We start from the raw sequence: 55,544 nt of genomic DNA, 5'->3' as shown, positions 1-55,544 counted from the left end.
GCCCCAAGGCGGTGGAACTCAGGCTCGAAGACGCCTGATCCCCGAACAGGCCTTTCCGGCGCACAGCACTGAATGCTGCGGGGCCGGATGACATGACATCGACGGCGCGTTCGGATGAGACCGGGCGCGCCGTTCTTGTTTTCGTCGCAGCGACTGCTTTTTTCGCGAAACTGCGGATCGCAGGACGCCCAAGCCGGCGGAGGCACGGCATGCGTGCACAAGCCGACACAAGCCGGCACCGGCCGCGTGGGCACCTTCCCCGTCTCCTTCCCGCACTCTCGCTCTCGCGCATTCCTTTCGCCGCCGAATTCCGATACACGGTGAAACTTGCGCAATCGCTCTGCAGCCCGCCGCGCGGACGCAGAGACTTTTCGACGGATCCGATGAACTATCGTCACGCCTATCACGCCGGCAACTTCGCGGATGTGCTGAAGCACGCCGTACTGATCGCCGTCATCGACCATCTGAAGAAGAAGGACAAGGCCTTCCGGGTGCTCGACACGCACGCCGGGATCGGCCACTACGACCTGTCCGGCGAGCAGGCCCAGAAGACCGGGGAATGGCGCGACGGCATCGGCAGGCTTATCGACATCACCCCGTCGCATCAGGCCGCCCCGCTGCTGGCGCCCTATCTCGAACTCGTGCGCGAAGCGAACGGAGCGGGTCCGCTGACGCAATATCCCGGCTCGCCCGAGATCGCGCGACGCCTCCTGCGCGCCCAGGACCGACTGACGCTGACCGAGTTGCACCACGAGGACCACGCGGCCCTCGCCGAACGCTTCGCCGGCGACCATCAGGTCCGCGTCGTCGAACTCGACGCCTGGCTGGCGCTGGGCGGCTTCGTGCCGTTCAAGGAAAAGCGCGGAATGGTCATCGTCGACCCCGCGTTCGAGGAACCGGACGAATACCGCACGCTTGCGGCCGGCATCTTCAAGGCGACCCGGCGCTGGATGACCGGAACCTACGTCGCCTGGTATCCGATCAAGGACACAAAGGCGCTCGAGCATTTCTACCGGATGATGATCGACACGGGTCTGCGCAAGATGCTGCGCACGGAATTCCAGGTCGCCCGTCCCACGAAGGACGGGACGTTGAAGGCGTGCGGCATGCTGATCCTCAATCCGCCCTTCACGCTGGAAGCCCAGTTGCGCGGCGCCCTGCCGTGGCTGGCGAAGATCCTGGCGCAAGGGCCGGGCGCCTCCGGCACCGTCGACTGGCTGGTGCCCGAATGACCCTGCGGCCGGACGGGACTTGGCCGACCGGGCGAGGCTTGACTGAAGGGACGCGCTAACACATCGTGCATCCGCATGAGTGCGGATGCAGCGTCCGGGATTCGAACGCCAGCGTTTCCGCATATCCTGCAATGCCTGCCGCCAGTCTTCGCGTACCGAGCAACTTCAACCGGAGGACGCGATGTCCGCCCTGCCCCGCGTTTTTGCGCTGACAGCAACCCTGGTTTGCCTCCTTTTCGCCCCCGCACATGCCGAGGGCGTCTATTTCGGCCTGACAGGAGGCCCGACGTCCCTTCCCCTTTGCGATGCACCTTCGGTGCAGAGCGCAGTGCGCCGCACCATTGCCCGTGCCGATACCGATTACCGCGGTGGCATCTCGATCGAGAAGATGGATCTCGTCGGCCAGACGGGTTACGCGCTCGACACGCCCAGCCCGGTCGCCCGCCGCTACTGCCGCGCCAGGGCCTACCTCTCCAATGGGCGCCTGCATCCGGTCTACTACATGATCGAGGCCTATTCCGGCTTTGTCGGGGTTTCATGGAATGTGGAAGCCTGCCTGCCCGGCTTCGACCGTTGGCGCGTCAATGATGGAAACTGCCGGGTCGTGCGCCGTTGAACGTCCGTCGGCGCGAAGGCTGTGATCGCCGTGATGCAACGCCGGTGTGACGGCGGGCCGCGCAGCTCCGTCCGCATCGTCGTTCCCCGTCGCCTCCCCCCTGCCCGCATAGTCCGGTTTAGCTAGCCCCCCACCTTTTCGACACGACAGGCTGGCACCGGCTCCCCGGAGTGACTCTCATGATCGTGCTTCATTCGTCCCCCTCCTCGCCCTTTGGGCGCAAGGTGCTTCTCGCCGCGAGCGTGCTCGGCCTCGATGCGATCCTTCTCGTGGAGCCGACCGACACCAACGAGCCGGACGACAGGTTCCTCAAACAGAACCCACTGGGAAAAATTCCGGTTCTGATCACCGAGGACGGGCAGGCTATCTTCGATTCCCGCGTCATCCTCGAATATCTCGATCACCGGGCCGGCGGCGGCCGGATCATCCCGGTCGATGCGGGCCGCTTCGATGTGTTGCGGATGCAGGCCATGGCGGACGGCATGGCGGATGCGGCGCTGCTGATGGTCTATGAAAAGCGGTTCAGGCCCGAGGACATGCGCTACGAGCCCTGGCTCAAGCGCCAGCAGGAGAAGGTCGATCGCACGCTCGCAGTGCTGGAGGCCGCACCGCCGCGCCTGGGCTCGACGCTCGATGCCGGCGCGATCGCGCTCGCCTGCTCGCTCGGCTATCTCGATCTGCGCTTCGAAGGCGCCTGGCGCACAACGCATCCGCGCCTCGTCGCGTGGCTCGACGATTTTTCGGCCCGCCTGCCGGCCTTCGAGAGGACCAAGCCGTAGCCCGGAGACGAAAAAGCGGCACGGCCTTCCTGAGGCCGCGCCGCTTTGTTCCGTCCGAACGCAATTCCGGTTGAACGAAAAGCGCTCTAGAACTTGTAGCTCATGCCGACGCGGGCGATGTGCTCGCTGAGGTCGGACTTCACCGACGTTCCGCCGAAATTGTAGTTCTCCTTGCCGAAATCGGCATAGAGGTATTCGGCACGCGCCGTCAGGTGATCGGTGAGCGCGGTTTCCACGCCACCGCCGACGGTCCAGCCCGCGGTCACGTCGCTGTCGTCGGAGCCGCCGCCGGACCACTTGCGATCGGCCAGAGCCAGACCGCCCGTACCGTAGACGAGCACGTTGTTGTCGAAGACATAGCCCGCACGCGCGCGGACGGTGGACAGCCAGTTGGACGTCGCCTTGACGCCGACACCGTTCGGCGAGGCGCTGTCGGACTGATCCGTGTAGGCGATATCCGCTTCCATGCCGAGCAGCCAGTTCGGCGTGAACATGTAGTTGTAACCGGCGTGGACACCGGCATTCACACCGTTGGAATCGAGGTCGAAGCTGCCCGTGGCAGGCCCGTTCGCATCCCGATCACCCCAGCCGTAGCCCAGCGTGCCGCCGAAATAGAAGCCGGTCCAGTAGAACCGTTCCTGCGGCACCGGCGCCGGAGCGGAATATGCCTCCGGCGCGGCGGGCTCCGGCAAATCGGCTGCCAGGACGGGCGCAACCCCACCGCCGATCACAGCGCCGGCAAGAAGAGTTCCAAGAAGGCGTTTCATCAAGAGTACTCCGAATTGTACGCGTTTTCGCGAAGGATAAGGATCGTTTGCGCTTGCGATACGACCTCAAGGTGGTCGCGGATTGTGGCGGGAGAAGACGGCAATTGAGGAAAAATCGCGTCAAATCGAAGGTATTTCCGCGCATGGTTAGGAGGATGTAAACGTCTCCCCCCGTAACCGGATGCAGCACCCGCTAGGGTCCCCTCGACCGCTGACCGCCACACGGGTAAAACACCTTTCGGCCGGACAAGGTTCCCTCCTCACGGCCGTTGCGGCGACTATCGGACAGTAACCTTTTCTTTCAGCCTGCCACACAGCGCGAGCGGCGATGAACCGAATACCTCTGTCGATCTTCATCATCACAAAGAACGAGGCCGATCGCATCGGCGCGACGCTCGACGCGGTGCGCGACCTCTCCCACGACATCGTCGTCGTGGATTCCGGCTCAGACGACGACACCCGCGCGATCGCGCAGGCCAGAGGCGCGCGGGTGGTGGTGAACGCCTTCGCCGGCTATGGCCCGCAGAAACGGTTCGCGGAGGATCAGTGCCATGAGCCGTGGCTGCTCAACATTGATGCCGACGAGATTTGTCCGCCCGCGCTGGTCAGCGAAATGAGAAGTCTTTTCGAGGCGGGGGAGCCTCCGCACCGGGCCTATCGCGTGCCCATCGCCGAACAGTTTCCCGGCGAAGGCGCCCCGCACCGCTGGAGCTACACGATCGCGCCCGTCCGTCTCTACCACCGCGATGCCGGGCGGTATTCGGCAAGCACCGTCCATGACCGGGTGGATCTTGCGCAAGGTGTGTCCGTCGGCCGCCTGCGGCAACGGATCCATCATCGCTCGATCCGCTCGCTCAGCGACGAACTGCGCAAGCTCAACGCCTATTCCGACATGCAGGTCGCGGATTTGGAGGCGCGCGGCAAGGCGCTGCCGGCGTGGCGCATGGTGAGCGAATTTCCCTTCGCCTTCCTGAAGGCCTATTTCTTGCGCCGCCATTTCCTGCGCGGACGCTACGGCTTTCTTACGGCCATGAACCACGCCATCTACCGCCACATGCGTATCGCCAAACACCTGGAGCGACGGTGGCGCTAACGGTCCTGAAAGCCCCGCTGACACAACTTGTCGCCCGCGGGTTTCGCCGGCGAAATCGAATACCTATATAGCGCGTGACCGTATCCGGCCGCATCGGGAGAGCGCGCTCCACGCCGGATAACCAAAAGACCGGCTGAACGGAAAAACAAAAGCATGCTCGACTACATCAGCCTGGCCGGCGGGCTCGCAATCCTGCTCGTGGCCGGCGATGTGCTGGTGCGCGGCTCGGTAACGCTTGCCCGCTCGTTCGGCATCCCATCGCTTGTCATCGGCCTGACCATCGTCGCCTTCGGCACGTCCGCTCCCGAACTCGTCATATCGCTGCGCTCCGCCCTCGACGGCGTATCGGGCATTGCGGTCGGCAATGTCGTCGGCTCCAACATCGCCAATGTGCTGCTGGTCCTGGGCGTCCCGGCGCTGATCGCAACGACGGTGTGCACCGATAAGGGTGTGCGCAAGAACGCCGCCTTCCTGCTTGCGGTCACCGTGATCTTCACCGCGATGTGCACGTTCGATACGCTCAACCGGGCGATGGGTATCGTGCTTCTTTCCCTGCTCGGGCTGTTCCTGTTCGATTCCTATCGCGAGATGCGCCGCCACCAGCGCCGCTGCAAGGACTATCAGAACGGAGACTGCACGGCGCTGGACGATGCCCAGATCGCCGAGCTGGAGGAATTCGACGATGCGCCCGGCGGCAGGCCGGTCGCCTTCGCGCTCGTTGTCGCGGGCCTGATCGGCCTGCCGCTCGGCGGCCAGCTCGCCATCCAGGGCGCGGTGGAGATCGCCCGCAGCTGGGGCGTCACGGATACCGCAATCGGCCTGACGGTGATCGCGCTCGGCACCTCGCTGCCGGAACTCGCCACCACGGTGATGGCGGCCATTCGCAAGGAATCGGCAGTGGCGCTCGGCAACGTGCTGGGCTCGAACGTCTTCAACATCGTCGCCATCCTCGGCATCACGTCGGTCATCTCCCCGCTCGATGTTCCCGAAGCCATCATGCGCTACGATATCTGGGTCATGCTGGCGACAACGGTGCTGCTGGCAATTTTCGCCTTCATGCACAGCCATCTGCGCTGGCCGCTGGGCCTGGCCCTTGTCACCGGCTATTGCCTCTACATCTTCTTCGTTTTCGCATCCGGATCGGTGGCCTGATACCGAAGGAACCGTGTGGAGGAGAAACCGGTGAGGAATGAACGGGACGCCGCGGCGCTCGTGACCGGAGCCGCAAGACGCATCGGTCGCGCCATTGCCCTCGATCTGGCGCGCCATGGCTGGCGCGTCGCCATTCACGCCAACACCTCCGGCGAGCAGGCCGAGGCGGTGGCCGAAGAGATCCGCGCCGCCGGCGGCAAGGCGCATGTGGTGCTGGCCGATCTGCGCGACCCCAAGGCGCCGGCCGCGCTCGCCGGCGAAACCGTTCGCACGCTCGGCCCGCTCCGGCTTCTCGTCAACAACGCCTCCATCTTCGAGCGCGACGAGATCGGCACGCTCGATCCCACCCGTTTCGACGACCATTTTGCGGTTCACGTGCGCGCGCCGTGCCTGCTAGCCGAGGCGATGGCCCGCGTTCTGGATGACGGGGCGACGGGAAATATCGTCAATGTGATCGATCAGCGGGTACTGAAGCCGACCCCCAATTTCTTTTCCTATCAGCTCTCCAAGTCGGCTCTGTGGACGGCGACGGTCACGCTTGCCCAGGCGCTCGCCCCGCGCATTCGCGTCAATGCGATCGGACCGGGCCCCGCACTTGCCAGTCCCCGCCAGCAACAGGCCGATTTCGAGGCGCAATGCGCGGCGTTGCCGCTCGGCCGCGGGCCGGCGCTGGAGGAATTCGGCCGCACCATCCGCTTTCTGATCGACACGCCATCGATCACCGGGCAGATGATCGCACTCGACGGCGGCCAGCATGTCGCCTGGCAGACGCCGGACGTCACCGGGATCGTGGAATAACGCCGGGCAAGCCGTTGCGCGTTTGCATGTTGGCACGACTCTGACCAGATAGCGTCCATGAGTGACACCGAAGGCGAAGACAGGAACACCGCGGCGGCCCCAGAGGCGGGACCAGCGGAAGAGACCGCGGCGCGCGTGCCGCGCGGCGTCGAAGTCATTGCGGCCTTCGTGCGCCAATTGCCCAATGCGCCCGGCGTCTACCGCATGATAGATGTGGGCGGCGACGTGCTCTATGTCGGCAAGGCGCGCAACCTGAAGAAGCGGGTGACGAACTACACCCGGCTCGTCGGACTTTCCAACCGCATCGCGCGGATGGTGCAGGCGACCGTGACGATGGAATTCGTCACCACCCGCACCGAGGCCGAAGCGCTGCTTCTTGAAGCGAACCTCATCAAGCGCCTGCGGCCGCGTTTCAACGTGCTGCTGCGCGACGACAAATCCTTCCCGCATATTTTGATCACCGGCGATCACGAGGCCCCCGCGATCACCAAGCATCGCGGCGCGCGGACCCGCAAGGGCGACTATTTCGGTCCCTTCGCCTCCGCAGGCGCCGTCAACCGCACGATCAACGCGCTGCAGAAGGCCTTCCTGCTCAGGACCTGCTCCGACAGCTATTACGAGAACCGCACGCGGCCCTGCCTGCTGTTCCAGATCAAGCGGTGCGCGGCGCCATGCACCGGCGAGATCGATATGGCCGGCTATGCGCAGCTGGTGAAGGAAGCCAAGGCGTTTCTCTCCGGCAAGAGCCAGACGGTCCACAACGAACTGGCGGAGGCGATGGAGAAGGCCTCCGAGGCGCTAGAGTTCGAAACCGCCGCCATCTACCGCGACAGGCTCACCGCCCTTTCGCATGTCCAGCAGCATCAGGGCATCAACCCGCAGAACGTCGATGAGGCCGACGTCTTCGCCGTGCATCAGGAAGGCGGACAGACCTGCATCCAGGTCTTCTTCTTCCGCACGGGCCAGAACTGGGGTAACCGCGCCTACTTCCCCAAGGCCGACAAGGCATTGGAGGCGGAGGAGGTGCTCAGTTCCTTCCTTGCCCAGTTCTACGACAACAAGGAAACGCCGAAGCTTCTGCTGCTGTCGCACGAGCCGGAGGAACGCGAGCTGCTGGCCGAGGCGTTTTCCGAGCGCGCCGGCCGCCGCATCGAGATCGCGGTGCCCAAGCGCGGCGAAAAGCGCGACCTTGTCGAGCACGCGCTCACCAACGCACGCGAGGCGCTGGGCCGCAAGCTGGCGGAGACATCCAGCCAGGCGCGGCTGCTCGCCGGGGTCGCCGAGGCCTTCGATCTGCCGCGCGTTCCCCGCCGCATCGAGGTCTACGACAACTCCCACATCATGGGCACCAATGCGGTCGGCGGGATGATCGTCGCCGGCCCCGAGGGATTTGCCAAGAACCACTATCGCAAGTTCAACATCCGCTCACAGGATCTGGTGCCCGGCGACGACTACGGCATGATGCGCGAGGTGTTGACCCGCAGGTTCCAGCGCCTCTTGAAGGAACATGCCGACGAGCGCCCCGGCATGGCGGAGGCGCGCGAGGCTGCGGAGGGACCCGGCGACAGCGAAGAGAACGCAGAGACGGCGATGACCGTGCCGGCGTGGCCCGACCTCGTGCTCATCGACGGCGGGCAGGGACAGCTTCGCGCCGTGCGCGAGACGCTGGAGGAACTCGGCGTGACCGACGTGCCGCTCGTCGGCATCGCCAAGGGCCCGGACCGCGACGCTGGGCGCGAGAAGTTCTTCGTGGAGGGCAAGCCCTCCTTCATGCTGCCGGAACGCGACCCGGTGCTCTATTTCGTCCAGCGCCTGCGCGACGAGGCGCACCGCTTCGCCATCGGAACCCACCGGGCACGGCGCAAGAAGGAGATGGGCACGAACCCGCTGGACGAGATCGCCGGTATCGGCCCGACCCGAAAGCGCGCGCTGTTGCGCCATTTCGGCACCGCCAAGGCCGTCTCCAAGGCCGGCGTGGAGGACCTGACGGCGGTGGACGGCATTTCCGAAGCCACCGCCCAGGCGATCTACGACCATTTCCACGAATAGGATGAGCCCGGGCAGGCTCAATCGCCCTTCAAACGCTGCGGGACGTGCTCTACAGTCCGGCTCCCGGAAGCGAGATCCGACATAAGCGAAGAGGAGCTGCGGACGTCCCGCAGGCGAGAACGATGCACGGCATGCATGCGGAGACGATGTTTCAACGCGCGCTCGATCTGCTGGAGGTCAACCGGATCGACGATGCGTTGCCGCTCCTGAATGAGTTGCACAGGGCAGAGCCGCGCGATGCGCGGGTGAATTTCGCCCTGGCGATGGCGGCCCGCGATGCCGGCGACGATTCCCGACGACTGGCGCTTCTGAAGAAGGCGGCCCAGGTCGCAAAGAAGAAGGCAATCGTCTTCGAGGAACTGGCCCGTGCACACACGGTCTTCGATGAAGACGAGGAGGCCATCGCCGCCGCGCGCAAGGCGGTGACACTGGAGCCGAAGAACCCGGACATGCATGTGGTTCTGGGCGAGGTCTATCGCCTCACCGGCCGCGACCGGATGGCCCGGCAATGTCTCGATCGTGCACTTGCGCTCGCCGGCGACCACATCGGCGCGCTGTCAGAATACGGCGAACTGGAACTCGCCCTCGGCAACACCGCCGAAGCCGAGGCCTGGTTCCGCAAGGCGACTGCATCCGACAATGGCGACCCGTCCGACGCCTATATCCCGCTCTCCGAACTGCGCGGACGCACCCGTGATCCGGAGGACATTCCCCGGCTGGAAGCAGAGATCGCCAAAGACGAGAGCCGCACTCAGAAGGTGCAGGGACGACTGCATTTCGCGGCAGGCGCGATGTGGGACGATGCTGACGATCCGGCAAGGGCCTTCGAGCACTACGAACGCGCGCACCAACTGACCTATGCCGAATACGACGTGAACACGTACAAGGCCCGCGTGGAGGCGATGAAGCAGCTGTTCACGCGCGAATTCTTCGAACAGCGCAAGGCCGTGGGGACCGACAGTCAGAAACCGGTCTTCATTTTCGGAATGCCGCGCTCGGGCACGACGCTGACAGAACAGATCCTCAACCGGCACCCGCGGGCGGCCGGTGTCGGCGAACTGAAGTTCTTCAGCCGGCAGGGCCAGACGTTGCGCGACGGCTCCCGCAACCCCAGAACATTCTCAAGAAACGTGCTGGCGCTCGACGACAAGGACTACAAGCGCCTCGGACGCAAGTATCTGGCGCTTCTGGACAGGCTTGCACCAAAGGTGGACCGCGTCGCCGACAAGATGCCCCACAACTTCGAAATGCTCTGGCTGATGGCGCTCCTCTTTCCAGAGGCGACCTTCATCCATTGCACGCGCGAACCGGTCGACTGCTGCATCTCCATCTACACAAAGGCGCTGAACGCCGCGCACGACTACAATCGCAGCCAGACCACACTGGGCCTCTACTACCGTCTCTACAGGGAACTCATGGAGCACTGGAAGGCGGTGCTCCCCGTCACCATTCATGAGCAATCCTACGAGGCCATGGTCGCCGACCAGGAAGGTCAAAGCCGGGCGCTGATCGCCCATGCGGGGCTCGAATGGGACGATGCCTGCCTTGAATTCTACAAGGGCGACAGGCAGGTGCGCACTTTTTCCAAGGAACAGGTGCGCCAACCGATCTACTCCAGTTCGATCGCTCGCTGGAAGCGTTACGAACCGCATATCGGACCACTGCTGACCGCGCTCGGCGACCTGTCACCAAAGAGCTGAGCCCGGCGACGCAATTGCGAACTCCACCGCGCACATCACGACCAGTCGGCCCTGTTCGGGAAAGCTTCCGAGTTCATTGAATTCAGTATGAAAACTTATGGCTTTCGTGCTAGGCAACGGCGTATCGGGTGACAGTTGGCATTGCCTTTCGGGACGGTCAGAGACCTAAGAGAAGATGCCGTTGCGGGGTGAACAAGGCCGGCAGCACGCGATGGCCGCGTGACGCGGGGGAGGCATTTTGGTCGACAAGAACGTTCTTCTGCTGCTCGGCGAGGCGCTGCTCTATTTCGTAGTGATGGCGGGCCTGCTCTACGGCCGCCGACGTTTCGGTATCGGTCTATTCGTCTGCGCCATCGGCGTGATGCATTTCCTGGAAACGTATCTGGCCAGCGTCTTCTACATTCAGCTTCCCTTCGGCCAGCTTTCGCCGGGCTCGACCGTCCTCTTCTCCGGCAAGCTGATGATGATCCTGATGCTCTACATCAAGGAGGATGCCGTCGTCGTCCGCCAGCCCATCTACGGCCTTCTGATCGGCAATTTCCTGATCGTCGGGCTCGTGATGATCCTGCGCAATCACGACATCGCGCCGATCGCGCCGGGCCGCGTGCCCGACATGCGGTTCGTCGACGAAATGGGGTGGCTGATGGTGTGGGGCACGGTGCTGCTCTTCATCGATTCCATCGCCATCATCCTGCTCTACGAACGGCTCGGCGCCTGGCTCAAACGGGTTCCCTTCCTGCGCCTGTTTGCCTGCGGCGCCACCGTGCTAACCTTCGACCAGGCCGGCTTCTTCACCGCGCTGCATTTTTATTCCGGTGCGCCCTACGCGGCGATGATCGGCGGCTGGATGGCCAAGGTCTGCGCCGCGTTCGTCTTCAGCGCGCTGATCGTCGGCTATCTGCGCTTCGTGGAACGCGAACGACCGGCCGCGGAACACCCCACGCAAGGGCGCCAGGTTTCCGACATTTTCTATACCCTGACCTATCGTGAACGGTACGAAGATCTTCTCCAGCAGACCGGCCGGGACGCGCTGACAGGCGTTTTCAACCGCCGCAAGCTTGAACTTCTGGCGTTTGATTCCTTTCAGCGTGAAGTTTCCGCCGCCGAGCCCCTGAGCCTGCTCGCCATCGACATCGACAGGTTCAAGTCCGTCAACGACCGGTTCGGGCACAAGGTCGGCGACGACGTGCTGAAGGCGCTGGCGAAGATCTTGGCCCGGACCCTGAGGCCCGACGACCAGCTCTTCCGTTATGGCGGAGAAGAGTTCGTCGTTCTCAGTCCCAACCTCGGCCCGGCTGCGGCCGCCCTGCTGGGCGAACGCCTGCGCGAGGCGGTCGAGAGCCATTCCGCATCCGATCTCCATGGATCGACGATTTCCGTCGGCGTCGCCACGGCCCCTGTCGAGGCGACGAGCTATGATGCCCTGTTCGCCTGCGCTGATGCCCGTCTCTACGCGGCAAAGCATGAAGGGCGGAACCGGGTCGTGTCCGCCTACAGCGAAATCGGACAGCCGAAGACCGGTGCGCCTTCCTTCCCCGAGACGGCATGCTCCCGGCCGAATTGACGAACGGGTCCGCCCCGTGCTTGTCTCGCAGTGCAGTATTGTCCCGTTGCAAGTGCCGTGTCCTTCCTGTAGCAAACGGGGTGACCGGTCGCATCTCCGCTCCAGGCCCCAAAGCTCCACGCGACACGGCGCCCGCAGGACGGTGCGCGCCGCCTGTCCAGTCCGACGAGCCGAAATGTCCGCTTCCGTTGCCTTTTCCCTTCCCAACCTGCTGACCTACGGCCGCATTCTTGCCGTGCCTGCGGTGGCAGCCTGCTTCTACGTTCCCGGCAATGCCGCGCGATGGACGGCTTTGGGAATTTTCGTTGCGGCCGCGATCACCGATTTTTTCGACGGCTATCTTGCCCGCATGTGGAAGCAGCAATCGGCGCTCGGCCGGATGCTCGATCCGATCGCGGACAAGCTGCTTGTCTCCGTCTGTCTGCTGATCCTCGCCGCCGAGGGCACGGTCGGCAACTGGTCGCTCATCCCGGCCATCGTGATCCTGTGCCGGGAGATCCTCGTCTCGGGACTGCGCGAGTTCCTGGCGGAGCTGCAGGTCAGCGTGCCGGTGACGAAGCTTGCGAAATACAAGACGACGGCGCAGCTCGTGGCGATCGGCTTCCTGCTCGCGGGTCCGGCAGGCGATGAGGTGCTGCCCGGCACCTCGCTCATCGGGCTTGGCCTGCTCTGGATTTCCGGGTTGCTGACGCTTTATACCGGGTACGACTACTTCAAGGCCGGCATCGGCCATCTGATCGAGGAACCGTGATGAAGATCCTCTATTTCGCCTGGGTGCGCGAACGCATCGGCATGCCCGAGGAGGAAATCGCTCTGCCGGCCGAGGTCACCACACCGGCGGATCTGCTCGCCTTCCTGAGCAAGCGCGGCCCCGAATACGAATCCGCCTTCGAACGCCCCGAGGTCATCCGGGTTGCCGTCGACCAGACGCACGTCGAGCACGACATGCCCATCGGTGACGCCCGCGAAATCGCCCTCTTCCCGCCGATGACGGGTGGTTGATCCCATGTCGATAACGGTTCGCATCCAGCCCGACGATTTCGATCAGGCCGCGGAAATCGCCCGGTTGAGCGATGGACGCGAAGATGTCGGCGCGGTCGTGACCTTTACCGGGCTCTGCCGCAACGAGGATGGTCGGCTCGCGGCTCTGGAACTCGAACACTACCCGGGAATGGCGGAAGCCGAGATCCGGCGCATCGCGGAAGAGGCGAGCAGCCGCTGGCCGCTCCACGGCATCACGGTCATTCACCGCCACGGCAAGCTGGCGCCTGGGGCCAACATCGTTCTGGTGGTGACGACCTCCTCCCACCGGGCTGCCGCTTTCGAGGCCGCTGAATTCCTGATGGACTACCTCAAGACCCGCGCTCCCTTCTGGAAGAAAGAGTGGCTTGCCGACGGCACGTCGGGCGACTGGGTCGAGGCCCGCGACCACGACGACACCGCGGCCGAGCGCTGGCAGAAGGCCTGATATCGTCGTCTTGAAGGTCCGGTCCTTTTTCTTTCGCTGCGGTCTATGGTCGCAACGACGCAGGCTGTTATAAGTCAGGCGGCGCCTCTCCGGTGAGCGACCTTCCGGATGGCCGAAAGCAACGTGCTTTCAGGGTGCCGGAGCATCGTATCCGCGCTCGCGTTTGCGGGCGATGATCCGGATTGTTTTTCGTGTTTCCGGCCGGTCGGCGTGACGCGTCGCCGTCCGGCGTTTTGACGTTCCCGCCAGCGGACCGACATCCGTACCAGTAAGGACTTTCAGATGAGTTCGACACGCTCGGACGCCTATGCGCGCCTCGGTATCCCTTATGCCGAATTCATCGTGTTCATCGCATCGCTGATGATGCTGAATGCGCTTGCCATCGACATCATGCTCCCCGCCTTGCCCGACATTGGCAGGGATCTGGGCGTGACCGACGAGAACGACCGGCAGGTCATCCTTTCCGCCTATCTCATCAGCTTCGGCTTCACCCAGCTCGTCTACGGTCCGCTTGCCGATCGTTTCGGGCGCAAGCCCGTGCTCCTGGTGGGGCTCGCCGTCTACATGCTGGCGAGCGTCGGCGCGGCTATGGCCCCGACCTTCGAGCTGCTGCTGCTGGCCCGCTTCGTCCAGGGTATGGGCGCGGCCGCCCCGCGTGTGCTCGCCTTCGCCATCGTGCGCGACTGTTTCGAGGGCCGGCACATGGCCCGGGTGATGTCGCTGACCATGATGGTCTTCATTCTTGTTCCCGTCATCGCCCCCAGCATCGGACAGCTGATGATCCTCGCAGGGCACTGGCGCTGGATCTTCGGCCTGCTGACCATCGGCAGCGCCATCGTTTTTGCCTGGACCGCTCTGCGCATTCCCGAGACGCTGCATCCGGAAGACCGCGGCCGGCTGTCCATAGGCTCGATCCTGACCAACTATCGCATCACGCTGACGACGCGACAGACGCTCGGCTACATGATCGCGGTGGCGCTGATGTTCGGCGGCATGTTCGGCTTTCTCAACTCCGCCCAGCAGATCATGGTTGATGTCTACGGCATGGGTACGGCCTTCCCGCTGGTCTTCGCCGGCATCGCCCTGTCGATCGCCGTCGCCTCCACGCTCAACTCGCGCCTGGTCGTGCGCCTCGGCATGCGGGTCATCGCCCACTACGCGCTGGCCTGCATGGCAATCATCTACGTGATCCATTCCCTGATCGCGAACCTGGGGCTCGATTCCATCTGGACGTTCGCCCCCCTGATGGCGGCCTGCATGTGCTGCTTCGGCCTGCTGATGGCCAACCTCAATGCGCTTGCCATGGTCCCCGTCGGCCACATCGCCGGCTCAGCCGCCGCCATCATCGGCTTCGTCGGCACCACCGGCGGCACCATTCCGGGGTATTTCATCGGACAGGCCTTCGACGGCACGGTCATCCCCTTCACGACCGGATTCGCGATCCTCTCGATCCTGGCCTTCATCGTCGTCATGATCACGGAACGCGGGCGCATGTTCCGCCCGGGCGACACGCCCCATTCGTGAGGCTGGCGATCGAGAACCGCCCAATAGAAAAAGGCCGCCCGGGTTTCCCTTGGGCGGCCTTTTCTTTGCTGACGTCCCCTCGGCCTCTCGCCAGAGGCCCTATTCAGCCGCTATCGCAGCGGCACCCGGAGCGCGCACGCACGCCTCGTAGTCGTGCATCAGCTGCTCGGAGATCTTGCCCGGCACGAAGTGATAGGGGCCGACCTCGGAGACCGGCGTCACCTCTGCTGCCGTGCCGGTCAGGAAGCATTCCTCGAAGCCTTCCATTTCCTCCGGCGCGATCGTGCGCTCGTTCACCTCAAGGCCACGGTCGCGGGCAAGCCCGATCACAGTGCGGCGGGTGATGCCATCGAGGAAGCAGTGCGGCGTCGGCGTGTGAATGACGCCATCCTTCACGAAGAAGATGTTGGCGCCGGTTGCCTCGGCGACGTTGCCCTGCCAGTCGAGCATCACCGCATCGGCATAGCCCTTGTGCTCGGCCGCATGCTTGGACAGCGTGCAGATCATGTAGAGCCCGGCGGCCTTGGCCTTGCACGGAATCGTGCGGGGATCCGGCCGGCGATACTCGGCGATATCGAGACGGATGCCCTTCAGCTTCTCTTCAGGCTTGAAGTAGCTCGGCCACTGCCACACGGCGATCGCGGTGTGGATCTTGTTGTGCTGGGCCGACACGCCCAACGCCTCGGAGCCACGCCATGCGATCGGACGCACATAGGCCTCCGTCAGCTTCTCGCGCTTCAGGAGCTCGTTGGTGGCGTCGTTGATCTCTTCGGCGGTGAAGGGAATCTCGAAATCCAGGATCCGGGCCGACTGGATCAGTCGCTCGGTGTGCTCTTCGAGCTTGAACACGTGGCCGGAGTAGGCCCGTTCACCCTCGAACACAGCGCTCGCATAGTGAAGCCCATGCGTCAGCACGTGGATTTTCGCGTCCGCAAACGGGACAAATTGCCCGTCGAACCAGATCTCACCGTCCATTTGGTCGAATGCAGGCCCGGCCATTTCCTCTTCTCCAACATTTTTGGTTGTTCGGGCCCCCACGGACCCGACTGCGTTGCAATGTCCGCCCCGATATCGGCGCTAAAGGCGTCCCCCTAGGTGGCGGCTTTGCGTCGCAGCGAAAGTACCGGTATCTTCTCCCCATCCTGATCCGCCCGAAAGCAACGGATCGAACCTGGACGCGGGGAAAATGTTCTTTCCTTTCGTCGAAGCTGCATTCTGTGTAACAATCGGTCCGAAATAAGTCAATATGGCTGACGTAAATTTCAACGCGACGCGAAATTGGGCGGATGCCGCCTCGAATGCAGGCACCGATGGCGGCCCGCAGGAACCGGAAAAGCTGCACTACGAGCTGATCGAGCTCCTGTTCTTCGCCTATCGCGACTTCATTTCGGACCCGGACGCGATCCTGGCCGAATACGATTTCGGCCGCGCCCACCACCGCGTGCTTCATTTCGTCTCTCGAAATCCGGGTATCCGGGTGACCGAACTGCTCGACATCCTGAAGATCACCAAGCAGAGTCTGGGGCGTGTCCTGAAGCAGCTGGTCGACGAGGGTTTCATCGACCAGCGCACGGGCTTGCAGGACAGGCGACAGCGGTTACTTTATCCGACCGCGAAGGGCGAGGCGCTGAGCCACCAGTTGTCCGTTCCGCAATCGGTGCGGCTGGAAAAGGCGCTGAGCGAGCTTCCCGAAGGTGGGCGCGAGATTGCCCGCCAGTTCCTGTACCGCATCATCAACGATGCAGAACGTCCCCACGTCGCCCGCCTCGCCGGCAAGAAGTGAGCCGCCCGGCGCGCGAGAGAACCGAAAGACGATGCAAGCGCACCCCCGCACCGTTCCGGCCGACGATGCCGCCCATCTGCTGATCGTGGACGACGACAACCGCATCCGCACCCTCCTGTCCCGGTTCCTGGGCGAGCACGGATACCGGGTCAGCCTGGCGGCATCAGCGGCCGAGGCGCGCGGGCGCCTGCGCGGGCTTGATTTCGACCTGCTCATCCTCGACGTGATGATGCCCGGCGAAAGCGGTTTCGACCTCGCGCAGGATATCCGGCAGAAGTCCCAGGTCCCCATCCTGATGCTGACGGCGCGCACGGATTCGGACGACCGTATCCACGGCCTGGAACTGGGGGCGGACGACTACCTCGCCAAGCCCTTCGAGCCGCGCGAACTTCTACTGCGCATCAACAACATCCTGAAGCGCGGGCGTTCGAGCGAACCGGCGCCGCTGCCGGAGATCCGGTTCGGGCCTTATGTCTTCCTGACCGAGCGTGGCGAACTCAAGCGCGGCGACGAGACCGTGCGCCTGACCGATCGCGAAAAGCAGATCCTTGCGATCTTTGCCGCGAGCGGGGGAGAAACCGTTCCGCGGCACATGATCGTCGGCGGAGACATGGGCAAGGGAGAACGCACCGCTGACGTCCAGATCAATCGGCTGCGCCGAAAGATCGAGGCGGATCCCTCCAACCCGATCTACCTCCAGACGGTGCGCGGAATCGGCTACCGCCTCCTGATCGATTGAGCGGGCGATGATCCTGGCCGAGATTCGCACGAAGTTATCGCAGCGATTGAGCTCCCTGGCCGCCGCGGCTGGCCGCATGAACATTCTGGCACCCGTGATCCGTTTTTACCGCATCTTCGCGCAGTGGCTGCGCCGGCACATGCCGAAAGGCCTCTTTCCCCGCACGATCCTGATCATCGTCATCCCGATGCTGCTGCTGCAGTCCCTCATGGCGTTCCTGTTCATGCAGAAGCACTGGGAAACGGTGACCAGGCGACTTTCGCAGGCGGTCGTCGGCGAGATCGCCTCAGTCATCTCGGTCATTGAGGCCTATCCGCAGGACCCCGATTTCGAGACGATCACGCGCATCGCAAGCCAGGATCTGAAGCTCTCGATTTCGGTGTTGCCTCCCTCCCCCCTGCCCTCGCCGCGGCCGAAGCCCTTCTTCTCGCTGCTCGACAGGGCGCTCAGCGAGGAAATCCGCACGCAGATTGGCCGCCCCTTCTGGATCGATACCGTCGGCAAGTCGCAATTCGTCGAGATCCGCATCCAGATGAAGCACAATGTGCTCAGGGTGATCACGCGGCGTAGCCAGACCTACGCATCGAATTCGCATATCTTCCTGGTCTGGATGGTCTCCACGTCGTTGGTCCTTCTTGGTGTGGCGCTGTTGTTCCTGCGCAACCAGATCCGCCCGATCCAGAAACTGGCCGATTCCATGGAAAGCTTCGGCAAGGGACATCCGGTCGAAGGCTTCAGGCCACGTGGCGCGGAAGAGGTCCGGCGCGCATCCGCCGCCTTCCAACGCATGAGCCGGCGCATCGAGCGCCAGATCGAGCAGCGCACGATCATGCTTGCGGGCGTCAGCCACGACCTGCGCACCATCCTCACCCGTTTCCGGCTGGAACTGGCGCTGATCGGTGACAACGAGGAAACCGAGGGGCTCAAACGCGACATCGAGGAGATGAACTCGATGCTGGAGGCCTATCTCGCCTTCGCCCGAGGCGACGGCGACGAGATCCCCTCCGATATCGACATTGCGCTGATGGTGGAGGATCTGGAGGCAGATGCTGAAACCGCCGGCGCCAAGGCCTCTTCCAGCTACAGGGGCGCCCCGGTCGTGCGCGTGAAGGCAAGCGCCTTCCGCCGCTGTCTGACCAACCTCGTCGCCAATGCAGCCCGGCACGGCAAATGCGTGGAGATATCCGGCCGGCACGAGCGTGGCTGGCTGACGATCACGGTGGATGACGACGGTCCCGGCATCCCGGCAGAAGATCGCGAAGACGCCTTCCGCCCGTTCCACCGCTTCGACGATGCCCGCAATCTCGATTCCACGGGCACGGGACTGGGCCTGACCATCGCCCGCGACATCGCCCGCGGTCATGGCGGCGATCTGGTACTGGAGGACAGCCCGCTGGGCGGCCTGCGCGCTGTGGTGCGCATTCCGGATTGACGGTGGGAAACGCGCAACCTTTTGGAGTGCGGGAGAAGCGCGAACGCGAAGACTAGACCTCGGCCGCAGCCACCGGTCCGTTGTCCGGCACATCCGCTCCCCGACGACGGCGGTCGGCAAAGACGCGCTTGAACGGCGCAAACCAGCGCTCCGCCCGATCGAGGCGATCAAGCAGATCCGATCCGCGTTTCAACTCGCGGTCGAGCGCCGCCATTGTGCGGGCCTTGCCCGGATCCTCGTCCTTGAACCAGACCCGCATGACCTTGATGTAAGCCACGACAAGAGCTTGCGTCAGCGCCAACCCGCGCACTCCGCCGGCATTGATGCCAGCGGCCGTCAGCATCCAGCGCAGGGAGGTCAAAGCAAGCGAATTGAGTTCGGCGGCAAAGACCGGATCGGTGCGAGCGGCGCGATAGATCGCCTCAAGCGCGGGCTTGTGCGGCTCCAGCGCATCGAGCCGGCGCATCAGCACATCGAACAGGCGGTCCAGCGCCGGCTCCTCGGCCAGTTCGGCTTCGGTACCATCCAGGACTTCGGCATCGATACGGCGATAGAAATCGGCGAGGATCGCCATGCGGCCATCATAGACCTTGCGCAAGGCGGAGGGCTTGACGCCGGCGCGCTCCGCCACCGCCGCCATGGTCACGTCCGGCCACGACCGTTCAGCGACAAGCCCCATGAAGGCATCGAGAATGGATTTGCGGGTCTTTTCGGTCGTCATCGCAGGTCACCTCCGTTTAGCGAGAGATAGGCCTGCAGCGTGACTTTTCAAAGCCGTGGAGGCGGAAACACCGCATCAGCCGAGTTCGCGCGAACGATCCGCCGCTGCCTTGACCGCAGCATCAAGCAGCGGCTGGAAGCCGTCGTCCGCCATCAGCACCGACAGCGCCGCCGCCGTCGTGCCGCCCGGAGACGTCACGTTCTTGCGCAGCGTTGCCGCATCGAGATCGGACCGGTAGAGAAGCTCTCCGGCACCCGCCACGGTCTGGCGCGCGAGCGTTTCGGCAAGTTCGGGAGAAAGTCCTGCCTTGCGTCCCGCTTCCGCCAGACATTCTGCCAAAAGGAAGACATAGGCCGGACCGGACCCGGAGACGGCCGTCACCGCGTCCATTTCGCCCTCGTCGTCGAGCCAGGCAACCGCGCCGATGCCGGACAGCAGGTCCTCGACGAGATGCTTCTGATCAGAGGAAACGGCGGCATTGGCGAAGACGGCCGTCATGCCGCGTCCAACTTGTGCCGGGGTGTTGGGCATGGCGCGCACCACGGGCACGCCCCCGAAAGCCGCCTCGAATGTCCCGATCGTCTTGCCCGCGGCAATCGAGACGACGAGTGTCCCGGTGCCGACGACCGGCTTCAGCGACTCCAGCGCCTCCGCCATCATCTGCGGCTTGACTGCGATGAGCACAACGGCCGGCGTCAGATCGCCCGGCACGGCCGTGACATGGCGGATACCCTTGGCGGCAAGAAGCGCCGCCATTTCTTCGGAGGGCCGGGGATCGCACACGACGATGGCGGCAGGGTCGATGCCCTGCTCGACCCATCCCGCAAGCATGGCGCCGCCCATCTTGCCGGCACCGACAAGAAGCAACGGACTGGATTTTTCAAGTTTCATGCTTCGCCGACAGTCTCGAACATGACCGACTCCAGCGCCTCACCAGCGCTCTTGCCGGCCCAGACAACAAACTGGAACGCCTGGTAGTAGCGTTCGCAGGACTCAAGTGCATTGGTAAGAAGACCCTCGATCTGCTCCGCAGTCGCCTCCGCGCCGCCCGCAAGCAGCAGCGACTGGCGGAAGATCACAACACCTTCGCGGTTCCAAAGATCGAAATGCCCCATCCAGAGCTGTTCGTTGACGAGCGCGAGCAGCCGGACCACCTCCGTGCGCCGCGCCTCCACGACCTTGAGATCGAAGGCGCAGGCCAGATGCAGGGCCTCAACGTCCTCCATCCAGGAGAACGAGACGTGATAGTCGCACCAGTGAGCTGCGACGGAAATCGTGATCTCGTCTTCACCGGAACGCTCGAACGCCCAATCATTGATTGCGGCGATCTGCTCGATTGTGTCGACGGGATTGGATTGCCGGTCGGCTTCGATTTCGATCAGGCTCATGAGCGGTCCTCGCGCCTGGCGTCTGAAAGGGTCCGCTCGTGCCGCCATAGCGGGCTTGAGTGCCCAGTCAGGCTGAGTTTGGAAGGATCCCGATCAAGGAGATCGAAATCGTTCCGGGTGATCCCGCATCGCTTTCGACGTGCGAATTATGACATTCGTACGACTATATCTGCGAATCTACCTTTTAAATCAGTATAGATCGATATTGACGCACCACGAAATCATTCATTTCGAAAGTGCGCGGGATAACTTGTGGAGAAGCTCCGCCGTAACCGGAGTGACGTTCAGGAAGCGTCGCTCGCCTTGTCTGCCGGACGCCTGCTCGAGCCGGCCTTGGCAGCCTTGCCGGCCGGCTTGCCATCCGTCTTGCCCACTGATAGGGCCTCTTCCAGAGCGGCCACGCGGGCGGAAAGCGCATCGGCGTCATCGCGGGCGCGGGCGGCCATTTCCTTCACGGCCTCGAATTCCTCGCGCGAAACGACATCCATATCGGCGAGGAAGCGTTCGGCCTGGGCGCGGAAAGCCGTCTCCACCTCCCGCCGCATTCCCTGGGCGACGCCTGCGGCATCCGTCATCATCTTGGCGAAATCGTCGAACAGACGATTGTTGGACTGGGTCATGGCGGGCTCCTTGGCCATCGGCGATCCTGTCCGGGCCTCGGACCCGGATCTCCGGGCGGAGATCTCTGGATCGGGCGCGCCGGACCTAATTCCTCCTGCAATAGGTAAGTCCGTTTGCATCGCACTGCAACAGGCCCATATCCATCACGCCGCAGACAGCCCCATATCCCCGGGCGGCAGGAGACATCTCCCGGATGCGACCGACGGCAAGCCGTCTTGACTAGGCCGCCCCGAATGACCAACGTCCCGCGCAAACCGGACGGGTTCCCGCCGGATCTTCGCCCCGGATGCCACAAGGCAGATGACGCCCGATGCCCCTTTTCGTCCTTCCCTACCCCGCCATCGACCCCGTCCTGATCGAACTGGGTCCCTTCGCGATCCGCTGGTATGCGCTGGCCTATATCGTCGGCATCCTGCTCGCGTGGCGGTACATGACACGCCTGGTGCGCACCGACCGGCTCTGGCAGGCAACGCCGCGTCCCTCGGCCGCCGATATTGACGATTTCGTCCTCTGGGCCACGCTGGGCATCGTCCTCGGCGGACGGCTCGGCTACGTGCTCATCTACAATCTGCCCTATTTCACCGAGCATCCGGCCGAGATCTTTCATGTCTGGCAGGGCGGCATGTCCTTCCACGGCGGCTTCCTCGGCACCGTGCTCGCGATGGTGATCTTCGCGCGGCTGCGCCGCATTTCGATGCTCACGCTGTTCGATCTTGCCGGCACGGCGGCCCCCATCGGCCTCTTCTTTGGCCGTATCGCCAATTTCATCAATGGCGAGCTTTGGGGGCGTGTCACCGATGTTCCCTGGGCGATGGTCTTTCCCGGGGGCGGCCCCCTTCCCCGCCACCCGAGCCAGCTCTACGAAGCAGCCCTTGAGGGTGTCGTCCTGTTTCTCGCCATGCGCCTCCTGAGCCATCGCTTCGAAATGCTGCGAAAGCCCGGCTTCATTGCCGGCGCCTTTGCGGCGGGATACGGCATCGCCCGCCTCATCGGCGAGCGCTTCCGCATGCCGGACGAGCAGATCGGCTTTCTCTCCTTCGGCACCACCATGGGCATGCAGCTCTCCCTGCCCATGATCGTCGCGGGCGCGTTTCTGATGGTTTGGGCCGTGCGCAAGCACGCGAACGGCGGCGAGACCGACAAGGGGCGCAAGGCGTGAGCGAGACCGCACTGAAGACCCGCATCAAGGCGCTGATCGAGACGGCGGGACCGATCAGCGTCGCCGACTACATGGGCCTGTGCCTCGCCGACCCCCAACACGGCTACTACATGCGCCGCGAACCGTTCGGCACCTCCGGCGATTTCACCACGGCGCCGGAAGTCAGCCAGATGTTCGGCGAACTCATCGGCGCCTGGTGCCTTGAGGTCTGGAGCGGTCTCGGCCGCCCGGAGAAGCTCAACCTCGTCGAACTCGGGCCCGGACGAGGCACGCTGATGGCGGACGTGCTGCGGGTCGCCCGCCTGGACCCGGGTTTCTGCGCGGCGGCGCATGTGCATCTGGTGGAAACCAGCCCGCGCCTCAGATCCGCGCAGGAACAAACCCTTGCCGCAGCTCCCCTGCCGCGGACCTGGCACGAAACCCTCGAAAGCGTGCCGGAGGGCCCGACCATCCTCGTCGCCAACGAATTCTTCGATGCCCTGCCGATCCGCCAGTATGTGCTTGCCTCCGGCAACTGGCACGAGCGCGTGGTCGGTCTGGATCGCGGGAGCGGCGATCTCATGTTCGCGGCCGGACCGGCCCGGCTGGACACCGCCGGCCTGCCGGAAGACATCGCGAACCCGAAGGCGCGCGGCATCGGCGACGGCGCAATCCTCGAAACCCAGCCGGTTGCCAACGCGATCGCCGGCGATATCGCCGCCCGGCTGACACGCCACGGCGGCGCGGCGCTGGTGATCGACTACGGCTACGAACGCACGGCGATCGGCGACACCCTTCAGGCCCTGGAACGGCATGCCTTCGCCGATCCGTTCGCCAATCCGGGCGAGGCGGACATCACCGCCCATGTGAACTTCGAGGCCTTGGCACGTGCGGCGCGCGAGGAGGGCGCGGCAATCCACGGACCGATGACCCAGGGGGATTTCCTCGTCGCACTCGGCCTGCTGGAACGCGCCGGCAGCCTCGGCTCGGGAAAGGACGTCGCGGTTCAGGAGCGCATCCGCGACGACGTCGAGCGGCTTGCGGCACCGGATCAGATGGGAACCCTGTTCAAGGTGCTGGCGTTTTCCTCCCGCTGCCCCGCCCCGCGCCCCTTTCCGGGCTGATACCTTCCTTCCACAACCGCGGCGTTTGACAGTGCCCGCCTTGCGCAGCAGGATCGCGGGCCGCGGTTTTTTCGATAATCGAGAGGCCATCGATGATTTCCGCAACCGATCTTGCCGCCTTGCCAGGCATCGGACACGGCTTTTTCACCCGCAATGGCGGGGTTTCCGAGGGCGTTTACGCGAGCCTCAACATCGGCCTTGGCTCCGATGACGAACGCTCCCGCGTTCAGGAAAACCGCAGCCGAATAGCGAGATCCTTCGAGCTCGCACCGGACCGGCTCGTCAGCCTCTACCAGCACCATTCCGCCGATGCCGTGACCGTGCGCGAGCCCTGGGCACCCGGCGAGGGACCGAAGGCGGATGCGATGGTCACCGACGAACCCGGCATTCTGCTTGGCATCGCCACCGCCGATTGCGGGCCTGTGCTGTTTGCCGATCCCGAGGCACGCGTCGTCGGAGCAGCCCATGCCGGATGGCGCGGCGCCCTGACCGGCGTGCTGGAAGCGACCATCGAGGCGATGGTGGCGCTCAATGCGGAACGCGACCGCATCATCGCCGTCCTCGGCCCCACCATTTCGGCGGCTGCTTACGAAGTCAGCGCCGAGTTCGTCGAGCGGTTCCGCGAGGATCACGAGGGCAATGCCATCTATTTCAAGCCGAACGACAAGCCCGGCCACGCCCAATTCGACCTGCCGGCCTATATCGTCGACCGGCTCGGGCGCGCAGGCATCGCGCGAGCTTCATCGCTTGGCCGCTGCACCTATGGAGAAGAAGAAAATTTCTTTTCCTACCGCCGCATGACCCATCGTGGAGAAGGTGATTACGGCCGCCAGATATCCGCGATCTGCATTCGGGAGGACTAGACAATGGCACTGCATTTCGAGCGAAGCGAATTCGATGAACGCCTCCAGAAGGTGCTCGCCGACATGAAGGATCGCAAGCTCGATGCCATGCTGCTGTTCGCGCCCGAAAGTCACTTCTGGCTGACAGGCTACGACACGTTCGGCTTCTGTTTCTTCCAGTGCCTGATCCTGAAGAAGGACGGAAGCTATGTGCTCTTTACCCGCGCGCCGGATCTCCGGCAGGCGCACCACACCTCGATCATCGAGGACATCCGTATCTGGGTGGATCGCGGCGAAGGCTCGCCCATCGGTCAGTTGAAGGACCTGCTGTTCGATCTGGATCTGCTGGGCTCGCAGCTGGGCGTCGAATACGACACACATGGCCTGTCGGGCCGCAATTCGCGACTGCTCGACGAGGCTTTGCGCTCTTTCGCCGAACTCCAGGACGCCTCCGACCTCATTCCCCGTCGGCGCGTCGTCAAGAGCCCGGCGGAGATCGCCTATGTCCGCAAAGCGGCCGAACTCGCAGACGAGGCCTACCGGGCGGGCGAGGCTGAAATCAGGGCCGGCGCCGACGAAGGCCGTATTCTGGCCGCCATGCAGGGCGCGGTTCTGGCCGGCGGCGGCGACTATCCCGGAAACGAGTTCATCATCGGCTCCGGCATGGATGCCCTCCTTTGCCGCTACAAGAGCGGCCGCCGGCAACTCGGCGCGAAGGACCAGCTCACGCTGGAATTCGCCGGCGTCTATCGCCATTACCACGTCGCGCTGATGCGCACCGTGCTGACCGGCGAGGCGACCCCGCGCCACATCGAGCTGCACGAGGCGGCCACCGCCGCGCTTGCGGCTGTGGAAGAGGTCATGCGGCCAGGCAACACCTTCGGCGACGTTTTCGATGCCCATGCCGGCGAGATGGACCGCCGAAACCTGATGCCTCACCGACTTAACGCCTGCGGCTATTCGCTCGGCGCACGGTTCGCACCGTCCTGGATGGACTGGCCGATGTTCTACCGGGGCAACAAGGTCGGGATCGAGCCCAATATGGTGCTGTTTGCACACATGATCCTGATGGATTCGGAAACGAACACCGCCATGACGCTGGGCTGCACCTACCTGACGAGCGAGGCCGAGCCGCGCCCGCTTTCCGAGCTCTCCCGCGATCTTGTGGTGCGATAGAGAAGCCTTGGCTGGATTCCTTCCCCAAATCCGGCTAGAGCAGACCCACCAAGAGGATCGGTCCGGGTGATGGGAAACGGTTGCTCAACCGTTTCCTGCCATCAAGGGCGCCAGGGCGTGTGGGCTCGGCGAACGCCGGGCGGCACATTCGAGAAGATGGCGACAGGACCGACACACGACAGGCTGCGAGCTGGTATGACCGAGCGACGTTTCTTTCCGTCCCTGCGCGCTGCGGCGCTGTTTGCCGGTTTTCTGGCGCTCGCCGGATGTAGCGGCACCGTCCCGCCGGCGCTCGTCGGCGACGGACCTGCTCCCGGCAACAGCGCATCGCAGACGAGCCGGCCTCCGGCCCCTTCGGTGCCGGCAAGCCAGGCGACCTTTGCGTTTGAGCCCTTCGTCGGCGTTCCCGGCAACACGGCCGATTCGCTTTCCCGCCGCATCGGGGAAGAAGCCAAGGCACAGGGGCTGACGATCGTGCGCCGCATCGGCGCCCCGGCGACATACCGGGTCAAGGGTCACCTCTCGGCGGTTGGCGACAATTCCTCTTCGACGATCATATACGTTTTCGACGTCTACGACGCCAACGGCAATCGGCTCCACCGCTTCTCCGGCCAGGAAACCTCCAGCAAGACCAGCGGCGATCCGTGGACCGGCGTCGAAGGCGATGCCCTCGACCTGATTGCCAAGCGCACGGTCATGGCGCTGCAATCCTGGCTCACGAGAGCGCCCGACTGACGGAAGGCCTGCGACTGACGAGGCGCTGGCCGCGTTTGCCGAAACGCGTTGCAGGGCGTCCGCACCGGGATATGGCGCTCGCTCATTCAGAATCCGCCGCGAACGGCCATCCGGCAGTTGTCGCGGCGCCTGCGCGTTGCTAAAACGCCGCCGCCCGACCTCATCCGGACCGACGCCGGACCGTCGACCCCGATCCGTCCGAGTGCATGCCGCTCGGAACCCTATTCGTATTTGACGCCTGACCGACTACAGGCGCCCTGGACCTCGTATCTGCGCAACAAGAAGGAACGCGAGCAATGAAACTCGTCGCGGGCAACTCCAACCGGGCACTGGCGGAAGAGATTTCCGGCTATCTCGACGTCCCGCTGGCGCAGTGCCAGGTGAGGCGCTTTGCCGACCAGGAGATCTTCATCGAGATCCAGGAAAACATGCGCGGCGAGGATGTGTTCATTCTGCAGTCGACAAGCTATCCGGCCAACGATCATCTGATGGAACTTCTGATCCTCATCGATGCGCTGCGCCGCTCCTCCGCGCGCCGCATCACGGCGGTGCTGCCCTATTTCGGCTACGCCCGCCAGGATCGCAAGCCCGGTCCCCGCACCCCGATCTCCGCCAAGCTCGTCTCCAACCTGATCACGCACGCCGGCGCCGACCGCGTCCTGACCCTCGATCTCCACGCCGGCCAGATCCAGGGCTTCTTCGACATCCCGACGGACAACCTGTTCGCGGCTCCCGTGATGACCCGCGACATCAAGGAGCGCTACGTGCAGGGCAACCTGATGGTGGTTTCCCCGGACGTCGGCGGCGTGGTTCGCGCGCGCGCGCTGGCCAAGCGCATCGACGCGCCGCTCGCCATCGTCGACAAGCGCCGCGAGCGGCCGGGCGAGTCGGAAGTCATGAACATCATCGGTGACGTCGCCGGCCGCGACTGCATCCTCGTCGACGACATCGTCGATTCCGGCGGCACCCTGTGCAACGCCGCGGACGCTTTGCTCGCCAAGGGCGCGACCTCGGTCACCGCCTATATCACCCACGGCGTTCTTTCCGGCGGAGCGGTTGCCCGCGTCGCCGCCTCCCGGCTGAAGGAACTGGTCATCACCAATTCCATCGAGCCGACGGCGGCTGTGGAATCGGCCCCGAACATCCGCGTCATCTCCATCGCCCCACTGATGGGCGAAGCCGTCAACCGCACCGCGCTGGAGAAGTCGGTGTCGAGCCTATTCAACTGATCGACCGGCGAGAAGCATCCGCGGGGACAGAACCGGCGGATGCTTGCCCTTTCGGCCGCGCTCCTGTATAGCAGCGGCCACGCGCCTACCCCCCTGGAGGAAGCGCGGAACGGAGGCCGATCGATCGGCCTCTTTTTCTTGACAGAACCACTTGAGGAGACGAGCCATGGCTCACACCTATGAGCTTGAGGCCACGTTGCGCGAGCGTGTGGGAAAGGGGTCCGCACGGGCACTTCGCCGCGACGGTAAGATTCCGGCCGTGATCTACGGCGGAAACAAGGATCCCCTTCCGATCGCGATCAACTCCAAGGAAACGACGCTGAAGCTGCACGCCGGCGGTTTCCTGACGCAGATCGCCACGATCAACGTCGACGGCAAGCAGGAACGCGTCCTGGCGCGCGACTACCAGCTGGATCCGGTCCGCGACTTTCTGGTCCACGTCGATTTTCTGCGCATCAGCGAAAGCACGCGCCTGACGGTTGACGTGCCGGTGCACTTCATCAACGAAGAAACCTCGCCCGGCATCAAGCGCGGCGGCGTTCTCAACGTCGTGCGCCACACGGTCGAGCTGGAATGCCCGGCGACCTCCATTCCGGAGTCGATCGTCGTCGATCTCGCCGGCCTGGACCTCGGCGATTCCGCGCACATCTCGCTGGTCACGCTGCCGGCGAACGTGACGCCGGCCATCACCGACCGCGATTTCACGATCGCCACCATCGCAGCACCTGCCGGCCTCAAGGAAGAGCTGAAGGGTGAAGGCGAAGGTGAAGAAGGCGGCGCCGAAGCCGAATAGGCTTCTCCACCCTTCTTCCCGGACGACGAAAAACACATTTCGAGGGGCGGCCCGCCGCCCCTCGTTCCCGTTTTCAGACAGCCCCGTTGCAGCCGGACGGCACCGGACATCCACCGATCCAGGGAGACAGCCATGCTTGTCATTGTCGGGCTCGGCAATCCCGGAACGAAATACGAGAAGAACCGCCACAACATCGGCTTCATGGCGGTCGACGCGATCCACCGCCGTCATTCCTCCTTCTCCCCGTGGCGCAAGCGTTTCCAGGCCGAAACCTCCGAAGGCACGATCGCCGACGAGAAGGTGATCCTGCTGAAACCTCAGACTTACATGAACGAGAGCGGGCAGGCAGTCGGTGCCGCCATGCGCTTCTTCAAACTCGAGCCCTCCGATATTACCGTGCTCTACGATGAGCTCGATCTCGTGCCCGGCAAGGTCAAGATAAAGGTGGCGGGCGGCTCGGGGGGCCACAACGGCATCAAGTCGATCGACGCGCATATCGGCAAGGACTACCGCCGCGTCCGCCTCGGCATCGGCCATCCCGGCTCCAAGGAGCATGTCACGGGCTACGTGCTGGGGGATTTCGCCAAGATCGATCAGGACTGGCTGGATCCGCTGCTCGACACGGTCGCGGACAATGCGGACCTCCTCGTCAAGGGCAATGACGGCGAGTTCATGAACCGCATCCACAAGGCCGTGACCGGCAAGGACGGCGCCGCGGACGCAGGCCCCGCCTCCCCCGCCCGCCCGGGATCGAAATCGGGCGCCCCGGGACGCAGCCACATCCGCCAGGCGCGCCCGAAGGCGAAACCGGACCTGCCGAAGGAAGGCCCGCTCGCGGCGATGCTCAAGGGCCTGCTGGGCCCCAAGGACAGCAATTAGAGAAAGACGACAACGATGGGCTTCAAGTGCGGTATCGTCGGGCTTCCGAATGTGGGCAAGTCCACCCTGTTCAACGCGCTGACCAAGACGGCGGCGGCGCAGGCGGCCAACTATCCCTTCTGCACCATCGAGCCGAACACCGGCGATGTTGCCGTCCCCGACCCGCGCATGAACGCCATCGCGAAGATCGCAGGCTCCGCCAATATCATCCCGACCCGGCTGCTGTTCGTCGACATCGCCGGTCTGGTGCGCGGTGCCTCCAAGGGCGAAGGCCTCGGCAACCAGTTCCTCGCCAACATCCGCGAGGTGGATGCCATCGCCCATGTGCTGCGCTGTTTCGATGATGGCGACATCACGCATGTCGAGGGCCGTATCGATCCGGTGGCCGACGCAGATACGGTTGAGACCGAGCTGATGCTTTCGGATCTGGAAAGCCTGGAGCGCCGTGTCGTGCCGCTGCGCAAGAAGGCGAACAGCGGCGAGAAGGAAGCCAAGACCCAGGTCGCGCTGATGGATGCCGTGCTGGAGCTGCTGCGCGACGGCAAGCCCGCCCGCATGCTCGAGGTCTCCAAGGAAGACCGCCCCGCCTTCGAGGCGCTGAACCTGCTGACCTCCAAGCCTGTTCTCTATGTCTGCAATGTCGATGAGGCATCGGCTGCGACCGGCAATGCCTATTCCGACGCGGTGAAGGCCAAGGCGGACGCCGAAGGGGCCGGCGCGGTCATCATTTCCGCGGCCATCGAGGCGGAAATCGCCCAGCTCGACGACGAGGAAGCGCGCGAATACATGGAAACGATGGGGCTGGAAGAGCCCGGCCTCGACCGCCTGATCCGCGCAGGCTACGACCTTCTGGGCCTGATCACCTACTTCACGGCCGGCCCGAAGGAAACGCGCGCCTGGACGATCACGCAAGGCACCAAGGCTCCGGCCGCGGCGGGCGTCATCCACACCGACTTCGAACGCGGATTCATCCGTGCCCAGACCATCGCCTATGACGACTACATCGCCTGCAAGGGCGAGGTGGGCGCCAAGGAAGCCGGCAAGGCGCGCGACGAAGGCAAGGAGTACGTCGTCCATGACGGCGACGTGATGCTGTTCAAGTTCAATACCTGAGCAGGCGCGGGCTTTCGAAAACGCACCGGCTCGTCCGCGCAAGCCGGAGGCGTTGCGAGATCCGAGCCGGCGGCCCATCCTTCGAGACGGCCCTACGGGCCTCCTCAGGATGACGTTGTCCGTGTTGCTGGTTCACCGAAGGCTTCAACAAACACAACGTCATCCTGAGGAGGACGCGCAGCGTCCATCTCGAAGGATGGGCCGCATGTTCTGTACGCCGACCAACGCGCAAACGTTGCACGGCCCGCCCCTGTCCCGGGACGAGGCCGCAATTTGCTCAGGCGCTCAGGCTCGCAGTCAGGCGGCCGGCTTCACGCCGCGGACCATCATCGTCATGCCGGGGATCATCTCCGAAACCTCGATCCCCGCAAAGCCCGCATCCTTCATCAGCTGGCTGACGTAGCCGCCCGTGATCGACTTGGCTTTCGGATTGAAAGCCACATGCTGGAGCTGCCACAAGGCGGCCAGCTTCGGCCCGGTGCGTTCGTCCTCAACCATGAAATCGTGGACGATGAAGTGACCGCCCGGCGAAAGCACGTCCATCGCCTTTCGCACCAGGCCCGGAATGCTCTCTCCCGGAACGCCGGAGAAGAGATAGGACATCAGCACCACGTCGACGGGTGAAGGCCATTCGCCTTCCAGGGCATTGCCGCCCTTGAAGCGGACGCGGTCCGACAGGCCCGCAGCCTTCACGAAGTCCTCGCCCACCTTCACCACGTTGGGGAAATCGAGCACCGTGGAGGAAAGCTCGGGATAGGCCTTGCACAGCGAAATGGAAAAGGCCCCCGTCCCGCCGCCGACATCGAGCATCTTGCGGGCCGCTGACAGATCGACCATGCGCGCCAGCGAGCGGCCGGGGCCGAGCGAACCGGCATGCTGGGATTCCGAATAGAGCCGGGCCTCCTTGGGATCGGAGAACCAGTCCGCATAGGAAGAGACCTGCTCGGGATCGAGTTCGCCCGTCAGCGCGCCTTCGAGCTGCGTCAGGAACGGATACATCTGCTTGTCGATCTGCAGGCGAAGATAGTCGCCGAAATCGTACTTGCGGCCGTTGACCAGGAAGGCTTCGGCGGCAGGCGAGTTGCGGTAGGTGCTGCCCTCGCGCTCAACGAGGCCGAGGCTTGTCAGCGCGGTCAGAAGGGTTGTCGCCCGGTCTGGATCCAGCCCCGTCTTCTCGGCAACGGCATCGAGTTCAGCCCCATCGTCCGCCAATGCCGTGAACAGTCCTACATGCAGGGCGGTAAACAACGCTTTCGATCCCATAAAGGCGAACGCAATATCCGAAATCTGCTCCGCCGTCTCCAGCGGCCTTGGACTGATCATTGCGACGTATCTCCTCAAGTCTTGTTGCACAAAAATCCATCACACATCCGCTGTAAACGAATGCAGGACGTTCCGGTGAATTTCCAGCTTGGAGGCATCATATGGCCATTTCACAGGATTGCAAAATTTTGCGACGGAAGTTGCTTTCAAAATCCTTCGCAAGCTTTCCCGAAGACAGCACTTGCTCAGGGTCATTTGCGGATTTGCCGGCTCGACAGACCTGCTGGATTTCGCCTAGAAACGGCAACATGAGAACAGAGCGATACTTCGAGGATTTTTCTTCCGGAGAAATCATCACCCTCGGCCCGCGCACCGTCGGCGCCGGGGAAATCGTCGAATTCGCAGCCGAATTCGATCCTCAGCCCTTCCATCTGGACGAAGAGGCCGGCCGGCGCTCGATTCTGGGTGGCCTGGCCGCATCCGGATGGCACACGGCCGCCCTGACCATGCGGATGATCTGTGACGCGTTCCTTCTGCAAACCGCGTCGATGGGATCTCCGGGCGTCACGAGCGTCAACTGGCGGCGTCCGGTTCTGGCCGGCGACACGCTCTCCGGCGTCGCCGAGGTCCTGTCCGCCCGCCGTTCCTCATCCAGGCCTGACATGGGCATCGTGACCTTCCGCATCACCCTCGCCAACCAGAAGGGCGAGACGGTCATGGTTCAGGAAAACCCGATCTTCATCGGCTGTCGGGAGGCTTCCGCGTGAAGTTTTTCGAGGATATCGAGACCGGCGTTGAAGAACCCGTGGGCAGCTACACGTTCACGGCACAAGAGATCAAGGCGTTTGCCGCCAAGTTCGATCCCCAGCCCTTCCACATGGACGAGGAAGCGGCGCGACGGAGCCATTTCGGACGGCTGTGCGCATCCGGCTGGCACACCGCAGCCGTCTGGATGAAGCTGATGATCGCCTACCGCGCAAGCCAGATCGAGGAGACGATGAACGGCGAGCGCGGTCATCTGGGTCCCTCCCCCGGCTTCGAGGACCTGAAATGGATCAGGCCGGTCTACGCCGGCGATACGATCAGCTACACCTCCATGATCGAGGACAAGCGCCTGCTCGCCACGCGCCCGGGATGGGGAATGGTGTCCCACGTCAACTGGGGCATCAATCAGAACGGCGAAAAGGTGTTCTCATTCCGCTCGCGGGTCCTTGTCGGGACCCGCGCCACGGCCACATCGCGTTAGAGCGCTTGTCCGTCCGGTCGCAGGCCAACATGCCCGCCCGGACGGCGATCGCCTCAATGACCCGGGAATTCCACCAGGGTGCGGACGGGAACGCCCTGCGCTTCGATCTTGGCGCGGCCGCCGAGATCCGGCAGGTCGATGATGAAACAGGCAGCGACGATGTCCGCGCCGACGCTGCGCAGCAGATTGATGGACGCTTCCGCCGTTCCGCCCGTGGCGATGAGATCGTCCACCAGGATCACCTTCTGCCCCGGCGCGATCGCGTCCTTGTGGATCTCGATCTCGTCGAGACCGTATTCCAGCGAATAGGACATGGACACCGTCTTGTAAGGCAGCTTGCCCGCCTTGCGGATCGGCACGAAACCGGCCGAGAGCTGATGCGCGACGGCGCCGCCGAGGATGAAGCCGCGCGCCTCGATGCCGGCGATCTGGTCGATCTTGGACCCCGCCCACGGCTGCACGAGCGCATCGACGGCACGCCGGAACGCCTTGGCATTGCCAAGAAGGGTCGTGATGTCGCGAAACAGAACCCCCGGCGCCGGATAGTCCGGGATGGTTCGGATCGCGGCGGCGAGTTCGTCCGACACGCTGGCCTCGGTCATAGATCAAATCCTCTGTTCAACGGGCAGGAGCCACGCGCTTCGTGCGGATGCGGGATATTCATACGGGCAGGTCCGGGTTTTCAGGCGTCGTTCCGGTTCAACACACGACCGGCGACCGCGCCGAGCTTTTCCAGAAGCGCGGGATCGCGCATGTCCGGAGCCGTCATCAGCGCATAATCGAGCGCGGTGTCCGATCCGACTGGACAAACCGGATGCTCGCGCGGGAAATCGCGGGCTACGCGCGCAACGAGACGCTGAGCATTCTCCGCATTGTCCTTGAGCACGCGAATGATCATGGTGATGTCGACCTCCCCGTGCTCGGGATGCCAGCTGTCGTAGTCGGTGACCATGGCAACGGTTGCGTAGCAGATTTCCGCCTCACGCGCGAGCTTGGCCTCCGGCATGTTGGTCATGCCGATAACATCGCAGCCCCAGGACCGGTACAGGTGGCTTTCCGCCAGCGAGGAAAACTGCGGCCCCTCCATGGCGAGATAGGTCCCGCCGCGCCGATGGCGGATGGCCTCGGCCTGCGCCGCCGCCTCGATCGCATCGACGAGCTTCGGGCTCACCGGATAGGCCATGGAGACATGGGCCACGCAGCCCGCGCCGAAGAAGCTCTTGTGGCGGGCGAAGGTGCGGTCGATGAACTGTTCCACCAGCAGGAAGGTGCCTGGCGCCAGCTCTTCCTTGAGCGAGCCGCAGGCGGAAACGGAAATGAGGTCGGTGACGCCGGCCCGCTTCAGAACATCGATATTGGCCCGGTAGTTGATGTCGCTCGGCGAAAGGCGGTGTCCACGGCCGTGGCGCGGCAGGAAAACGACCGTCAGGCCGTCCATCTCCCCGATCCGCAGCTCGTCCGACGGCTCGCCCCAGGGGCTCTCGACCTTGATCCACTCGGCATTTTCAAGGCCGGGCAACTCGTAGATGCCCGAGCCGCCGATCACCCCCAGCACAGATTTCGCCATCACGGATCCCCGTTTGTCATCACAAACGCCAGCATGTCCGGTGCGCGCCATTTGTCAACGCGACCGATACCGCGCGCATACGAAAACGCCGCGCGATCGCTCGCGCGGCGTGAATTCTCTCGCAGCCATCGCACACTCAGTGCGCGACGTTGCGCCAGATCTTCTTCTTCGTGAAGTAGAGCAGGCTGGCGAAGATCAGCAGGAAGATCATCACCCGGAAGCCCATCTTCTTGCGTTCCTCAAGCTTGGGCTCGGCCGCCCACATCAGGAAGGCGGAGACGTCGGTCGCATATTGGTCCACCGTCGTCGGCGACCCGTCGGGGTACTCGACGAGATCGTCCATCAGCGGCGGCGGCATGCCGATGGCGGGGCCCGCGATGAAATGCGGATTGTAGTACTTGCCGTCGGGAATCTCGACGTCCTCGGGCACGTTCTCCTCGTAGCCCGTCAGCAGGCCATGGATGTAGTCCGGCCCCTGCTCCTGGTACTGGGTGAAGGCATCGAAGACGAACCACGGGAAGCCGCGCTCCACGGCGCGACCCTTGGCGATCAGCGACAGATCGGGCGGATAGGCGCCGCCATTGGCAACCATCGCCGCCTGCTTGTTGGGGAACGGCGCGGGGAAGTGATCGGAGGGCTTGGCCTCGCGTTCATACATGTCGCCATCGTCGTTCGGCCCGTCCTGAACGGTGTATTCCGCGGCAAGCGCCTTGATCTGGTCTTCGGAATAACCGAGCGCACCTTCCTGGCCAAGGGTTCGGAAGGCGACGAGGCTCATGCTGTGGCAGCTGGAACAGACTTCCTTGTAGACCTTGAAGCCGCGCTGCAGCTGCTGCTTGTCGTAATGGCCAAACGGTCCGGAGAAGCTCCAGTGCTGCCGTTCGACGTGGGGACCTTCGCCCGCGGCGAGGGCAGGTGCGGCGATCGCCACCACTGCCACGGCCATGACCGCGCGGACAGACGTCGAGATGAGGGTCTTCATGTCTTGCTCTCCTCTCTTCCGCCCATCAGGCCTTGGTCTCGGGCGCGGCAACCGCACCGGAGGGCTGGCCGCCGCCGCTCTTTTCCAGCACCGCCTCGTTGATCGAGGCAGGCAGGGGCTTCGGCTTCTCCAGGAAGCCGAGCAACGGCAGGATGACCAGGAAATGGATGAAGTAATATGCGGTGCAGATCCGCGAGGCGAGCACGTAGCCGCCTTCCGGCGGCTTGGAGCCGAGCCAACCGAGGACAACGCATACGATCGCGAAGATCCAGAAGAACTGCTTGTAGATCGGACGATAGGTGGCCGAGCGCACGCGGGACGTATCGAGCCAGGGCAGGACGAACAGCACCGCGATGGCGCCGAACATCGCGATCACGCCGCCGAGCTTGTCGGGAATGGCGCGCAGGATCGCGTAGAACGGCAGGAAGTACCATTCCGGCACGATGTGCGCCGGCGTCACCAGCGGGTTGGCCTCGGTGTAGTTGTCCGGGTGCCCCATGTAGTTCGGCACGTAGAAGGCGAACCAGGCGAACAGGATCATGAACACCACGATCGCGAACAGGTCCTTCATCGTATAGTACGGATGGAAGGGCACCGTGTCCTTGTCGGACTTCGGATCGACGCCGGTCGGGTTGTTGTTGCCCGAGGTGTGGAACGCCCAGATGTGCAAGAGCACCACGCCGACGATCATGAACGGCAGCAGGTAGTGCAGCGAGAAGAAGCGGTTGAGTGTCGGGTTGCCGACCGCGAAGCCGCCCCACAGCCAGTGGGTGATCGTCTCGCCCACAAGCGGGATGGCCGAGAACAGGTTGGTAATGACCGTCGCGCCCCAGAAGGACATCTGGCCCCAGGGCAGCACGTAGCCCATGAAGGCGGTCGCCATCATCAACAGGAAGATGATCACGCCGAGGATCCACGAGATCTCGCGCGGGTCCTTGTAGGAACCGTAGTAGAGGCCGCGGAAGATGTGGATGTAGACGGCGATGAAGAACATCGACGCGCCGTTGGCGTGCAGATAGCGCATAAGCCAGCCGTAGTTCACGTCGCGCATGATGTGTTCGACGGAATTGAAGGCGAGATCCACATGCGGCGTGTAGTGCATCACCAGCACGACACCGGTGACGATCTGCGCGACCAGGACGAAAAAGGCGATACCGCCAAACGTCCACCAGTAGTTCAGGTTCTTGGGCGTCGGGAAATCAACGAAACTGCCGCGCACAAGGCTGATGACCGGCAGGCGTTTTTCCAGCCACCGGGCAGCCGTGTTCTGCGGCACATAGGTCGAATGTCCGGCCATGGTGCTTCCTCCTAGCTCAGGTGCGCGTCAGCCGATCGTCACGACCGTATCTGAGGTAAACTTGTAGGGCGGGATCAGAAGGTTCTCCGGGGCGGGCCCCTTCCGGATGCGGCCGGCGGTATCGTAGTGCGAGCCGTGACAAGGGCAGAACCAGCCGTCGAAATCGCCCGACTCGCCAATCGGGATGCAGCCCAGATGCGTGCACACGCCAACCATGATGAGGAGCTTTTCGCCAAGCTCCGCGGAGCCTCCTTCCGCACCGCCGGCGGCCCGGTTCTCGTCGGTGGCCTGGGCATCGGCGGGAAGGTTCAGGTTGCGCGCGAGCGGATCACGCAGCTCCGAGATGTCGACGGCCTTTGCCTCTTCGACTTCCTTGTCCGTCCGGTTGCGGATGAAGAGGGGCTTGCCGCGCCACATCACCTTGATCTGCTGGCCCTCGGCGACGTTCGAGACGTCGACCTCGATGGAGGCCAGGGCCAGGGCGGACGCATCGGGGTTCATCTGACTGATGAACGGCCATGCCAACGCCCCCACACCGACCGCACCTACGGCACCGGTCGCGATATAGAGGAAATCGCGACGGGTTGCCTCTCCCATTTCCGTCGTAGCCAAGGTCTGATCCTCTCCAATCATGTCGCCGCGCCGGCAATTACCTCGTTCCTCGCACCGTTCCGTTGATGGAACACGCGCGATTCACGGGCACTCTATTGGCGCAATCTGCGGCTAGACCGCACATTCCCAAGCGGTTGGTCTTTTTGCACCCTTCCCAGCAGTTGTCCAGATGGGCCTTCGGTTTAAGGCCCATTTGTTGCCTGAAGGGCACGTGCGGTCACCAGACTGTTTCAGTCCGGCTGCGAGAGTTTATAACAATTCAAGAATGTGCGGCACGTCGAGCACGAAATCCGCAACGGACACTGTGTCGCAGGAACTATGCCGCCACTGTCCGGGCCAGAAAGCCGCCGGACTGGCGCTCCCAAAGGCTGGCATAAAGTCCGCCGGCCTTGAGAAGTTCGCCATGCGTGCCCTGCTCGATGATGCCGCCGGCATCCATCACGACGAGCCGGTCCATCGCGGCGATCGTGGACAGCCGATGCGCGATCGCCAGCACCGTCTTACCCTTCATAAGCACATCCAGCTGCTCGTGGATGGCAGCCTCCACCTCCGAATCAAGCGCGGACGTCGCCTCGTCCAGCACCAGGATCGGGGCATTCTTGAGGAGCACCCGAGCAATGGCGATACGCTGGCGCTGCCCGCCGGAGAGCTTCACCCCGCGCTCGCCCACAAGCGCGTCGTAACCGGTGCGTCCGGCCCGGTCGCGCAATTCGGGAATGAAGCCGTCGGCCTGGGCGCGCTGGACGGCGTTGAGAACGTCCTCGCTGTCGGCATCGGGCTGGCCATACACGATGTTGTCGTGCACCGAGCGGTGAAGAAGCGCGGTGTCCTGCGTGACCATGCCGATATGATGACGCAGCGACTCCTGCGTCACTTCGGAAATATCCTGCCCGTCAATGAGAATGCGCCCCCGTTCCAGGTCGTAAAACCGGAGCAGGAGGTTTGCGAGCGTCGACTTGCCCGCCCCCGAACGCCCCACCACGCCGACCTTCTCCCCCGCCGCGATCGTCAGCGAGAGATCGTCGATGACGCCGCCTTCCTTGCCGTAGTGAAATCCGATTCGCTCAAACCGGATCTCTCCCCGTGGAACGGCAAGCGCGCTCGCACCGGGCTTGTCGACGACGCTCGTCGGCCGCGCCAGCGTGTCGATGCCGTTCTGGACCGTGCCGACATTCTCGAAAAGCGCGGTCACCGTGCGCAGGATCCAGCCGGACATCTGATTGAGGCGGATAGACAGGCCATTCGCGAGCGCCACGGCACCGACCGTGATGGACCCGGTGTGCCACAGCCACAGCGAGAGAGCGCCGACGCCGAAGATCAGCAGGCTGTTGAGCACGGTGAGCACGACGGTCATCGACACGATGGCGCGCAGCAGGCGCCGCATCGCCGCGAGCTGGCGTTGCAGCCCTTCCAGCACGAAGCCCTCGGCCTGTTCGGGATCGGAAAAGAGCTTCACCGCCTGGATGTTGGTGAAGCTGTCGACGATGCGCCCGGACAGCGCGGAATTGGCCTCCGCCACCGCCGCGGAACGGGACCGCACGGGCGGCACGAGATAGAGGATCGTGGCGCCGTAGCCGACCGTCCACAGCGCCAGCGGCAGGATCATCCGCCAGTCGAGCCCGGCAAACAGCGCCAGCGTTCCGGCGAGATAGATGAACAGGAACCATACGCCGTCAACGACATTCACGACGCTTTCGCGCAGCGCCATTCCGGTCTGCATCACCTTCTGCGCCACCCGCCCGGCGAAATCGTCCTGAAAAAACGCAAGGCTCTGGCGCTGCACGTAGCGATAGCAGCGCCAGCGCACGATGGCGGTGAGCCCGGGCACGATGGCAAGATTGATCAGGCCGCGCGCAAACAGCGTCAGCACGGGCCTGAGGATCAGCACGACGAACGCCATCGCGGCGAGAACCGGTCCGTTGGTGCGGAAGAACGCATCGGGGCCGCTCGCGTTCATCAGATCGACCAGATCGCCCACGAAGACGAAGAGGGCCATTTCCGCAAGCGCCGCAAGCAGCGACACGAACAGCGTCACGGCAAGCAGCCGCCACCAGCGCCGCAGGTGGTAGACGTAGAAACCGCGCACGGTTGCCGGAGGACGCTCGACCGGGCTTTCCTCGAACGGATTGAGCAGGTTTTCGAACCAGGCGAACATCGCTATCCCGTGACTGACGGCCCTGCGGCCGAATCGGCCTCGGCTTGGCGTACCCCCAAGATAGGCCGGGAACATCCCGGATCAAATCCGCAAAGGCCGCCGCGCGCTATGGCAAAAGACAGGACAAACGACGACCGCATGCCGGACATAGCTCTCTACCAGCCGGACATTCCCCAGAACACGGGCACGATCCTGCGCATGGCGGCCTGCCTTGGCCTGACCGTTCACCTGATCGAGCCGGCCGGCTTCGCGCTCTCCGACCGCAATCTCCGGCGCGCCGGCCTCGACTATCTCGATCAGGCCGCCATGCGGCGTCACATCGACTGGGCCGCCTTTCGGGAATGGCAGACGGGTGCGGGTCGCAGGCTGCTGCTGCTCACCACCAGGGCGGAGGAAAATTATACGGACTTCGCGTTCGCGACCGATGACATCCTGCTCCTCGGGCGCGAAAGCGCCGGCGCACCGCCCGAGGTCCATGCGGCGGCCGATGCGCGGCTGAAAATCCTCATGCGGGCGGAGACACGCTCTCTCAACATCGCCCTGGCTGCGGCAATGATTACGGGAGAAGCCTTGCGGCAGACCGCTCGGTTCCCCTAAATCTTCTGCAGGGAGAAACAGGAGGATCTATGAGCGATCGGGGCGGGCCGATCCCGGAGGGGATCGAGGAAAAGAAAATCGAGGCGGCGGACTGGTTCCGTACCTTGCGCGACAAGACCTGCGCGCTTTTCGAGGAACTGGAGGACGAGATCGGTCCCCGCGGCGGACCGCGTGCCGACAAGCCTGCCGCGCGCTTCAGGCGCGAGCCCTGGGAGCGCACCGATCATTCGGGCGAAAAGGGTGGCGGCGGCGAGATGTCGATGATGACCGGCGGCCGTATCTTCGAAAAGGCCGGCATCCACATCTCGACCGTTCACGGCGAGTTTTCGCCCGAATTCCGCGATCAGATCCCCGGCGCGTCGGAGGATCCGCGCTTCTGGGCCGCCGGCATCTCGCTGATCGCCCATCCGCACAATCCGAATGTGCCAACGGTCCACATGAACACGCGCATGGTGGTCACCACCCGGCAATGGTTCGGCGGCGGCGCGGACCTGACGCCGATGCTGGAGGCACGCCGCACCCAGCAAGATCCCGACACGAAGGCCTTCCATGCCGCCATGGAAGCGGCCTGCGAGGACCATGCCGGCATCGACTATGACCGCTACAAGGCCTGGTGTGACGAGTATTTCCATCTCGCCCACCGCAACGAGCCGCGCGGCGTCGGCGGCATCTTCTACGACTATCTGAATTCCGGGGACTGGGCGGCCGACTTCGCCTTCACGAAAGATGTCGGGCTGGCGTTTCTCGGCGTCTATGCCGAGATCGTGCGCAACAATTACCTGAAACCCTGGACGGAAGAGCAGCGCGAGGAACAACTCGTGCGCCGCGGCCGCTACGTGGAGTACAACCTGCTCTACGATCGCGGCACGATCTTCGGCCTCAAGACCGGCGGCAACGTCGCCTCGATCCTGTCGTCCATGCCGCCGCTCGTCAGATGGCCGTAAGCCCCGACGTTCAGGGCGTCTGCGCGTCGCCGCCGGCATCACGGAGCAGGTCGTCCCTGCCCAATGCGAACCCCGAGGCGATCCAGCGTGCCTCCAGCGCCTGCAACGCCACGCCGATCGCCGGACCGGGCTTATGCCCTAACGCCAGAAGATCGCGGCCGGCGACCGGAAAGACGGGAACCTCCTGCGAGCGCAGGGTGACGAGCAGCCGGCGCCAGGCCTGATCGTCCGGCCCGGCCGCGCTGCGGCACCAGGCGAGCAGGGCCGCCTCGATTGCCGTCTCGTGCCCGAGCCGATAAAGCCGTTCGCGCGCCGCAAGCCAATCCAGCGTTGAATGGAATGTCTGAGAGGCAGCCAGCGCACTGGCCATGCGCTTTGCCTCGGCATTGGACAGCCGGAGCCGGTCCGTCAACCGGTCGACATCTTCCGCCACGAAGCACGCCAGCGCAGCCAGTTGCAGAATACCGTTGCCGGCTTCCACAGCGAAGTCCTTCAGATGATGAAGATGGGCGAAATCCTCCAGCCGCACCACGCCGCCAAGCGCGATCTCGATGATGCCGCTCTCCGCCATCGTCGCCACCGTTTCCACCGCGTGGGGGGCCGGCAGAATGCGGCGGAGTTCGTGCCCCACCCGCTCCGCCGAAAGCCGGCGCAGCCCGTCACGTGCGGCAACCACGGCAGAAAGCCCGGAAGCGTCAATGGCGCCCGCCCCGTAATGCGCGTGAAAGCGGAAGAACCGCAGGATGCGCAGATAGTCCTCGCGAATGCGGGCATGCGGATCGCCGATGAATCGCACGCGCCGGGCGAGACAATCCGCATAGCCCTCGCCGGTTGGATCATGAACGGCACCATCAACATCGGCGTAAAGCGCATTCATCGTGAAGTCGCGCCGTGCAGCATCCGCCCGCCAGTCCCGCGAGAACCGCACCACGGCGTGCCGACCGAATGTCTCGATGTCCTCGCGCAGCGTCGTCACCTCATAGGGCGTGCCGTCGCTGACCACGGTGATCGTGCCATGCTCCATGCCGGTGGGAACGGGCTTGAGCCCCGCGGCCTTCGCCCGTTTCACAACGATTTCGGGCAAGGCCGTGGTCGCGATATCGACATCGCCGACGGGCTCGCCCATCAGCGTGTTGCGCACCGCCCCGCCGACGACCCGCGCCTCGTCGCCCTCCATCGCGACCGCTTCGAAGACGCGGCGAATGCTGGCGCTCGTAAGCCACGGCGCGTCGGTGAGCATGGTGGGCAAGGGACTATTCCAGCTTGCCGGGCACGAGCTGGCCGTCTCGATACTGCATCGGCGTGTACGTCGCGTTTGCGTTTTGATCCTGAAACGAGGCCAGCATGATGAGGCTGACGATCACGATGACGCCACCGGTAAGTGACAGCCAAAGCACCGGCGCATCCCGCCAATTTTCCGCGGATGCCGAGCGCCGGACGACCATCAGCCATACCCCGTAGGCGATGAACGGCAAGGCGAAGAGCAGCAGATGGACGAAAATGACACGAACCATGTCTCAGCCGTACATCGTATCGTAGAGGCTGCGCAAGATCCCTGCGGTCACACCCCAGATATACCGGCTTTCGTAGGGCATGGCGTAGAAGTAGCGACGCGCGCCCTGCCATTCCCTGGACCGCTTCTGATGGTTCGCGGGCGACATCAGGAACCGCAGAGGGACCTCGAAAATATCCGCCACTTCGCCCGGTTCCGGGCGCAGGCTGAAGCCTTCGCGCACAAGCCCCACGATCGGCACGATTCGGAAGCCGGAGCCGGTGAGATAGGGGCCGAGCCGACCTATCGGTTCCACGAAATCGGGAGCCAGGCCGATTTCCTCGCGGGCCTCGCGCAGCGCCGCCTCGGTTGCGTCGCGGTCGCCCTCGTCGATCTTCCCGCCGGGAAAGGCGATCTGGCCGGCGTGGCTCGACAGGTGGTCGGTGCGAAGCGTCAGGAGCACGCTCGCATCCACCCCGCGGTCGACGACGGGAATGAGCACGGCCGCATCGCGCAGGGACCGCTGCGCGGCGGAGGGATACAACGCCGGATTGAGAACGTGATCGCCCGTCTCCCGTTCGCTCGCGTGGAGCCTTTCCAGCGCGCGTTCTCGGAATGCGCGGGCTGAGAAGTCTGACACATTGGATCCCGGACCGAATTCGACCTCCTGCGAGCGCGTCGTCGGCTGCCCGACCTCAGGCGTCTCAATCTTCATCTTTGCGATGCGCCTCCCCTCACTCTCCGTCTTGTCCGCCCTTCGGCGCGGATTCTGGTTCCATCACGAAAAAGCTCCCGCCGCTCCACACGCCCAGCCTCCCGTCTGCTTCGCCACCCAGCGCCACCGCAAGTTCCGCCAGCTCGTAAAGCAGGGGTCGCGCGAGCTTCGCCTCGAGCCGGCCACGAACAAGGATATAGGGCTTCAGCCCTCCCGTTGCCTCCTCCTCTACGAAACGGATGGGATGCGCCGCATCGGCCTCCACCACGTCGCCGACATTGGTCCGGAAGGTGAGTACCTGGTTCTCGCCCTCGCCCCGGGCATGCATCTCCACCGCCAGGAAGGGCGCATCCTCCACCTTAATGCCGATCTTCTCGACGGGGGTGACGAGATAGTACGCCCCATCCGCGTCGTGCCGCAGTACCGTCGAAAAGAGCCGCACGAGCGCTTCCCGGTTGATCGGCGTACCCATGTAGTGCCACGAACCATCGGCCGCGATGCGCATGTCGATGGCGCCGCAGTAATCGGGCTCCCAGCGGTCCACCGGCGGCAGCCCCTTGCCGGAGGGAGCCGCGCGGCGGATGAGTTCCTGCAATGAGATCGGGGTCACATCAAAGTGATGAGACGAGCCTTCGTCTTTTTTCGTGCTCATATTTCCCCAATTCATAAGCAATACAGCGGACGTGCTTGCCTTCTTTCTGTCAGTATTGCTCTCTCAAATCCAGTCTCGGTGTTGCAGCGGAACCGGGGGACAGGGCCAACCGATGCTCGCCCGGCGCATTTGTAAGACGTAAAAATCGGTCCTTGCGGTAGGAATACCGCGCTTGACGCGTGGCCCCAGCACCGCATTGTGAAGAGTGGTTGAGTCTGCCTCTCTTACGGATCGCGGTGCCGGATAACGCATGAGCGCCGAGCGATTGCCTGATAGACTTTCACACAGGACCGGCCACCCGCGGGTGGCATTGCGGCTCAGGGACGGGGAAACGAATGAGCGCCTACCAAGCCACCGAATCCGACGCTATCGTTGCCGAAACGGAAGCCGCCGTGAACCGTCTGGCCGCGGCCCGCGAGGAGATAGGCCGCGTGATCTTCGGTCAGCAGTCGGTCGTCGACAATTCGCTGATCACCATACTGGCCGGCGGTCATGGCCTTCTCGTCGGCGTGCCTGGCCTTGCCAAGACAAAGCTGGTCGAGACGCTCGGCACGGTGATCGGCCTTGAGGCGAACCGCATCCAGTTCACGCCCGACCTCATGCCCTCCGACATTCTGGGTGCGGAAGTCCTCGAACAGGCGGAGGACGGCACTCGGTCTTTCCGTTTCATTCCCGGCCCGATATTCGCCCAGTTGCTGATGGCCGACGAGATCAACCGTGCCAGCCCGCGCACCCAGTCCGCCCTCCTGCAAGCCATGCAGGAATACCACGTGACGGTGGCCGGCTCGACGCACGAGGTCCCGCGCCCCTTCCATGTGCTCGCGACGCAGAATCCGCTGGAGCAGGAAGGAACCTATCCCCTGCCGGAAGCACAGCTCGACCGCTTCCTGATGCAGATCGATGTCTATTATCCCGACCTCGAAGCGGAACGTAAGATCGTGCTGCAAACGACGGGCGCGCACGATTCCCACGCGACCGCCGTGCTCAATGCGGCCGAACTCACCGCGTACCAGAATCTCGTGCGGCGCATTCCTGTCGGAGATTCGGTCGTGGGAGCCATCCTGACGCTGGTGCGCTCCGCGCGCCCCGGTGAGGGAGCCGACCCGGTCACCGAGCGTATCGCCTGGGGCCCCGGCCCGCGGGCTTCGCAGGCCCTGATGCTGACCGTCAGGGCCCGCGCCCTGCTGCAGGGCCGGCTGTCGCCCTCGATCGACGACGTGATGGCGCTGGCCGAGCCGGTATTGCAGCACCGCATGGCGCTCACCTTCGCCGCCCGCGCCGATGGCCATACCGTGCGCGGCGTCATTGCCGAGCTCAAGGCCAGGATCGGCTGATTTCGGCGCTTTTTCGCGCTGCCCGGACAGCCGGTTGCCGGGCCTGATACGGACGCAAGATGCAGGCGACACCAGATCACGACACCCCCTCCCAGGAGGCCTTGCTGAACGTCATAGGCGAAGCGCGCGCCCTGTCCGAGGCGCTGCCGGATCTGCTCGTGGAGGCCAAACACGTCGCCAACACCGTCGCCGCCGGCTGGCACGGCCGCCGCCGCGCCGGTCCGGGCGAGACCTTCTGGCAATTCCGTCCCTTCACCATGGGCGAACCGGTCAAGCGCATCGACTGGCGCCGCTCCGCGCGCGACGACCATCTCTTCGTGCGCGAACGCGAATGGGAGGCGGCGCATACCATCTGGCTGTGGGCCGACCTTTCTTCGTCCATGACGTTTCGCTCCAGGCTGGCGGCCACCTCCAAACGGGATCGCGCGCTGGTGATCCTGCTCGGCCTTGCCGATCTGCTTGCGCGCGGCGGTGAACGCATCGGGCTGACGGGGATGACGCGGCCCCTGTCGCACCGAAACGCTGCCGAGAAGCTTGCGGCCGCGCTCAGTCATTCCGCGCCCACCCTGTCTCTGCCGGATACCCACGCGATCGGCAGGTTTTCGGAGGTGATCCTCATCGGCGATCTGCTCGATCCCATAGCCGAGACGGCAAACTGGGTCCGACGCGTGGTCGCATCGGGTGCACGCGGCCATCTGGTGCAGGTGATGGATCCGGTGGAAGAAACGTTCCCCTTCGCCGGCCGGACCGAGTTCCGCGATCCGGAAACCGGCACCAGGCTGACCGCCGGGCGGGCGGAATCCTGGCGCGATGCCTATCGCAAGCGCCTCGCCGATCATCGCGCCGAGCTTGACGAGCTTGCCCGCAAGGCCGGTTGGACGTTCCTCGTCCATCATACCGACCGACCGGCAAGCGAGCCCCTGCTTGCGCTGCATGCGCGCCTTGCCGACAACGCCGATGCGGCGACGCGGCGCCCCATGGCAGCAGGGGGCGCGTGATGTTTGGATTGCCGCTCGCCTTCACCAGCCCTTTCGTCCTGGCCGCCCTTGTGAGCCTCCCGGTCATCTGGTGGCTGCTCCGCTTCACGCCGCCACGGCCAAGAGAGGTCGCCTTTCCGCCAACGCGCCTGCTGCTCGACGTGGAGAAGAACGAAGAGACGCCCGCGCGCAGCCCGTGGTGGCTGACGCTCCTGCGGCTGCTCATGGCGGCCATCCTCATTCTGGCGCTGGCCGGCCCCGTCTGGCGTCCGCTCGCCGATACCGGCAGCGGAACCGGCCCGCTCTGGCTCATCCTCGACAATGGCTGGACGGCGGCCCCCGACTGGGACGCCCGGATCACGACGGCCGAGCGCCTGATCGACGGAGCGGAAAGCGACGGGCGGCCGGTGCTGATCGCCGCAAGCGCCGATGGTCCGGGCCAGGCATTGACCCCGACGGGGGCCAACGAGGCCAGAGACCGGCTGCGGGCCCTGGAGCCGCGCTCATGGGCTTCCCGTCCGGACGAGCTCCTCGCCGGTCTGCGCGATGAGGCGACCAATGCCGCGCCCGGATCCGTCACATGGCTTCAGGACGGCCTCGGCGAAGAGGCCACAACCCACTTCGCCGAATCGCTTCCCGGTATCGCCGGCAATGCGCGGCTGAGCGTCTACATGTCCGAGACCTTGCCGGCAGGGCTGAAGGCCGTGCGCAATGACGCCAATGCCCTGACGGCCACCGTTGTTCGGGACGGGGCTGCCACCGCCCGCGAAATATCCGTGCAGGCTCTCGACATGAAGGGGCTCGTCATCGCCGAAGCCCAGGCGCAATTCGAGGCCGGCGCGCGGGACGCCGAGGCGCGGTTCGAGCTGCCGGTGGAACTGCGAAACGAGATCGCCCGGCTGCAGATCGAGGGCGAACGGGCTGCTGGAGCCGTCCAGCTCGTCGACGAGCGCTGGCGGCGGCGCACCATCGGCCTGCTTTCCGGCGATTCTGCGCAGCGCGCGCAACCGCTTCTGGCGCCTCTCTACTATCTCCGTCGCGCCCTGACGCCCTATGCCGACCTGCGCGAACCCCGCTCGCTCGACCTCGCCGAAGCCCTGCCGGACCTGATCGAACAGAACGTCTCGGTCCTGCTGATGGCCGATATCGGCAACGTTCCCGCCGATTCCCTTGACGATTTGCGCCGCTGGGTCGCGGCAGGTGGTGTTCTGGTGCGATTTGCTGGCCCCCACATGGCCTCGCGTACCGACGACCTCGTTCCGGTGGATCTGCGCTCCGGCGGGAGGGCGCTCGGCGGCAGCCTTTCCTGGGAGCAGCCGCAACCGCTCGGCAGCTTTTCCGAAAACGGTCCCTTTGCGGGGCTGGCCGTTCCCGACGACGTGACCGTCCGTCGGCAGGTGCTGGCCGAACCCGATGCGACGCTGCCCGACAAGACCTGGGCGAGCCTGGCGGACGGCACACCGCTTGTCACCGCGATGCCGATCGACCGCGGCTGGGTGGTGCTCTTTCACGTCACCGCCGATACGACCTGGTCCAACCTTCCCATCTCAGGAACCTTCGTCGAGATGCTGAGGCGGATTCTCTCCTTTTCGGCAGCCCGGGCGTCCAAGCCGGGCGACGGACAGGGCGCCGGTCAGGCGGTGCTTGCACCCATGCGGCTGCTCGATGGTTTCGGCCATTTCGTCACTCCCGGCGCAACGGCAAAGCCCGTACCCGTCGCAGACATCGACGGCCTTGACGCGGGCCGGGAACACCCGCCGGGGCTCTACGGAGCGGACGACGCGTTCCGCGCCCTCAATCTGCTGAAGCCCGATGCGGAGATCCTTCGCTTCGATCCGAAGGTTCTCGGCTCCGGTGTCTCTGTCGAGAGCTTCCGGACAGCGGGGCCGCTGGACATGCGAGCCGGCCTTTTCGTTGCCGCGTTGCTGCTGCTGATCGCCGACGCGCTTGCCGTTCTCGTGCTTGGCGGCGGCTGGCGGTTGTTGCAGCGCCCGGTCGGTGCCGCGGCAGTCTTGCTGGCGGCGGGCCTCGTCGTCGCGATGCCGGGCAATGGTCACGCCCAGAGCCTGACATCCACCGGGTCCGAACGCACCGTCTCGGATGAAGCCTGGGCGCTCGATGCCGTGTTGACCACGCGGCTCGCCTATGTGGTAACGGGCAATGCGCAAATCGACGAGACCAGCCGGGCAGGCCTTTACGGTCTGTCGCGCTACCTTGAAAACCGCACCGCGCTGGAACCCGGACCGCCGATCGGCGTGCGTATCGATCAGGACGAACTGTCTTTCTTTCCTCTGCTCTACTGGCCCGTGGATGAAAACGCCCCGCAACCGGACGCGCAGACCACGGCCCGCATCGATGCCTACATGCGCGGCGGCGGAACGATCTTGTTCGACACGCGCGACGAGATCGGCGGAACAGCGGCAACCGGCGGCTTCGGGGCTTCGCCGGCAACCCGCAAGCTGCGGGAAATTCTCGCCGGACTGGACATACCGGCTCTGGAGCCGGTGCCGCCTGACCATGTTCTGACCAAGGCCTTCTACCTGCTCGACGAGTTCCCCGGCCGGTGGAGCGGCGGTCAGCTCTGGGTGGAGGCGACGCCGGAGACGGACGACGTCAGCGGCCGCCCCGTCAGGGCCGGCGACGGCGTCTCTCCGATCCTGATCAGCGCGAACGACTTTGCCGGCGCCTGGGCGATCGATGAAGCGGGCAATCCGCTCTACGCGACGGTGCCGGCCGATCCGATGCAACGTGAACTGGCGTATCGCTCCGGCGTCAACATCGTCATGTACACGCTCACCGGCAACTACAAGGCCGACCAGGTGCATGTCCCTGCCCTGCTCGAGCGGCTCGGCCAATAGGAGGCGGCGCGATGAACATGACCTGGAGCCTCGACTTCGCGCCGCTCGTGCCGCTGTGGCTGATCATTGCGCTTGCCTGTGTCGCCGCCGTTCTGATGGGCCTTGCCCTTTGGCGGCGCCAGCGCGGCACGCTCGTGCGCACCTGCGCCTTCGCCGCCCTTCTGCTCGCCCTGCTCAACCCCGCCGTGGAACGCGAGGAACGCGAACCGCTTTCCAGCGTCGTGGCCCTCGTTGCCGATCACAGCCAGAGCCAGGACCTCGACGGACGCCGCGAGACGACCGACAAGACGGTCGCCGCGCTCAAGACCCGCCTTGAAGCGCTCCCCAACGTCGAGGTCCGCGTCATCGATGCGGGGCGTGCCCGCAGCGACCTTCAAAATGACGGAACCGCGCTTTTCGGACCCCTCAACCAGGAACTGGCCGACGTTCCCCCGGACCGCATCGCCGGCGCCATCGTGGTCACCGACGGCCAGGTGCACGACATTCCCGAGAATGCGGGCGCGCTGGGCTTCAACGCTCCCCTCCACGCGCTGATCACCGGGCATGCGAACGAGCGCGACCGTCGGGTGGTCATCGAGCGGGCGCCCCGCTTCGGTCTGGTCGGCAAACAACAGCAAGTCCGGCTGCGGGTGGCGCAGGCAGGTCAGGGCCTCGACGCTGCGCCCGCGCGCATGACCGTGCGGCGCGACGGAGAAGAGATCGACAGCCGCATGGTCGCGCCGGGCGTGACGGTCGACATTCCCGTCGAGATCACCCATGGCGGGCAGAACATCTTCGAGTTCGAGGTGGAGCCCCTGGAAGGCGAGCTCACCACACTGAACAACCGCGCCGTCATCACGGTCGATGGCGTGCGCGAGAACCTGCGCGTGTTGCTTGTTTCCGGCGAACCGCACGCGGGCGAGCGCACCTGGCGCAACCTCCTGAAATCGGATGCGGCGGTCGATCTGGTCCACTTCACGATCCTGCGCCCGCCGGAAAAGCAGGACGGCACGCCGATCAGCCAGCTCTCGCTGATCGCCTTTCCCACGCGCGAGCTGTTCTCGGTCAAGATCGACGATTTCGACCTGATCATCTTCGACCGCTACAAGCGCCGGCGCGTGCTGCCGATCCTCTACTTCGACAACATCGCCCGCTACGTGCGCGACGGCGGCGCGCTGCTGATGGCAACCGGTCCGGAATATGCCGAGGCCGGCAGCCTCTATCGCACGCCGCTGGCCACCGTCATGCCGGCGGAACCGTCCGGCCGGATCCTGGAAGAACCGTTCCTGCCGCGAATCTCCGCTCTCGGCCAGCGCCACCCGGTCACCCGCGGCCTGCCGGGCAGCCGCGGCGAGACCCCTGACTGGAGCCACTGGTTCCGTCTGATCGACACCGTCGATCACCAGGGCGAGGTCGTCATGAACGGGCCTGAGGACAAGCCTCTCCTGATCCTCGACCGACAGGGCAAGGGCCGGGTCGCGCTGCTTCTGTCCGATCACGTGTGGCTGTGGGCACGCGGCTACGAGGGCGGCGGGCCGCATGTGCAATTGCTGCGCCGGCTAGCTCACTGGCTAATGAAGGAGCCGGATCTGGAGGAAGAGGCGCTGAGAGCGACAAGCCGCGGCCACGAACTGACCGTGGAACGCCAGACGCTCGGCGATACGGTGGATCCGGTGGAGATCACCGGGCCGACCGGCGAAAAGCGGACCGTCACCTTGCAGCAGGCCGAGCCGGGGCTGTGGCGAACGACCATCCGGACGGATGATATCGGCCTTTATTCGGTGAGCGACGGCGAGCGCACGGCCCTTGCCAATATCGGCCCCGCGAACCCGCGCGAGTTCGCCGATGTCCTGTCATCGCCCAAACCGCTCACGCCGCTTGCGGAGGCGACCGGTGGCAGCGTGCGTCGGCTGGAAGGGCGCGGCGAGGAGCCCGATATTCCCCGCGTCGTCGCGCTCAATCGCGCGACCTCCTATGCGGGATCGGGCTGGCTTGGGCTGAAGATGACGGAATCGAGCGTGTTGAAGGGAGTTGACCGCCTGCCGCTCTTCATCGGCTTCCTCGGTCTTGCGATCCTGCTGGGCCTCATCTCGGCGACCTGGTACCGCGAAGGACGATAAGGCCGATTGTCGAGCCTCAGGAGGCCAGAACGTCGTTCCAGTCGGGATGACGGGCGAACTGGGCGGCGGCATAGGGGCAAAGCGGGGTGATCTTGCGGCCCGTGGCACGCGCATGCTCAATGAGGCGCGTGACGAGTTGCAGAGCTACCCCCTGTCCGCGGTAGTCTTCCGGCACTTCTGTGTGGTCGATGATAAGAAGGTTGGCGCCCGCCTTCGAAAAGGTGCTTTCCGCCTCGCCCATCCCCGGCTCGCGATAGACAACGCGGCCCCGGGTTTCGGTTTCCTCCAGCGTGAAATCCTTGTCGCTCATCGCTATACCTCTCCTGCCGCGTATTGATCTGGGATGGTTTCCTGTCGTTCAGACGATCCCACCAGAAAACAGGCGCTCAGGTCGTTTCACGGTTTGGCGGAACTCGGTCGTGGGTATTTCTGCCGCTGCCCATCCTTCAATCCGGCCGTGACGCTTGCGGGATCGCACCCGACTGTCAGGAACTAGCGCCGACGGTTCCCGCGACAAGCTCCGCCCTGGTGCGTCCGCCGTGGACCATGCCATGGGCCGTGTCCATTGCCCCCTCGGCAAGTTCCGCGATCAGCAACCGCGCGGGATCGACCGGACCGGGCAGCAGGATCCGGCCCTGCGGCACGCGATTGAACCCGAACGGCCCGTAATACGGCAGATCCCCCACCAACAACACGAGCCCTTCGCCAAGCCTTGCGCCCTCTTCGAGCGTCCGGCGCATCAGCGCGCGCCCGATGCCTACGCCCTTGTGGGTGGGCACGACCGCAAGCGGCCCCAGAAGCTGGGCCGGGGTGACGCCGATGCGGATCGGTGTCAGGCGGACGGCGCCGAGAAGTTCGCCGTCCAGCTCCGCCACGAAACTCAGGCGCGGATCGTGCGGCACGCCTTCGCGGATCCGGAACGCGGTGCGCGCAAACCGGCCGGGACCAAAAGCATCTGCGTGGAGGGCTTCGATTGCGGCGTCATCTTCCGGCATCTCGGGCCGGATATCGTAGGCGAGGGTGGGCATAACGTGATCCTGCTTGGAAAGGTGGTTCAAGCAGTCCGGCCTGCCGTACGGCGCGCGGCAGCGCGCAGTTGGACGGAGCAGAGAAATTGTCGGGATCGACAGGCAGCGGACAAGGCAAAGGCGTTGGATGCGCTTAAAGCGCGGTCAGCCCATTCGTCGTCGCTGCTGGATCACTGTGAATGCCCGTCCTGCATGTACCCGGATGACGGGTACTGTTCCGAAAAACACGCTCGCACATTTGCGAGGCAGTGCCGATACCATGCCGGCTTCACGGCGTCCAGTACGATTGCGCGAGCGACCTGACGAAACTTCATCGCTGTCCGTTCGTCGGCGGTGAACGCTGCGTCCACATGCATGCAGGCCGCTCGCCGGACTGTTACCTTGCCTCGACGATGAGGATCGCATCTTCGGGGAACCCGAAAGCCCTCGATGCGGTTGACCTCCATGACGATCATGCGCCGCAACAGGTGGCGCGATACAACCGAAAGGATCTGGCCATGGGACTTCTGGTCGACGGAAAGTGGCAGGATCGCTGGTACGACACCGACAAGACCGGTGGTTCGTTCGAACGCGAAAAATCGCAGTTCCGCAACTGGGTGACTGCCGACGGCGCCCCCGGACCTTCCGGCGAGGGCGGTTTCGAAGCCGAGGCGGGCCGCTACCACCTTTACGTGGCCTATGCCTGCCCCTGGGCGCATCGCACGCTCATCTTCCGCAAGCTCAAGAAGCTTGAGGACATGATCTCGGTTTCGGTGGTGGAGCCGCTGATGCTCGAGGAAGGCTGGACCTTCGCACAACCGGATCCTGTCAACGGCGCGACGCGGCTCTACGAAGTCTATCTCGCGGCCGATCCCACCTACACCGGCCGGGTCACCGTGCCTGTGCTGTGGGACAAGAAGCGCAAGACCATTGTTTCCAACGAGAGTGCGGAGATCATCCGCATGCTCAACAGCGCGTTCGACGGCTTGGGCGCCCGCAAGGACGACTTCTATCCGCAAGAACTGCGGGCCGAGATCGATGCGATCAACGCGAAGGTCTACGACACGGTCAACAACGGGGTCTACAAGGCCGGTTTCGCGACCAGCCAGGAGGCCTACGAAAAGCCCTTCAAGGCGCTGTTCGCAACCCTCGACGAACTGGACGACCGCCTGTCGCGCCAGCGCTATCTCGTGGGCGACCGGCTGACCGAGGCCGACTGGCGCCTGTTTACGACGCTGGTGCGTTTCGATGCGGTCTATGTCGGCCACTTCAAGTGCAACCTGCGCCGTATCGCCGACTATCCGCATCTCTCCAACTACCTGCGCGAACTCTATCAGGTGCCGGGTGTGGCGGAGACGGTGAACATGGATCACATCAAGCGGCACTACTACGGAAGCCACAAGACCATCAATCCAACGGGGATCGTGCCGGTGGGTCCGGAACTCGATTTCATGCGCTCGCATGACCGGGGCAGGCTCGCCGCCTGAACCGGACTTCCCGCCTACCAGATCTCGTCGAGCTGCACGCCGGTGCCGATTTCCTGCAGGCGCCGGCACGTGGCCGGAGTCGTCTCGGCGGGCAAATCGTCGAGGGGAAAGAACCCGGCTTCCACAATCTCGCGGTTCGGCACGCGCGGCGGCTCCGGCTGCCGCCAACGCCGGATCACGTAGAGCGCCACATGATCTCGACGCGAAAGGCGGGCGTTCAGATAAAGGCCGAACAGCTCCGGCCTGTCCTCCACCTCGATATTGCCTTCCTCGCGCAACTCGCGGATCACGGCCGTCTGAGACGTTTCGCCCGGATCGACGCCGCCGCCCGGCAAGTACCACCCCGGCAGATATGTGTGCCGAACCAGAAAGACCCTCCCCTTCCCGTCGAAGACCGCGCCGCGGACGCCGACCGTCATCGGGCGCGCAAGCAGCGCTCCCCACGCAATGACGGTTCGGGTCAGGGGCTTGAGCCACCGTACAATTTTCGTGGTCATTTTATAATCACGCCCCATACGCAGGCATTTGTGCGGCTGTATTGAAGGATAGGAGCTGATTCATGAAGAATTAGCCTTTGCGACCATGCGCCGAATGCATGCCGGACACGCGATTTATGCGCTTCCCTATTAGCCGCGACGATGCCATTTCAATTCCGCACCGTCAGGAAATATCGCGCCCGGAGAAAGGCGCGGACTGGCGAAAACCCCGATCCAGAAATTCGAGTTCGTCATGTTCACCTCGCTGTTCTCCCGCACGCGTCGTCGTCGCTTCCACTGGAAGCCCGCTCTGGCCAGCGATCACGCCCGCCATTCGATCGCATTGACGACCTTCCCGCTCAATTGAGGCGGCCCGAGGCCGTTGCCCGGCGGGCGAATCCGGTTCGCGCCATTTCGCTCGATCGCCGTCCCGTTCTCCTTGACCTGCGCGCCGAGGAAGCGATGATGGTGGCATGACCTTCAAGCTTGTTCATCTTTCCGATCCGCATCTTGGCCCGCTGCCGAGCCCGACGCTGCGGGAACTCGCGTCCAAGCGAGCGATCGGCTACCTGAACTGGCAGCGCAACCGCGCCTCCAAGTTCACCACCGCACATCTCGATGGACTGGTCGCCGACCTCAAGGTGCAGGAGCCCGACCACATCGCCCTGACCGGCGATCTCGTCAATATCGCGATCGACGCGGAACTCGGTCCGGCAAGGCGCTGGCTCGATGCGCTTGGCGCGCCCGAAGACGTGTCCGTGGTGCCCGGCAATCACGATGCCTATGTCCCCGGAGCCCTGCGCAAGGCAAGCGATGCCTGGGGGCCGTACATGCGCGGCGATCAGGAAAATCTCGCCGGGACGTATCCCTATGTGCGACGCCGCGACGATATCGCCCTTGTCGGCGTTTCCAGCGCGCGCGCCTCCGCTCCGTTTCTGGCGACAGGCCACGTCAGCACAGGTCAGGCCAAACTCCTCTGCCAACACCTGGAAGCGTTGGGCCGGGAAGGCCTGTTCCGTGTCGTGATGATCCATCATCCGCCCGTGCGCGGCTCCACCGACTGGCACAAGCGCCTCGTCGCGGGGTCGCGCGTGCGTGCCGCCATCCAGCAGGCCGGCGCCGAGCTGGTGCTTCACGGACACACGCACGTTGACAGCCTTCACTGGCTGAAGGGCCCGGACAGGCCCGTGCCTGTGGTCGGCGTTCCGGCAGCCTCGAACGCACCGGGAGGCAAGAAGCCCGGGGCACGCTACAATATTTTCGAGATCGAAAAGGTCGACAACGACTGGCGTTGTCACTGGCGCGAGCGCGGATACGAGACGCCCGGCG

The 55,544-nt window shown here is 64.4% G+C and carries 56 protein-coding genes (2 of these 56 only partly in view); 36 read left to right on the top strand and 20 right to left on the bottom strand.

Going from position 1 to position 55,544, the window contains the following annotated elements; translation table 11 throughout:
- The 4 genes from V2L18_RS00550 to V2L18_RS00535 all read left to right on the top strand — a co-directional run.
- A protein-coding gene (locus V2L18_RS00550) for a cold-shock protein (protein ID WP_336175703.1) crosses the window boundary here: on the top strand, positions 1–38 show its end. It extends 631 nt beyond the left edge of the window; 38 of the gene's 669 nt are visible here — the last part of the coding sequence; the start codon falls outside the window, past its left edge; its stop codon occupies positions 36–38.
- Positions 39–383: 345 nt separating this feature from the next.
- Entirely contained in the window at positions 384–1,232 is an 849-nt protein-coding gene (gene rlmJ, locus V2L18_RS00545) for a 23S rRNA (adenine(2030)-N(6))-methyltransferase RlmJ (RefSeq protein WP_336175702.1), read from the top strand.
- Between the two features lie 181 nt (positions 1,233–1,413).
- Positions 1,414–1,848, top strand: a complete 435-nt coding sequence (locus tag V2L18_RS00540) for a cytoplasmic protein (RefSeq protein ID WP_336175701.1) — start codon at positions 1,414–1,416, stop codon at positions 1,846–1,848.
- A 179-nt stretch (positions 1,849–2,027) separates the two neighbouring features.
- The gene (locus V2L18_RS00535; protein WP_336175700.1) at positions 2,028–2,627 is read left to right on the top strand and encodes a glutathione S-transferase family protein; all 600 of its coding nucleotides are present in this window, start codon (positions 2,028–2,030) and stop codon (positions 2,625–2,627) included.
- Positions 2,628–2,713: 86 nt separating this feature from the next.
- Here V2L18_RS00535 and V2L18_RS00530 read toward each other — a convergent pair whose 3' ends face one another.
- The gene (locus V2L18_RS00530) at positions 2,714–3,394 is read right to left on the bottom strand and encodes an outer membrane protein (RefSeq protein WP_336175699.1); all 681 of its coding nucleotides are present in this window, start codon (positions 3,392–3,394) and stop codon (positions 2,714–2,716) included.
- Between the two features lie 328 nt (positions 3,395–3,722).
- Between V2L18_RS00530 and V2L18_RS00525 the strand changes: the two genes are divergently transcribed.
- The 10 genes from V2L18_RS00525 to V2L18_RS00480 all read left to right on the top strand — a co-directional run bounded on the left by V2L18_RS00525 (position 3,723) and on the right by V2L18_RS00480 (position 14,742).
- Entirely contained in the window at positions 3,723–4,487 is a 765-nt protein-coding gene (locus V2L18_RS00525; protein WP_336175698.1) for a glycosyltransferase family 2 protein, read from the top strand.
- Between the two features lie 153 nt (positions 4,488–4,640).
- Positions 4,641–5,639 carry a calcium/sodium antiporter gene (locus tag V2L18_RS00520; RefSeq protein WP_336175696.1) on the top strand — a complete coding sequence of 333 codons (999 nt, stop codon included), beginning with the start codon at positions 4,641–4,643 and terminating at the stop codon, positions 5,637–5,639.
- Between the two features lie 30 nt (positions 5,640–5,669).
- Entirely contained in the window at positions 5,670–6,437 is a 768-nt protein-coding gene (locus V2L18_RS00515; protein ID WP_336175695.1) for an SDR family oxidoreductase, read from the top strand.
- 57 nt (positions 6,438–6,494) lie between these two features.
- Positions 6,495–8,486 carry an excinuclease ABC subunit UvrC gene (gene uvrC, locus V2L18_RS00510; protein ID WP_336175693.1) on the top strand — a complete coding sequence of 664 codons (1,992 nt, stop codon included), beginning with the start codon at positions 6,495–6,497 and terminating at the stop codon, positions 8,484–8,486.
- A 122-nt stretch (positions 8,487–8,608) separates the two neighbouring features.
- A complete protein-coding gene (locus tag V2L18_RS00505) occupies positions 8,609–10,186 on the top strand; it encodes a sulfotransferase (protein ID WP_336175692.1) in 1,578 nt (525 codons plus the stop codon).
- 238 nt (positions 10,187–10,424) lie between these two features.
- The gene (locus V2L18_RS00500) at positions 10,425–11,750 is read left to right on the top strand and encodes a GGDEF domain-containing protein (protein ID WP_336175691.1); all 1,326 of its coding nucleotides are present in this window, start codon (positions 10,425–10,427) and stop codon (positions 11,748–11,750) included.
- Between the two features lie 175 nt (positions 11,751–11,925).
- Entirely contained in the window at positions 11,926–12,501 is a 576-nt protein-coding gene (pgsA, locus tag V2L18_RS00495) for a CDP-diacylglycerol--glycerol-3-phosphate 3-phosphatidyltransferase (protein ID WP_336175689.1), read from the top strand.
- On the top strand, positions 12,501–12,752 hold the full coding sequence (moaD, locus tag V2L18_RS00490) for a molybdopterin converting factor subunit 1 (RefSeq protein ID WP_336175688.1): 252 nt from the start codon (positions 12,501–12,503) through the stop codon (positions 12,750–12,752). The genes pgsA and moaD overlap by 1 nt, the downstream gene beginning before the upstream one ends.
- A 4-nt stretch (positions 12,753–12,756) precedes the next feature.
- Positions 12,757–13,218: a molybdenum cofactor biosynthesis protein MoaE gene (locus tag V2L18_RS00485; RefSeq protein ID WP_336175687.1), complete on the top strand. Its 462-nt coding sequence runs from the start codon at positions 12,757–12,759 to the stop codon at positions 13,216–13,218.
- Positions 13,219–13,500: 282 nt separating this feature from the next.
- Positions 13,501–14,742, top strand: a complete 1,242-nt coding sequence (locus tag V2L18_RS00480; protein ID WP_336175686.1) for a multidrug effflux MFS transporter — start codon at positions 13,501–13,503, stop codon at positions 14,740–14,742.
- A 99-nt stretch (positions 14,743–14,841) separates the two neighbouring features.
- On the opposite strand, the gene V2L18_RS00475 is transcribed toward V2L18_RS00480, so the two are convergent.
- Positions 14,842–15,741 (bottom strand): branched-chain amino acid aminotransferase, encoded by a 900-nt coding sequence (locus V2L18_RS00475; RefSeq protein ID WP_336175684.1) that lies wholly within the window; start codon positions 15,739–15,741, stop codon positions 14,842–14,844.
- Positions 15,742–15,988: 247 nt separating this feature from the next.
- Between V2L18_RS00475 and V2L18_RS00470 the strand changes: the two genes are divergently transcribed.
- The 3 genes from V2L18_RS00470 (at position 15,989) to V2L18_RS00460 (ending at position 18,696) form a co-directional block, all read left to right on the top strand.
- Positions 15,989–16,525, top strand: a complete 537-nt coding sequence (locus V2L18_RS00470) for a MarR family transcriptional regulator (protein WP_336175682.1) — start codon at positions 15,989–15,991, stop codon at positions 16,523–16,525.
- A gap of 31 nt (positions 16,526–16,556) precedes the next feature.
- Complete coding sequence (locus V2L18_RS00465; RefSeq protein WP_336175681.1) at positions 16,557–17,264, top strand: response regulator transcription factor; 708 nt, start codon at positions 16,557–16,559, stop codon at positions 17,262–17,264.
- Between the two features lie 139 nt (positions 17,265–17,403).
- On the top strand, positions 17,404–18,696 hold the full coding sequence (locus V2L18_RS00460; RefSeq protein WP_336176362.1) for an ATP-binding protein: 1,293 nt from the start codon (positions 17,404–17,406) through the stop codon (positions 18,694–18,696).
- Between the two features lie 52 nt (positions 18,697–18,748).
- On the opposite strand, the gene V2L18_RS00455 is transcribed toward V2L18_RS00460, so the two are convergent.
- The 4 genes from V2L18_RS00455 to V2L18_RS00440 form a co-directional block, all read right to left on the bottom strand.
- Positions 18,749–19,417 (bottom strand): TetR/AcrR family transcriptional regulator, encoded by a 669-nt coding sequence (locus V2L18_RS00455; protein ID WP_336175680.1) that lies wholly within the window; start codon positions 19,415–19,417, stop codon positions 18,749–18,751.
- Between the two features lie 75 nt (positions 19,418–19,492).
- Entirely contained in the window at positions 19,493–20,308 is an 816-nt protein-coding gene (gene proC / locus V2L18_RS00450; protein WP_336175679.1) for a pyrroline-5-carboxylate reductase, read from the bottom strand.
- Entirely contained in the window at positions 20,305–20,805 is a 501-nt protein-coding gene (locus V2L18_RS00445) for a YbjN domain-containing protein (protein ID WP_336175678.1), read from the bottom strand. Before V2L18_RS00445 ends, proC begins: the two co-directional genes overlap by 4 nt.
- Before the next feature lie 284 nt (positions 20,806–21,089).
- A complete protein-coding gene (locus V2L18_RS00440) occupies positions 21,090–21,425 on the bottom strand; it encodes an accessory factor UbiK family protein (RefSeq protein WP_336175676.1) in 336 nt (111 codons plus the stop codon).
- A 311-nt stretch (positions 21,426–21,736) separates the two neighbouring features.
- Here V2L18_RS00440 and lgt point away from each other — a divergent pair, with 311 nt between their 5' ends.
- From lgt to ychF, 9 genes are all read left to right on the top strand, one after another.
- Complete coding sequence (lgt, locus tag V2L18_RS00435; RefSeq protein WP_336175674.1) at positions 21,737–22,585, top strand: prolipoprotein diacylglyceryl transferase; 849 nt, start codon at positions 21,737–21,739, stop codon at positions 22,583–22,585.
- Complete coding sequence (locus V2L18_RS00430) at positions 22,582–23,688, top strand: class I SAM-dependent methyltransferase (protein ID WP_336175672.1); 1,107 nt, start codon at positions 22,582–22,584, stop codon at positions 23,686–23,688. The genes lgt and V2L18_RS00430 overlap by 4 nt, the downstream gene beginning before the upstream one ends.
- A 92-nt stretch (positions 23,689–23,780) precedes the next feature.
- Complete coding sequence (gene pgeF, locus V2L18_RS00425; protein WP_336175671.1) at positions 23,781–24,551, top strand: peptidoglycan editing factor PgeF; 771 nt, start codon at positions 23,781–23,783, stop codon at positions 24,549–24,551.
- A 3-nt stretch (positions 24,552–24,554) separates the two neighbouring features.
- Complete coding sequence (locus V2L18_RS00420) at positions 24,555–25,706, top strand: Xaa-Pro peptidase family protein (protein ID WP_336175670.1); 1,152 nt, start codon at positions 24,555–24,557, stop codon at positions 25,704–25,706.
- A gap of 195 nt (positions 25,707–25,901) precedes the next feature.
- Entirely contained in the window at positions 25,902–26,441 is a 540-nt protein-coding gene (locus V2L18_RS00415) for a hypothetical protein (RefSeq protein WP_336175669.1), read from the top strand.
- Between the two features lie 296 nt (positions 26,442–26,737).
- On the top strand, positions 26,738–27,670 hold the full coding sequence (locus V2L18_RS00410) for a ribose-phosphate pyrophosphokinase (protein WP_336175668.1): 933 nt from the start codon (positions 26,738–26,740) through the stop codon (positions 27,668–27,670).
- A 166-nt stretch (positions 27,671–27,836) separates the two neighbouring features.
- Entirely contained in the window at positions 27,837–28,463 is a 627-nt protein-coding gene (locus V2L18_RS00405; protein WP_336175667.1) for a 50S ribosomal protein L25/general stress protein Ctc, read from the top strand.
- A gap of 132 nt (positions 28,464–28,595) precedes the next feature.
- Positions 28,596–29,342 (top strand): aminoacyl-tRNA hydrolase, encoded by a 747-nt coding sequence (pth, locus tag V2L18_RS00400; protein WP_336175666.1) that lies wholly within the window; start codon positions 28,596–28,598, stop codon positions 29,340–29,342.
- Positions 29,343–29,357: 15 nt separating this feature from the next.
- A complete protein-coding gene (ychF, locus tag V2L18_RS00395) occupies positions 29,358–30,455 on the top strand; it encodes a redox-regulated ATPase YchF (protein WP_336175665.1) in 1,098 nt (365 codons plus the stop codon).
- Positions 30,456–30,752: 297 nt separating this feature from the next.
- Here ychF and V2L18_RS00390 read toward each other — a convergent pair whose 3' ends face one another.
- The gene (locus tag V2L18_RS00390) at positions 30,753–31,778 is read right to left on the bottom strand and encodes a methyltransferase (RefSeq protein ID WP_336175664.1); all 1,026 of its coding nucleotides are present in this window, start codon (positions 31,776–31,778) and stop codon (positions 30,753–30,755) included.
- A gap of 101 nt (positions 31,779–31,879) precedes the next feature.
- On the opposite strand from V2L18_RS00390, the gene V2L18_RS00385 reads away from it, so the two are divergent.
- Together V2L18_RS00385 and V2L18_RS00380 are read left to right on the top strand one after the other, a co-directional pair.
- The gene (locus V2L18_RS00385; RefSeq protein ID WP_336175663.1) at positions 31,880–32,485 is read left to right on the top strand and encodes a MaoC family dehydratase; all 606 of its coding nucleotides are present in this window, start codon (positions 31,880–31,882) and stop codon (positions 32,483–32,485) included.
- Positions 32,482–32,964, top strand: a complete 483-nt coding sequence (locus V2L18_RS00380) for a MaoC family dehydratase (RefSeq protein WP_336175662.1) — start codon at positions 32,482–32,484, stop codon at positions 32,962–32,964. The genes V2L18_RS00385 and V2L18_RS00380 overlap by 4 nt, the downstream gene beginning before the upstream one ends.
- Before the next feature lie 53 nt (positions 32,965–33,017).
- Here V2L18_RS00380 and V2L18_RS00375 read toward each other — a convergent pair whose 3' ends face one another.
- The 6 genes from V2L18_RS00375 to V2L18_RS00350 all read right to left on the bottom strand — a co-directional run bounded on the left by V2L18_RS00375 (position 33,018) and on the right by V2L18_RS00350 (position 39,577).
- Positions 33,018–33,566, bottom strand: coding sequence for an adenine phosphoribosyltransferase (locus V2L18_RS00375; protein WP_336175660.1), 549 nt, complete (start codon positions 33,564–33,566; stop codon positions 33,018–33,020).
- 80 nt (positions 33,567–33,646) lie between these two features.
- Positions 33,647–34,531 carry an S-methyl-5'-thioadenosine phosphorylase gene (locus V2L18_RS00370; RefSeq protein WP_336175659.1) on the bottom strand — a complete coding sequence of 295 codons (885 nt, stop codon included), beginning with the start codon at positions 34,529–34,531 and terminating at the stop codon, positions 33,647–33,649.
- Positions 34,532–34,667: 136 nt separating this feature from the next.
- Entirely contained in the window at positions 34,668–35,513 is an 846-nt protein-coding gene (locus V2L18_RS00365) for a cytochrome c1 (RefSeq protein WP_336175657.1), read from the bottom strand.
- Positions 35,514–35,538: 25 nt separating this feature from the next.
- Complete coding sequence (locus V2L18_RS00360) at positions 35,539–36,810, bottom strand: cytochrome b/b6 (protein WP_336175655.1); 1,272 nt, start codon at positions 36,808–36,810, stop codon at positions 35,539–35,541.
- A 27-nt stretch (positions 36,811–36,837) separates the two neighbouring features.
- Positions 36,838–37,440 (bottom strand): ubiquinol-cytochrome c reductase iron-sulfur subunit, encoded by a 603-nt coding sequence (petA, locus tag V2L18_RS00355; protein WP_336176361.1) that lies wholly within the window; start codon positions 37,438–37,440, stop codon positions 36,838–36,840.
- A 298-nt stretch (positions 37,441–37,738) separates the two neighbouring features.
- Positions 37,739–39,577, bottom strand: a complete 1,839-nt coding sequence (locus V2L18_RS00350; protein WP_336175654.1) for an ABC transporter ATP-binding protein — start codon at positions 39,575–39,577, stop codon at positions 37,739–37,741.
- 138 nt (positions 39,578–39,715) lie between these two features.
- Between V2L18_RS00350 and V2L18_RS00345 the strand changes: the two genes are divergently transcribed.
- Positions 39,716–40,174: a tRNA (cytidine(34)-2'-O)-methyltransferase gene (locus tag V2L18_RS00345; protein WP_336175653.1), complete on the top strand. Its 459-nt coding sequence runs from the start codon at positions 39,716–39,718 to the stop codon at positions 40,172–40,174.
- 29 nt (positions 40,175–40,203) lie between these two features.
- Positions 40,204–41,118: an oxygen-dependent coproporphyrinogen oxidase gene (gene hemF / locus V2L18_RS00340; protein WP_336175652.1), complete on the top strand. Its 915-nt coding sequence runs from the start codon at positions 40,204–40,206 to the stop codon at positions 41,116–41,118.
- 10 nt (positions 41,119–41,128) lie between these two features.
- Here the strand turns inward: hemF and V2L18_RS00335 are convergent, their stop codons facing one another.
- Genes V2L18_RS00335 through V2L18_RS00320 form a run of 4 tightly spaced genes read right to left on the bottom strand, consistent with a single transcriptional unit; the run spans position 41,129 to position 43,977 of the window.
- Positions 41,129–42,358, bottom strand: a complete 1,230-nt coding sequence (locus V2L18_RS00335) for a CCA tRNA nucleotidyltransferase (RefSeq protein ID WP_336176360.1) — start codon at positions 42,356–42,358, stop codon at positions 41,129–41,131.
- 13 nt (positions 42,359–42,371) lie between these two features.
- Positions 42,372–42,632 carry a DUF6111 family protein gene (locus tag V2L18_RS00330; protein WP_336175650.1) on the bottom strand — a complete coding sequence of 87 codons (261 nt, stop codon included), beginning with the start codon at positions 42,630–42,632 and terminating at the stop codon, positions 42,372–42,374.
- Between the two features lie 3 nt (positions 42,633–42,635).
- Complete coding sequence (locus V2L18_RS00325) at positions 42,636–43,325, bottom strand: CoA pyrophosphatase (RefSeq protein WP_336175648.1); 690 nt, start codon at positions 43,323–43,325, stop codon at positions 42,636–42,638.
- A gap of 19 nt (positions 43,326–43,344) precedes the next feature.
- The gene (locus V2L18_RS00320) at positions 43,345–43,977 is read right to left on the bottom strand and encodes a DUF1285 domain-containing protein (RefSeq protein ID WP_336175646.1); all 633 of its coding nucleotides are present in this window, start codon (positions 43,975–43,977) and stop codon (positions 43,345–43,347) included.
- Positions 43,978–44,312: 335 nt separating this feature from the next.
- On the opposite strand from V2L18_RS00320, the gene V2L18_RS00315 reads away from it, so the two are divergent.
- From V2L18_RS00315 to V2L18_RS00300, 4 genes are read left to right on the top strand one after another with little or no spacing between them, the layout of a single operon-like run.
- Positions 44,313–45,311, top strand: a complete 999-nt coding sequence (locus tag V2L18_RS00315) for a MoxR family ATPase (RefSeq protein ID WP_336175644.1) — start codon at positions 44,313–44,315, stop codon at positions 45,309–45,311.
- Between the two features lie 59 nt (positions 45,312–45,370).
- On the top strand, positions 45,371–46,309 hold the full coding sequence (locus V2L18_RS00310) for a DUF58 domain-containing protein (RefSeq protein ID WP_336175642.1): 939 nt from the start codon (positions 45,371–45,373) through the stop codon (positions 46,307–46,309).
- Positions 46,309–49,146 (top strand): DUF4159 domain-containing protein, encoded by a 2,838-nt coding sequence (locus V2L18_RS00305; protein ID WP_336175641.1) that lies wholly within the window; start codon positions 46,309–46,311, stop codon positions 49,144–49,146. The genes V2L18_RS00310 and V2L18_RS00305 overlap by 1 nt, the downstream gene beginning before the upstream one ends.
- Positions 49,147–49,163: 17 nt before the next feature.
- The gene (locus V2L18_RS00300; RefSeq protein ID WP_336176359.1) at positions 49,164–51,245 is read left to right on the top strand and encodes a hypothetical protein; all 2,082 of its coding nucleotides are present in this window, start codon (positions 49,164–49,166) and stop codon (positions 51,243–51,245) included.
- A gap of 16 nt (positions 51,246–51,261) precedes the next feature.
- On the opposite strand, the gene V2L18_RS00295 is transcribed toward V2L18_RS00300, so the two are convergent.
- Complete coding sequence (locus V2L18_RS00295; protein ID WP_336175640.1) at positions 51,262–51,555, bottom strand: GNAT family N-acetyltransferase; 294 nt, start codon at positions 51,553–51,555, stop codon at positions 51,262–51,264.
- Positions 51,556–51,730: 175 nt separating this feature from the next.
- Entirely contained in the window at positions 51,731–52,273 is a 543-nt protein-coding gene (locus tag V2L18_RS00290) for an N-acetyltransferase (RefSeq protein ID WP_336175638.1), read from the bottom strand.
- A 497-nt stretch (positions 52,274–52,770) separates the two neighbouring features.
- Between V2L18_RS00290 and V2L18_RS00285 the strand changes: the two genes are divergently transcribed.
- Positions 52,771–53,739 (top strand): glutathione S-transferase family protein, encoded by a 969-nt coding sequence (locus V2L18_RS00285; protein WP_336175636.1) that lies wholly within the window; start codon positions 52,771–52,773, stop codon positions 53,737–53,739.
- A gap of 14 nt (positions 53,740–53,753) precedes the next feature.
- Here the strand turns inward: V2L18_RS00285 and V2L18_RS00280 are convergent, their stop codons facing one another.
- The gene (locus V2L18_RS00280; RefSeq protein ID WP_336175634.1) at positions 53,754–54,236 is read right to left on the bottom strand and encodes an NUDIX domain-containing protein; all 483 of its coding nucleotides are present in this window, start codon (positions 54,234–54,236) and stop codon (positions 53,754–53,756) included.
- Between the two features lie 452 nt (positions 54,237–54,688).
- Between V2L18_RS00280 and V2L18_RS00275 the strand changes: the two genes are divergently transcribed.
- On the top strand, positions 54,689–55,544 hold the 5' portion of the coding sequence (locus V2L18_RS00275; RefSeq protein ID WP_336175632.1) for a metallophosphoesterase. It continues 62 nt past the right edge of the window; 856 of the gene's 918 nt are visible here — the first part of the coding sequence; the start codon lies at positions 54,689–54,691; the stop codon falls past the right edge of the window.

The sequence above is a fragment of the Breoghania sp. JC706 genome (assembly GCF_037026715.1).
GTDB lineage: Bacteria > Pseudomonadota > Alphaproteobacteria > Rhizobiales > Stappiaceae > Breoghania.
The sequence above is the reverse complement of the archived record's forward strand: the minus strand, read 5'-3'. Positions and strand labels throughout refer to the sequence as shown.

Excerpts from the sequence above, each read along its gene's own strand:
- rlmJ (WP_336175702.1), top strand. The coding sequence starts at position 384 with ATGAACTATCGTCACGCCTATCACGCCGGCAACTTCGCGGATGTGCTG.
- V2L18_RS00540 (WP_336175701.1), top strand. The coding sequence starts at position 1,414 with ATGTCCGCCCTGCCCCGCGTTTTTGCGCTGACAGCAACCCTGGTTTGC.
- V2L18_RS00535 (WP_336175700.1), top strand. The coding sequence starts at position 2,028 with ATGATCGTGCTTCATTCGTCCCCCTCCTCGCCCTTTGGGCGCAAGGTG.
- V2L18_RS00530 (WP_336175699.1), bottom strand. The coding sequence starts at position 3,394 with ATGAAACGCCTTCTTGGAACTCTTCTTGCCGGCGCTGTGATCGGCGGT.
- V2L18_RS00525 (WP_336175698.1), top strand. The coding sequence starts at position 3,723 with ATGAACCGAATACCTCTGTCGATCTTCATCATCACAAAGAACGAGGCC.
- V2L18_RS00520 (WP_336175696.1), top strand. The coding sequence starts at position 4,641 with ATGCTCGACTACATCAGCCTGGCCGGCGGGCTCGCAATCCTGCTCGTG.
- uvrC (WP_336175693.1), top strand. The coding sequence starts at position 6,495 with ATGAGTGACACCGAAGGCGAAGACAGGAACACCGCGGCGGCCCCAGAG.
- V2L18_RS00505 (WP_336175692.1), top strand. The coding sequence starts at position 8,609 with ATGCACGGCATGCATGCGGAGACGATGTTTCAACGCGCGCTCGATCTG.
- pgsA (WP_336175689.1), top strand. The coding sequence starts at position 11,926 with ATGTCCGCTTCCGTTGCCTTTTCCCTTCCCAACCTGCTGACCTACGGC.
- moaD (WP_336175688.1), top strand. The coding sequence starts at position 12,501 with ATGAAGATCCTCTATTTCGCCTGGGTGCGCGAACGCATCGGCATGCCC.
- V2L18_RS00485 (WP_336175687.1), top strand. The coding sequence starts at position 12,757 with ATGTCGATAACGGTTCGCATCCAGCCCGACGATTTCGATCAGGCCGCG.
- V2L18_RS00480 (WP_336175686.1), top strand. The coding sequence starts at position 13,501 with ATGAGTTCGACACGCTCGGACGCCTATGCGCGCCTCGGTATCCCTTAT.
- V2L18_RS00475 (WP_336175684.1), bottom strand. The coding sequence starts at position 15,741 with ATGGCCGGGCCTGCATTCGACCAAATGGACGGTGAGATCTGGTTCGAC.
- V2L18_RS00470 (WP_336175682.1), top strand. The coding sequence starts at position 15,989 with ATGGCTGACGTAAATTTCAACGCGACGCGAAATTGGGCGGATGCCGCC.
- V2L18_RS00465 (WP_336175681.1), top strand. The coding sequence starts at position 16,557 with ATGCAAGCGCACCCCCGCACCGTTCCGGCCGACGATGCCGCCCATCTG.
- V2L18_RS00460 (WP_336176362.1), top strand. The coding sequence starts at position 17,404 with ATGCCGAAAGGCCTCTTTCCCCGCACGATCCTGATCATCGTCATCCCG.
- V2L18_RS00455 (WP_336175680.1), bottom strand. The coding sequence starts at position 19,417 with ATGACGACCGAAAAGACCCGCAAATCCATTCTCGATGCCTTCATGGGG.
- proC (WP_336175679.1), bottom strand. The coding sequence starts at position 20,308 with ATGAAACTTGAAAAATCCAGTCCGTTGCTTCTTGTCGGTGCCGGCAAG.
- V2L18_RS00445 (WP_336175678.1), bottom strand. The coding sequence starts at position 20,805 with ATGAGCCTGATCGAAATCGAAGCCGACCGGCAATCCAATCCCGTCGAC.
- V2L18_RS00440 (WP_336175676.1), bottom strand. The coding sequence starts at position 21,425 with ATGACCCAGTCCAACAATCGTCTGTTCGACGATTTCGCCAAGATGATG.
- lgt (WP_336175674.1), top strand. The coding sequence starts at position 21,737 with ATGCCCCTTTTCGTCCTTCCCTACCCCGCCATCGACCCCGTCCTGATC.
- pgeF (WP_336175671.1), top strand. The coding sequence starts at position 23,781 with ATGATTTCCGCAACCGATCTTGCCGCCTTGCCAGGCATCGGACACGGC.
- V2L18_RS00420 (WP_336175670.1), top strand. The coding sequence starts at position 24,555 with ATGGCACTGCATTTCGAGCGAAGCGAATTCGATGAACGCCTCCAGAAG.
- V2L18_RS00415 (WP_336175669.1), top strand. The coding sequence starts at position 25,902 with ATGACCGAGCGACGTTTCTTTCCGTCCCTGCGCGCTGCGGCGCTGTTT.
- V2L18_RS00410 (WP_336175668.1), top strand. The coding sequence starts at position 26,738 with ATGAAACTCGTCGCGGGCAACTCCAACCGGGCACTGGCGGAAGAGATT.
- V2L18_RS00405 (WP_336175667.1), top strand. The coding sequence starts at position 27,837 with ATGGCTCACACCTATGAGCTTGAGGCCACGTTGCGCGAGCGTGTGGGA.
- pth (WP_336175666.1), top strand. The coding sequence starts at position 28,596 with ATGCTTGTCATTGTCGGGCTCGGCAATCCCGGAACGAAATACGAGAAG.
- ychF (WP_336175665.1), top strand. The coding sequence starts at position 29,358 with ATGGGCTTCAAGTGCGGTATCGTCGGGCTTCCGAATGTGGGCAAGTCC.
- V2L18_RS00390 (WP_336175664.1), bottom strand. The coding sequence starts at position 31,778 with ATGATCAGTCCAAGGCCGCTGGAGACGGCGGAGCAGATTTCGGATATT.
- V2L18_RS00385 (WP_336175663.1), top strand. The coding sequence starts at position 31,880 with ATGGCCATTTCACAGGATTGCAAAATTTTGCGACGGAAGTTGCTTTCA.
- V2L18_RS00375 (WP_336175660.1), bottom strand. The coding sequence starts at position 33,566 with ATGACCGAGGCCAGCGTGTCGGACGAACTCGCCGCCGCGATCCGAACC.
- V2L18_RS00370 (WP_336175659.1), bottom strand. The coding sequence starts at position 34,531 with ATGGCGAAATCTGTGCTGGGGGTGATCGGCGGCTCGGGCATCTACGAG.
- V2L18_RS00365 (WP_336175657.1), bottom strand. The coding sequence starts at position 35,513 with ATGAAGACCCTCATCTCGACGTCTGTCCGCGCGGTCATGGCCGTGGCA.
- V2L18_RS00360 (WP_336175655.1), bottom strand. The coding sequence starts at position 36,810 with ATGGCCGGACATTCGACCTATGTGCCGCAGAACACGGCTGCCCGGTGG.
- V2L18_RS00350 (WP_336175654.1), bottom strand. The coding sequence starts at position 39,577 with ATGTTCGCCTGGTTCGAAAACCTGCTCAATCCGTTCGAGGAAAGCCCG.
- V2L18_RS00345 (WP_336175653.1), top strand. The coding sequence starts at position 39,716 with ATGCCGGACATAGCTCTCTACCAGCCGGACATTCCCCAGAACACGGGC.
- hemF (WP_336175652.1), top strand. The coding sequence starts at position 40,204 with ATGAGCGATCGGGGCGGGCCGATCCCGGAGGGGATCGAGGAAAAGAAA.
- V2L18_RS00335 (WP_336176360.1), bottom strand. The coding sequence starts at position 42,358 with ATGCTCACCGACGCGCCGTGGCTTACGAGCGCCAGCATTCGCCGCGTC.
- V2L18_RS00330 (WP_336175650.1), bottom strand. The coding sequence starts at position 42,632 with ATGGTTCGTGTCATTTTCGTCCATCTGCTGCTCTTCGCCTTGCCGTTC.
- V2L18_RS00325 (WP_336175648.1), bottom strand. The coding sequence starts at position 43,325 with ATGAAGATTGAGACGCCTGAGGTCGGGCAGCCGACGACGCGCTCGCAG.
- V2L18_RS00320 (WP_336175646.1), bottom strand. The coding sequence starts at position 43,977 with ATGAGCACGAAAAAAGACGAAGGCTCGTCTCATCACTTTGATGTGACC.
- V2L18_RS00315 (WP_336175644.1), top strand. The coding sequence starts at position 44,313 with ATGAGCGCCTACCAAGCCACCGAATCCGACGCTATCGTTGCCGAAACG.
- V2L18_RS00310 (WP_336175642.1), top strand. The coding sequence starts at position 45,371 with ATGCAGGCGACACCAGATCACGACACCCCCTCCCAGGAGGCCTTGCTG.
- V2L18_RS00305 (WP_336175641.1), top strand. The coding sequence starts at position 46,309 with ATGTTTGGATTGCCGCTCGCCTTCACCAGCCCTTTCGTCCTGGCCGCC.
- V2L18_RS00300 (WP_336176359.1), top strand. The coding sequence starts at position 49,164 with ATGACCTGGAGCCTCGACTTCGCGCCGCTCGTGCCGCTGTGGCTGATC.
- V2L18_RS00295 (WP_336175640.1), bottom strand. The coding sequence starts at position 51,555 with ATGAGCGACAAGGATTTCACGCTGGAGGAAACCGAAACCCGGGGCCGC.
- V2L18_RS00290 (WP_336175638.1), bottom strand. The coding sequence starts at position 52,273 with ATGCCCACCCTCGCCTACGATATCCGGCCCGAGATGCCGGAAGATGAC.
- V2L18_RS00285 (WP_336175636.1), top strand. The coding sequence starts at position 52,771 with ATGGGACTTCTGGTCGACGGAAAGTGGCAGGATCGCTGGTACGACACC.
- V2L18_RS00280 (WP_336175634.1), bottom strand. The coding sequence starts at position 54,236 with ATGACCACGAAAATTGTACGGTGGCTCAAGCCCCTGACCCGAACCGTC.